Origin of the sequence: Pseudomonas sp. 1D4 (assembly GCF_001728925.1) — a bacterium.
In the GTDB taxonomy this organism is placed as follows: domain Bacteria; phylum Pseudomonadota; class Gammaproteobacteria; order Pseudomonadales; family Pseudomonadaceae; genus Metapseudomonas; species Metapseudomonas otitidis.
The window spans coordinates 1-55949 of record NZ_LXJQ01000041.1; the positions used below are offsets into that span (position 1 = coordinate 1).

The window sequence follows — 55949 nt, forward strand, 5'->3', positions numbered from 1 at the left end:
CCACGGTGAGCAGCACCACACCTTGCACAAGGACCGCAAGACCGAACTGAAGCTGGATGACCACCTCACCATCGGCAACGAGCAGCACATCCAACTGGGCAGCGGGCAGTTCATCGAAGCGGGGCAGGAGATCCACTACTACGCCGGCGACAAGGTCGTGATCGACGCCGGCATGGAGCTCACTGCCAGCGGCGGCGGCAGCTTCCTCAAGCTCGACCCCGGCGGTGTCACCTTCAGCGGCGCCAGCATCAACCTGAACTCGGGCGGGGCAGCGGGCCAAGGCAGCGGCGCCGCGCCGATCCTGCCGGGTGACGCCCGGCAGGCTGACCGAAGCCAGGCCGGTGGCGCCTTGGCCAAAGCCCAGCGGCAGTTGGCGATGCAGGCCAGGCAGTTGGCCAGCAGCCGCTGCCCCCTCTGCGAGGCATGCGCTGAAGGCCTCTGCCCGACAACCGGAGGTTTCCAATGAACGTCCTCGCACAGGCGTGGCTGGCTGAACAACACACGGACTCCAGGCACCTGCTACTGATCATCGACACCCTGGCCGAACCCAATCCACTGATCGCCCTGGCCCAAGCCGACCTGCTGCAACGGGCCTTCAACCTCTACCGCCACACCCCCGCCGAAAGCCTGACGGACATAGCGCCCTGGCTCGTGCAACTGACGCCCGAGCAAGAACACGCACCGCTGGTGAGCGAACTGATCGAGCAGCCCAGCTCGAACTGGGGCTGGCTGGCCAGCAGCGACGGCGACCAATTCGACCTGCTGAAAGCCCATTGGCAAGCCCGTGCGCTGTTCGCAGAAGAGGATGGCCAGCGCGCGCTGTATCGCCTGCAAGACAACCGCGTCATCGCGCGCCACTTGAATGCTCTGGAGCCGCAACAGCAGCCTTTGCTGCTGGGCCCCTTGCGCAGCGCGCTGGCCTGGGATGGTGAGGGCTGGCGACGTTTCGACAACCCGGCCCCAGGCAGGTACCCGCTCGAAGCCGGCAGCCCCTGGCTGTCACTGGCTGAACCACAGGCCATTGACCAGGCGCTGACGCTGCACGCCATGAGCGCCTGGCTATGGGAACAACACACCGAAGCCATAGGCCGTATCGCCGAAGAACAGATCGTCGATGAATGGATCAGCGAACACCTGGCACAGCTCGATGCCTGGGGCTGGCACGGTGAAGCCGCCCAGCGCTTCTTCCTCAGCGCCGCCCTCGATCCTCAGTGGCGCGCCGACCCGAGCTGGTCGCCCTTGAGCCACGAGACCGCCGAAGACCACCTGTGGCGCTGCATGAAGCGCTTCCAAGGGCTCTCGCGATGAAAGGCCATGGACTGATCGGCATTACCGTACTGCTGCTCGGTGCCTGCATGAGCCGCTTGTTCTGGGGTGTTTGCTTGCTTGTGTTGGCGAGCGGTTGTGCTCGCCCGAGCACGCCGGACAACACCTTTCGTTTTGAAGGGGCGCTGCCGAAGGATTTCGGCCTGAGGGCTCAGGCGCGTTATGCGCTGCCTGAAGGCTGCGAGGCGCGCTATTGGGATTTGATTCAGGAGTTCGAGGTGCCGCTTGAGCAAGGGGCACCGGCTTACCGTTTCGATATTCCGGTGCACTACCCCGTGGGCGGCTGCCAGGCGCGGTTGGTGAGGGTGGGGCTGCGGATAGACGGCCGCTACGGCCCACTGAAGTGGCAGGAGATCTCGGCGCTTGGAAACCTGCGAGTAGTGGAGCAATTACCAACAGGCGCGCCGAGCTTCGATGCCGCCGGGGTGCTGCATAAGCAGGCCCATTGCGGTTGGTGGTTTCAGTTGAGTTCAGCCGCCTCACGGCGGGGAGAGATTTCCAAACTTCTCAACTGCCCGGGCGCAGGCGCTCACCTACCCGCCAACGGGCTGGTGGGTAAGACCGTGCGCTTGGATGTGGCGTTGGATCGTGAGGAGGAGCCTTACCGCGAGCCCTATTGGCATCGCGTGCCGAACGGTTGGAAGCCTTGCACCGGGCGCTGGGGCACGCCACGGGAAGAGTTGTGCCTGAAGCCCCCGCAATTCATGCCCTTCAAAATGAATGGCCGTACCTGCACGGTTTATCCCTCTTGCACGGAGTAGCGCTTATGAGCCGCTTGTTCTTGGGTGTTTGCTTGCTTTTGCTGGCGAGCGGTTGTGCTCGCCCGAGCGCGCCGGACAACACCTTTCGTTTTGAAGGGGCGCTGCCGAAGGATTTCGGCCTGAGGGCTCAGGCGCGTTATGCGCTGCCTGAAGGCTGCGAGGCGCGCTATTGGGATTTGATTCAGGAGTTCGAGGTGCCGCTTGAGCAAGGGGCACCGGCTTACCGTTTCGATATTCCGGTGCACTACCCCGTGGGCGGCTGCCAGGCGCGGTTGGTGAGGGTGGGGCTCTTTATTCATGGCCGCCACGGCCCGCTGAAGTGGCAGAAGACCTACGACAACGGCAATTTGCAGGTGGTGGAGTCGCTACCGGCAGGCGCACCGGACTTCGATGCTGCCGGGGTGCTGCATAAGCAGGCCCATTGCGGTTGGTGGTTTCAGTTGAGTTCGGCCTCATCGCGGCGGGGAGAGATTGAAAAACTTCTCAACTGTCAGGGCGCAGGCGCTCACCTACCCGCCAGCGGGCTGGTGGGTAAGACCGTGCGCTTGGATGTTGCGTTGGATCGTGAGGAGGAGCCTTCTTACGACCGACGCTGGATCAAAACGCCAGCAGGCTGGAAGCCTTGCCAGGGCACCGAGACCTCTGACCGGTGCCAGACCCCGCCAGTATTCAAGACATTCAAAATGAATGGCCGTACTTGCACGGTTTACCCCTCTTGCACGGAGTAAGAACAATGGAATCGCCGACAAAACCAAGGCTGGTTTGCCCGAAGCGCGGTCACTGGGTGAGTTTCCGCCTGGTGGACGAACACGGGGATGGTGCCCCTTATGCGGGGTTAAGTTACGTCGTCTACGACCAGCAAGGAGAGGCCTACCCCGGCACCTTGGATGCAGAAGGGTTTGCTCGGGTGACAAATTGCTACATCGGCCCGGTGGTTTTGTCGCTTCTCTCCGAATACTCGGGTGGGGAGACGTGGTACGAGCACTTGCAGGACCGTAAGGCCTTCAAGCTCCCCCTCACCGCCCTGCAAGTCGCCGCTGAACAGTCGCCTTTGGGGCCACGCAAGGCCGTTACTGGCCGTACCTATTTGGCGGAGGCCCGCGCTGAGCGTGAGGCGGCGAGCTTCTGGCGGGTGGAGGTCAGCGATTTTGCCGAGGCCAGCGCCCACCTGCCGGACCCGGACCTGGAGTGGGGGCCGCGCCCGTCGGCCAGCCTCAGGCTCAGCGCCGGGGCGGCGGCGACGCGCCTGGGGGTGGGGCTGTTGCCCAACCAGCACCATGTGCTGGAGGTGAAGGCGCTGCGCGCCTACAGCCCACTGCTGTCGCGGGACAAACCCTTCTGCGCGCTGAATGCCTACCACTTGAGCCTGTTGAGCGTGCTGGCCTATGCGCCGTTCAGCCAGGCCAACAGCCCGCGCGGAGGCCTGCCGCCGCCGTACCCAGTAGCGGGCAGCATTGGCCAGGTGCTGCGGGAGCGCTTGGGCCGGGGCCTGTTGCCCAGGCAGTTCAACACGGCCGCCCCCTATCACTTGCTGTGTGAGGAGGTGGCCTACTCCAAGCGCTTGGAGGTGGTGCCCTATGACCCGGCGCGCTATGCCGCCGAGGCAGAGCAGGGTTGGGGCACCCCGGAAGACGTGCACTTTCTCGATCACAAGCCGACTGACACCCAGGCCTTTATCAGCCATAACGAGCGCGTTGTGCTGATCTCTGTGCGCGGAACCCAGGAGCTCATTTACGACGGCCTGAGGGATATGGATGCCCGGCAGGTGTCGTTCGAGGAGGGGGACGGCCAGGTTCACCGGGGCTTCTATGGGGCCTTTCTGGCCGCCAAGGACTTCATTGAGCGCTATCTAAGGGCCTTTTACCTCCCCGAGCACACCCTCATCGTCTGCGGCCATAGCCTGGGTGGGGCAATTGCCTTGCAGGTGGCGGAGTGGCTGCGCCGCGAGTGGTCTCATGACAACACGCTGCTCTACACCTTCGGCTCGCCTCGGGTGGGTGACACCCAATTCGTCAAGGCGGCGCAGGGCTTGGCTCACCACCGCCTGGTCAACCACAACGACCCGGTGCCGGGCGTGCCCTTTACCTGGCTGGATGCGGAGTGGCGCCTGGCGTTGCTGGGCAGCGCGCTGCTGAGCAGTCAGCCGTTCGGGGGCCTGTTGTTGCTGTTGGGCGGGTTGTTGAATTTGCGCGGTGACCCGTATCAGCACCACGGCGAGCAGCGCCATTTCATGCCGCGCCGCGCGGAGGCGGGCAGCGAGGCGGCGATTCTCTGGCAGCCCGGCTGTGAGGCGCTGGATGAACAGGCCTGTTCGCAGTACGCGGGGCACATCGACCTGAAGGGCGACATGCCCGCGCGTGAGAGCCTGGTCAAGCAGGTTCTGTCCGCAGGCGATCACTCGAGCGATTCGGGCTACAGCCGTGCGGCGCTGACCACGCTGCTGCGCTGGAACGCCAGCCTGGAGCGGGATGGCGCGCTGTTTTCGGACGCCGAGCGGCACGACCTGCTTCTACAGGTGCAAGGGGTGCATGAAGAGATGGCCCGTTGGCGGATCAACAGTTTCGTTGCGTTCAAGAGGACGATTCGCAGGGACATACGTTTCTACCGCATGACCGATACGCAACTGTATGAGCTGTATCTGGAGACGAAGAGCCGTGTGCAGAGGGTGAGCCTCGATCAATTGCTCAAGCTGGAGCGGCTGATGCTGCGGCTGCAGGTTCAGTCCCTGCGTGAGATCAAGCCGGCGGATGTGTTTGGCGAGTTCAGCACGCGCGCGGACCTGGCGGAGATCGTCGCCGACTGGCGGGGCCAGGCGGTGAACATCAAGGCTGAACAGTTGGCGAAAACCGGCGGCCCATCCCGGCAACGCTATGGCTGACAGGGCTGCTGAGCACGGGGCTGTTCACCACGGCACCCGAGCCACTCGCTGTCCCAACAGGGCGCAACCTGCACCATCGCCAAACGCCACGCCTGCCGAGTGGTGGGCCTGAACCCACAAAGGGGAGCGCGCTTCGGTGCCGGCTTCCTGCCTGAGCGCGCAGCTCAGTCGTCAACCTGGGCATACCAGGCGCGGATCTGTTCCAGGCTGGCGGTCACCCCGCCGCAGACCACCACCAGTACATCGTCGACATCTTCCAGTGCCGGGCATTCCCCGTAGAGCGCCGCCAAGGCCGCGCCACAGGCCGGCTCCACCAGCAGGCGGTGATCGTCGAGGAAGCGCTCGCAGGCCCGCAGTGCATCGCGGTCGCTGACCTGGTGGCTGCGCACCGGGTGCAGCCGGGCCAGCTCGGCCGCGCGATCGCACACGCGGCGCGCCGCCAGGGAGCCGGCGCAGGTGGCCAGCGTGTCCAGGGTCACCGCCGTGCCAGCCTCCCGTGCGGCGGCGAAGGACGCGGCGCCCCGGGTTTCCACCGCCACCACCGGCACATCGTCCCAGCCGTTGCGGCGCAGGCCCTCCACCACGCCGCTGAACAGGCCGCCGCCGCCCACCGAGAGCACCACGGCGCCGGGCCGGGGGCCCTGGCGCACGGCCTCGTCCACCAGGCTGGCGTGGCCGCTCCAGAGCAGCGGGTCATCGAAGGGGTGGATGAAGGCGTCCTCCGGGCCCACCAGGGACAGCGCCAGCTCGTTGGCCTCGTGCCAGGCGGCGCCGTGCACCCGCAGGTCCGCGCCTTCGCCGCGCAGGGCTTCGCGGGCGCGCTCCGGCGTGTTCTCCGGCACCACCACCGTCACCGGAACGCCCAACTGGCGCCCGGCAAAGGCCATCGCCAGCCCGGCATTGCCGCCGGAGGAGCAGATGAAACGCCGCTTGCCCGCCCGCGCGTGCACCTCACAGGCGGCACCGACGCCACGGATCTTGAACGAACCGGGCGGCTGCAGCGCCTCCAGCTTGAGCCGGACGCGCCGCCCGGCGGCTGCGGAGAGCGGGTGGGAGAGGATCAACGGGGTTTCGATGTGCAAGGCCATGGCAACGCTCGGGCAGAAGGGACCCACCAACGGTGCCGCCCGCCAGCGGGCCGGTCTTGTACGTTATTGCGCTCAGGCTCGGCGACGCAGGGTGCCGAAGCACAGGCGCGCGCCCACGGCGCCTTCGAACTCTTCCGCCAGGGCCCGGCTCAGGGCCCGCACCGCCGGGGCGCCATCCAGCTCGCGGGCCGGCACGCAGAGGGTGAACACATCCCCAAGGGCGCGGTGGGTGAATTGCAGGGCCAGCTCCGCCACGCCGTGGCGGGAGACCTCGCAGCGGTAGTCCGGCAAATGGAGGGTGAACAAGCGGGCTATGTCGTCCTTGGCCAGTTTCATCGGTTCGCTCCCTGCGATCGTTTCAAGTGCCGACCCGGCGGGTCGGGATGCAGAAGCCTAGGCCAGCCGGCCGCAGAAAGTTGTCGGCTGGTTCAAGGAAAACCGCTGGCACTGGTCCGCCGACCAGAAGAGGATCGCCCTGGGCTGGCCCGACCCGCCAGAACGAAGGCCGGCAGCGCATCCAGCTCGCGCTGCAGACCGCACACCGCGTGGGACACCGGGGAAGTGGCCAGTCCCGGTTGGCGGGCGGAAGCGCAGAAGTGCCGGTAATCGACGGTGGCGACGACCCGCTTGAGGGCCAGCGACGTGTCCATGTCAGGTTCCTTGAGTCGGCGTCAGGGGGAAGCAGGCCTCGATGGCCTCGCGGACCAGCGCCACGGCGCGGTCCTCCAGGGCGCGGGGTCGCCAGCCCAGCTCGATGGGGTAGCGCCGCAGCGCCAGCGGGCAGGCCAGCACCTGCAGGCCGCTGACGCGGGCCACCGCTTCGGCGGCATGGGCCGGCACTGTGGCCAGGGCCGGCGTGCCCTTGAGCAGGTAGGGCAAGGCGGCGAAGTGGGTGGTGGAGGCCAGCACCCGGCGGCTGCGCCCGAGGGCGGCCAGGGCTTCGTCGACGATGCCGATGAAGCCGCCGGAGGAAATCAGCAGGTGCGGGCTGGCGACGAAGCGCTCCAGGTCCAGCGCCCCGGCATCGCCGAATCCCTCGGGGTCGACCACGCAGGCGTAGCCGCCCTCCCCCAGCAAGGCGCGGCTCAGGCCCTGGCTGGTGATGCCGCCGGAGGTGATCGCCAGGTCCACCTGGCGCTCCATCAGCGCGGCGTTGACGATCTGGCTGTGGGTCTGGCGGAAGATCAGCCGCAACTGCGGCGCCCGCCGCGCCACCTGGGCCAGCAGCCGGGGTGCGAGGGCAATCTCGAAGTCGTCGGAGAGCCCCACCGCCACCGAGCGTCCGCTGAAGTCGCCGCCCTCCGGGGTCACCAGGTCCAGGCTCTGGCGCACCCGGTCCAGGGCTTCGCTGATCACCGGCTTGAGCTGGTCCGCCAGCAGGGTCGGCGCCAGGCCGCGCCCGGTACGCTGGAACAGCGCATCGCCGTAGAGCAGGCGCAGGCGCCCGAGGGCCGCGCTGACCGCCGACTGGGTCAGCCCCAGGCGCACCGAGGCGCGGCTGGCGCTGCCTTCTTCGTGGAGGGCCTCGAAGACCTTGAGCAGGTTCAGGTCGGCCTGCTCGATATTCATGCGCTTCATATCGATTAGCAGCGAATCGCCATTCATTGCGGGAAGCGGGGCTTATAGCATCCCCGTCATCCCTCACCAAGCAAGGACCCACGCCATGCCCCGCCGCACCGTCGCCGCCCTGCAGATCGGCTCCCTGCCGGAAGGCAAGCAGGCCACGCTGGACCTCATCCTCTCCTACGAACAGGCCATCCGCGACGCCGGCGCCGCCCTGGTGGTGATGCCCGAGGCCCTGCTGGGCGGCTACCCCAAGGGCGAGATATTCGGCACCCGCCTGGGCTATCGCCTGCCGGAGGGGCGCGAGGCCTTCGCCCGCTACCACGCCAACGCCATCGACGTGCCGGGCGCCGAGACCGAGGCCCTGGCCGGCCTCTCCGCCCGCACCGGCGCCAGCCTGGTGCTGGGGGTGATCGAGCGTGCGGGCAGTTCGCTGTACTGCACGGCACTGTTCTTCGAGCCCGGCGAAGGCCTGGTGGCACGGCACCGCAAGCTGATGCCCACGGGCACCGAGCGGCTGATCTGGGCCAAGGGCGACGGCTCCACCCTGCCGGTGGTGGACAGCGCCGCCGGTCGCCTGGGTGCCGCCATCTGCTGGGAGAACCACATGCCGCTGCTGCGCACCGCCATGTACGCCAAGGGCGTGGAGCTGTGGTGCGCACCAACGGTGGACGAGCGGGAGGTGTGGCAATGCTCCATGCGCCACATCGCCCATGAGGGCCGTTGCTTCGTGATCAGCGCCTGCCAGGTGCAGCCCTCGCCCCGTGAGCTGGGCATCGAAGTACCGGGCTGGGATGACGACCGCCCGCTGATCCAGGGCGGCAGCGTGATCGTCGACCCGCTGGGCGAGGTGCTCGCCGGCCCGCTGCGCAACGCCACCGGCCTGCTCTGCGCCGAGGTGGACACCGAGCAGTTGACCCGCGCCCGCTACGACTTCGACGTGGTCGGCCACTACGCCCGCCCCGACGTCTTCGAGCTGCGGGTGGACGAACGCGCCAAGCCCGGCGTGCGCTTCGAACGGGACCAGTGATGCACAGGAGGCGTGCTTGACTCTGTAGCCACTCCAGGCTTGATGATGCCGCCTCCCCCACCTCACAAGGACAGCCCCATGACCCAGCCCCCCACCGCGCTCCCCCGTGCCCGCTGGCTGGAGCGGCGCATCCCGCCGCCGCTGGTGGGGCTGGCCTGCGCCGCGCTGATGTACGGTCTGGCCCAGGTCACGCCGGGCCTGCCCATCGCCCTGCCCCAGGCGCTGCGGCTGCTGCTCGCGCTGCTGGTGCTGGTCGCCGGCGTGGCGGTCTGCCTGGCCGGAGCCCTGGCCTTCCGCCGGGCCCGCACCACGGTCAACCCGATCCACCCGGAACGTACCTCGGCCCTGGTCATCCGTGGCATCTACCACCGCACCCGCAACCCTATGTACCTGGGCTTCGCCCTGATGCTGCTGGGCTGGGGCCTGTGGCTCGCCGCGCCCTTCGCCCTGGCGGGCGTGGTGCTGTTCATGCTGTACATCGAGCGCTACCAGATCCCGCCGGAGGAACGCATGCTCGAACAGCTCTTCGGCGCCGACTACCTGGCCTACCGCGAGCAGGTCCGACGCTGGCTGTAAACCTGGAAAAGGCGCCCGCGAGACGATGGGCGGCATCGCCGGCGCCCCCTGGACCGGCCGCTCGCCACTGCCCGCGCGCGGCCAATGGCGGACATCGACCACTTCGAGCCCAACGACGACCACGCCCACCGCCCGGACGGCCAGGACCACCTCAGCATCAACCTCGGCAGCGACCGCTCAAGCGCGCCGGCGCTGGCCCATCCCCAGGACCTGCTGGCGCACTGCGACCAGTTGTTCTACCAGGCCCGACTCGCCTCCCACGCCTGAAGCGCCCGGTGCCTCAGGTGTGCGACCAGCGCTGGTAGAGCCCCCGCGCGGCGGCATCCAGGGCAAAGCCCAGCACGCCGATCAGCAGCACCATGGCCATCAGCTCCGAGTAGGCCAGGCGGTCGCGGGTATCGAGGATGTAGTAGCCGAGCCCGGCACTGACGCCGAGCATTTCGCAGGGCACCAGCACGATCCAGAGGATGCCGATGGCCAAGCGCACGCCGGTCAGCACATGGCCCAGCACGCCGGGCACGATCACCTTCAGCAGCACCTCCCGGCGGGTGGCGCTCAGGCTGCGGGCCAGTTGCAGCCAGCGCGGGTCCAACTGACGCACCCCGGCCGCTGTGTTGAGCAGGATCGGCCAGACGGCAGCGAAGGCCAGCAGGAAGTAGATGGGCTGGTCGCCCACCCCCATCAGCATCACCGCGATGGGCATCCAGGACAGCGGCGAGATCATCCGCAGGAACTGGAAGGCCGGCGTGGTGGCGGCCTCCAGATTGCGCGAGCTGCCCACCAGCAGCCCCAGGGGCACCCCCACCAGCAGCGCCAGGGACAGCCCGACGAGGATGCGCTTGAGGCTCACCCACACGTGCTCGTACAGCTCGCCACGGTGCAGCAGCTCCTGCAGGCTGGCCAGGGTCTGCTGGGGCGAGAAGCGCGCGGCCAGGCCGTCGTCCGCGCCCCCGGCCGCCACGCCGAGCCACCACAGCAGGCCCAGGACGGCCAGGCCGCCGAAACCAAGGAACAGGCGGTTCAGGTTCAAACGGCGATCTCCTCGGTGCGCTCGAAACCGCCGCCCAGGCCGAACGCTTCCAGCCCGCCGACGCCGGCCAGGGCCGCCCTTACGAAGCGGTCGTCCACCAGGTCGGCGGCGGTGGCCTTGGGGTCGAGCCCGGCGAGGAAGGACTTGTCGCCCTGGATCAGGGTGTCCTTCAGGCGGCTGACCAGCTCCTCGGTGTAGCTGGGGAAGGGATAGGGCTGGAAGTCGATGCGCTGCTCGTCCCACGCGGCATGGCGGATGGCACCGCTCTTCACGTAACCGTCGCGCTCGCCGGCTGCCGGGGCCAGCACCTTGCCCAGCACCTCGGAGGCGTGGGGGGTGTAGCGGTTGGCGCCGTCTTTGGACAAAAGCTTCGCCGCCTCGGCACGGTTCTCGCGGGTCCAGAGCTGCGCCTTGACGATGGCGTTGACCACCTTCTGCGACCACTCGGGGCGGTTGTTCAGGTCGTGCTCGTGCATGAACACCACGCAGCAGGCGTGGTTGCGCCAGACGTCCCCGGTGAAGCGCTGCACCCGGCCGACCTTGAGGTTCTCCGCCAGGGCGTTGAACGGCTCGGCGACGATGTAGCCGTCGATGCGCTTGCTGGCCAGGGCTGGCGGCATGTCCGAGGGCGGCAGCACCACCAGGTTGACCTCGTTGGCGGCCAGGGCCGCGCCCACCGGCTTGCTCACCGGCACCAGGCCGCCGTCGCGCAGCAACTGCTGCACCACCACGTTGTGGATGGAGTACCAGAAGGGAATCGCCACGGTGCGCCCGCCCAACTGGGCCACCTGCTCGATGCCCGGCGCCACGGTGAGGCCGGAGCCGCCGACGTGGTTCCAGGCCACCACCTTGGCTGGCACCTTGCTGCCGTAGCGGGCCCAGACGGTCATCGGCGACAGCAGGTGGATGACGTTCACCTGGCCGGAGATGAAGGCCTCGATCACCTGCGCCCAACTGCGCAGCAGCACCGGGCGCTCGGCCTTGATGCCCTCGGCCTCGAACAGGCCGTTGGCGTGGGCCACCAGCAGCGGCGTGGCGTCGGTGATCGGCAGGTAGCCGATGCGCACCGGCGCGTCGGGCTCGGCGGCCGCGCGGGCCTGCAGGCTGGTGAGCAGCGGCAGCGCGCCGGCGGCGGTCAGCAGCGCGCCGAGCTTGAGGATGTCACGTCGGGAATGAGAGGGATCGTCCAGGCACATCGTGGGCCTCCGTATCAGGGGTTGGGGTTCCGTTTCCGCGGCTGGCCCGCCGTAGGGTCTTGAGGATGTCGACGCGCAAGGCCCCCAATTCCTCCACCCGCTCCGCCCGTGGCTGGGGCAGGTCCGGGGTCCACTCGCCGAGGATCCGCGCCGGGGTGTCGCCCAGTAGCAGGATGCGGTCGGAGAGCAGCAGGGCCTCGTCGATGTCATGGGTGATCAGCACGGCGGCGGTGCGCTGCTCGTGGATCAGTTGCAGCAGCAGTTGCTGCATGTCGGCGCGGGTCACCTCGTCCAACGCGCCGAAGGGTTCGTCCAGCAGCAGCACCTCGGGGCGCCGTGCCAGGCAGCGGGCCAGCGCGGTGCGCTGGGCCATGCCGCCGGAGAGCTGCGCGGGGAAGTGGCCACGGGCATGGGCCAGGCCCACGGCGGCGATGGCCTGCTCCACCCGCGCCTTGCGCTCGGCGGCAGCCAGCTTGGGCTGGCGGGCGAAATCCAGGCCGAAGGCCACGTTCTTCTCCAGGTTCAGCCAGGGCAGCAGGCTGGGGTCCTGGAAGGCCACCGCCACGCGCGGGTGGGGGCCGTCCAGCGGCTCGCCGTGGAGCCGCACCTGCCCGCCGCTGGGCTGCTGCAGGCCCGCCAGCACCCGCAGCAGGCTGGATTTGCCGACGCCGCTGGGGCCGAGGATGGACACCACCTCCCCCGGCGCCAATTGCAGGTCGAAGCGCGCCAGCACCTCCTGGCGCTGGTTGCCGCGCAGGTAGCCGAGGCGGATGCCCTCGGCCGTCAGCAATCCGTCGCTCACGCCACCACCTCGCGAGCCTGGCGGTTCAGTTCGGTACGCAGCTGCACCAGGCTGGGGGTGACGATGGGCACGAAGGCCGACTCCCGCCAGCGCCGCGCGAAGCCCGCACCGTGCTCGCTCAGGTAGGCCTTGCCGCCGCTGGCCTGCAGCTCCAACTGGATGGCATCGGCGACGCTCTCCGCCAGGCCGATGCGCAGGCGGAACTGCGCAGCCGGCTGGGCGAGGAAGCGGCCTTCGTCCAGCCCCTGGTGCAGTTCGCGGGCCAGGGCCTCCAGGCGGTTGCGCTGCGTGCCCAGTTCGGCCTCCAGCAGGGCCCGGCCACCGCCGTCGCCGAGGTGCGCCTTCACCTCGTCCAGGCAGCGCCGCGCCAGGCCGAGGGCCATGCCGCATTGCAGGCCGAGGAAGGCCGGGCGTACCCCCGGAAGGAAACGCCGCGCGTCTTCGTGCAGCAGCCAGGTGCGGTCGAGTTCCACCCCGGCCAGATCGAGGGCGGCAGTGTTGCTGCCCTGCAGGCCGAGCAGGTCGAGGTCGGCGGAACGCGCCAGGCCCGGCAGCCCATCGGGGATCGCCAGGACCAGCGGCGGCTGGCCCTCCCCGGCCTCCACGGCGGCGGCCACCAGGAAACCCTGGCGGCGCAGGTTGGTCACCCAGGGCAGGCGCCCGTCCAGGCGCCAGCCGCGCTCGGTGACCTGGCTGCGCACCTGCAGTGCCTCGACGCCGCTGAGGAACTTCATGGCGTTGGACAGCCCCGTGGCGCCGGCCACGCGGCCAGCCAGCAGGTCGCCCAGCAAGCGCTCGCGCAGCGCCTCGCTGGGGGTGTGCAGCACGTATTCGATGAAAGCCCGCTGCCCCCACAGCACGAAGGCGGCGGTGAGCGAATGGCCAGCCACGGCGGCGACCGTCTCGATGGCGTCGTGCAGGGTGCCGCCATCGCCGCCCAGGGCGCGGTCCACGCCGACCTTAGGCAGGCCGGCCTGGCTGAGCGCGTGCAGCAGGGTGTCGGGGTCGCAGGCGCCGGTGTCGAGCGCCTCGGCCTGGCTGTCGAGCCAGTGGCTCAGGTTGGGGTCCAGAATGTCGATCTCCTGATCATCGGCGTCCGGGGCTCAGGCCCCCGGACGTTGCCAGCGGTACCTGGCCAGCTCGTCATTGAGCGGGGTACGGGCGAAGACGTTGGCGAAGTTGCACAGCGTAGCCAGGCTCACGCCGAGGATTACCTCAAGGGCGTTGCCGTCGGTGAAGCCGGCTGCGCGGAAGGTGGCGAAGTCAGCGTCGCTGACATCGCCCCGTGTAGCGATCACGGCCTGGGTGAAAGCCGCCAGGGCCTCCAGGCGCGCATCGGGCAGGGGCGCCATTTCCCGCAGGGCACTGACCACCTCGGCCGGCAGTTTGGCCTTGTTGGTGGCGACGGCAGTGTGCCCGGCTACGCAGAAATCGCAGCCGTGGCGAGTTGCCGCAACCAGTTGCACCACTTCCCTTTCGGCCAGGTTCAGCTCAGCCTTGCCGTTCAACGCCGAGACGGTGACGTAGGTTTCCAGGGCCGCCGGCGCATTGGCCAGCACCCCCAGCAGGTTGGGGATGAAGCCGGAGTTCTTCAGGGCGTTTTCGAGGAACGGGCGCGCCGCTTCGGGGGCGCTGTCGAGGGTCTGTACGGGCACACGGGACATGGAGTCTTCTCCTGGGTCGGTTCGGGTGCCGAAAAGTCTGTTGGTAATAAGAAACCCGTTCAATATTCTAAAGTCGCTATCACTTGCTCCTGAGTCTTTCCCTTAGATGAATTCATCCAGCCCCCTGGTCGATTGGTTATTAGAGAACCTCGAACTCGACACCAGCCTCTTCCACGTCGGCCGTTATTGCGGCGGCTGGCACGCCAGCACCCAGGGGCTGGCCCGCGCCAGCTTCCACCTGGTGGTGCAGGGGCATTGCTGGCTGCACCTGGACGACGGCAGCGAGGCGCTGCGCCTGGAGAGCGGCGACGCGGTGTTCCTGCTGCGCGACCTGGCCTACCGGCTTTCCGGCGAGGCGGCGGCGGAGGCCGCCCGCGTCCAGCCGAAGGGCACCATGCAGGCCCTGGAGCCGGCCGCCGGGGATGGCGTGGGGCTGGTGTGCGGGTTCTTCCACTTCCGCCAGGGCTTGTCGGCGTTGATCGTCGAGTCGCTGCCGCCGTGGATCGTGCTGCGCAAGGGCGACCCGTCCCTGGCTGCTGCGCGCAGCCTGTTCGAGCTGATCCTGCAGGAGTGCGCGCGCCTTCCGGCGCCCTCGCCGGCCCTGCTGGAGCGCCTCAGCCACCTGCTGTTCCTTTACGTGCTGCGCCAGCAGGTGACGGACAACGCCAGCCTCGGCGGGCTCGCCGCACTGGCGCGCCAAGCGCCGTTCGCCGGGCTGTTGGAACAGTTGATCGCCCAGCCCGGCCGGGCCTGGAGCCTGGAGGAGATGGCGGCCTGCACCGGGCTGTCGCGCTCGGCGTTCTTCAAGCGCTTCCAGGAGCTGGCGGGGGAATCACCGGGCCACGTGCTGCTGGCATTGCGCATGCGCCAGGCGTGTCGCCTGCTGGACAGCGGGCAGAGGGTGGCCGAGGTGGCGGATGCGGTGGGCTACCAGTCAGTGGCGGCCTTCACCCGCGCCTTTCACAAGGTCACCGGGGTGCAGCCGGGGGCGTACCGCAAGTCGTCGGGGCAGCGCGGCTAGGCGACCACCCGGCGGCCGACTGAACCCCCACGCCGGCCCGGCGGCTCTACCGTTCGGCCTGGCCACGCCGAGAGGAGCCGCCTCATGGATCACCCCCTGCACGACCTGCATCCCCTCCTGCAACAGATCGCCCGCCCGCTGTTCGAAGAGGCCGCGCGCCACGGATTCGGCAGGGTGCACGGGGAACATGGATGGGCTCCTTGTGGCCGGCGCGGAGCGGACCAACCCACGGCCGCACCGGTTGGCGGGAATCTGCCAGTTCCGAGCCCGGGCCGTCGGCAAAGTTCGAACTGATTGCGCCACCCCGGCACCACCCGGGCATGGCTCCGGCCCGGCGGGAGCGGCATAATCCCCCGCTCCTTAGTACGGCCGGGTTTCCATGCGCATTCACGTCACCTTCATCGATCGCGTCGGTATCACCCAGGAAGTGCTCGCCCTGCTCGGCGGGCGCAACCTCAACCTGGATGCGGTGGAGATGGTGCCACCGAACGTCTACATCGACGCGCCGACCCTGAGCCCCGAAGTGCTGGACGAGCTGCGCGAGGCCCTGCACAAGGTGCACGGCGTGCAGGACGTGACGGTGGTGGACATCCTCCCCGGCCAGCGCCACCGGCTGCAGCTGGATGCGCTGCTGGCGGCGATGACCGACCCGGTGCTGGCAGTGGACGGCAATGGCCGCGTGCTGCTGGCCAACCCGGCGCTGGTGGCGCTGTACGGCGAGGAACCGGCCGGCATCACCCTGGCCCAACTGTTCGGCGACGCGAGCCTGCACGAAGTGCTGCGCGAGCAGGGCTTCCGCCTGCCGCTGCGGGAAATCCAGCTCAAGGGCCAGGCACTGCTGCTGGACGCGGTGCCGATCAACGAGGGCGAGCGCCTCACCGGGGCGCTGCTGACGCTCTACCTGCCCAACCGCATCGGCGAGCGGCTCTCGGCCCTGCACCACGACCACGCCGAGGGCTTCGACTCGCTGCTGGGCGACTCCCAGCCCATCCGCACCCTCAAGGCCCGCGCCCTGCGGGTGGCGGCCCTGGATGCGCCCCTGCTGATCACCGGCGAGACCGGTACCGGCAAGGAGTTGGTGGCCCGGGCCTGCCACGCCGTCAGCGCCCGGCGCAACCAGCCGTTCCTGGCACTGAACTGCGCGGCCCTGCCGGAGAACCTTGCCGAGAGCGAGCTGTTCGGCTATGCCCCGGGCGCCTTCACCGGTGCCCAGCGCGGCGGCAAGCCGGGGCTGCTGGAACTGGCCAACCAGGGCACGGTGTTCCTCGACGAGATCGGTGAGATGTCGCCCTACCTGCAGGCCAAGCTGCTGCGCTTCCTCAGCGATGGCTGCTTCCGCCGGGTGGGCGGCGACCGCGAGGTGAAAGTGGATGTGCGCATCCTCAGCGCCACCCACCGCAACCTGGAAAAGATGGTGGCCGAGGGCAGCTTCCGCGAGGACCTGTTCTACCGCCTCAACGTGCTCAACCTGGACGTGCCGCCGCTGCGCGAGCGGGAGCAGGACATCCTCCTGTTGGCACGCTTCTTCATGCAGCAAGCCTGCACCCAGATCCAGCGACCGCCGTGCCGGCTGGCACCCGGCACCTACCCTGCGCTGCTGGGCAACCGCTGGCCGGGCAACGTGCGCCAACTGCAGAACGTGATCTTCCGTGCGGCCGCCATCTGCGAGAGCAACATCGTGGAGATCGGCGACCTGGACATCGCCGGCACCGCCGTGGCCCGGCAGAGCGACGGGGAAGTGAACAGCCTGGAAGAAGCCGTGGAGAACTTCGAGCGCGGCCTGCTGGAGAAGCTTTTCACCAGCTACCCCTCCACCCGCCAGTTGGCCGCCCGCCTCAAGACCTCCCACACCGCCATTGCCCATCGTCTGCGCAAGTACGGCATCCCGGGCAAGAACGCATGAGCGACCTTGCGAATCACTCGCAAGTGATTGATTTTAAAATAATAAAACACCACTCAAGAGCGACCTTCGCCTCCTCTGGCGGCCGCCTGCCTGGGGCTGCGAGCGTGCGCCTGACAGCTTCGGGGCGATCGCAGCACTCCAATCAAACAATTCACATCAGATAACAATTCTATCTTATTGTTTTTATTGGAATTTATTTAAATTTTTAAGTGAACGTATCGAATTCGCTACAGCGTATCGAATTCGCAACAAATCCTTTGAAAGCCCCATCACGCCTGGATTGCGCGCACATGGCCGGTCGGTCACCGGGAGAGGCGTAGCGATTTCGCTACACCAAATTCAATAAATCACATCAAAAAAACAACATATCTAATTGTTTTTATTGAATTTTTATTCGATGGCATCCACCTTGCTATGAGGCGCCCAGACAGCACGGGCGACGCTCCGTGCCGGGGTCCCCAATCAGCGCCCGGCAAAGTACCGGGTTATCGCATCGAGGAGTTATCAATGAGCCAATTGCGCTTTACCGCTGATCACGAATGGCTGCGCCTGGACGCAGACGGCCTGGTCACCGTCGGCATCACCGACTTCGCCCAGGACGCCCTCGGCGACGTGGTCTTCGTTCAACTCCCCGAACTGCAACGCTACGCCAAGGGCGAGGAAGTCGCCGTGCTGGAGTCGGTCAAGGCCGCCAGCAACATCGTCATGCCGCTGGACGGCGAGGTGGTGGAAGTGAACGGCGAGCTGCCCGACACCCCCGAGCAGGTCAACGAGGACCCGCAAGGCAAGGCCTGGTTCTTCCGCATGCGCCTGGACGATGCCGGTGCACTGGATGGCCTGCTCGACCAGGCCGGCTACGATGCTTTGGTGAAGAACGCCTGAGGAACACCCGCCATGCCCATCCAGACCCGTTCCCTCGACACCGCCAACGAGTTCATCGCCCGCCACATCGGCCCGCGTGAGGCCGACATCCAGGCCATGCTGGACCTGCTCGGTCACAGCGACCTGGAAGCCCTGACCGCCAGCGTCATCCCCGAGTCCATCAAGAACAGCAGCGTGCTCGACCTGGCCCTGCCCGGCCAGAGCGAAGCCGAGGCCCTCGCGACCATCAAGGCCATTGCCGCCAAGAACCAGTTGCTGCGCAACCACATCGGCCAGGGCTACTACCCCTGCCACACGCCGAGCCCGATCCTGCGCAACCTGCTGGAAAACCCGGCCTGGTACACCGCCTACACCCCCTACCAGCCGGAGATCTCCCAGGGCCGCCTGGAATCCCTGCTGAATTTCCAGACGCTGATCAGCGACCTCACCGGCCTGCCCATCGCCAACGCCTCTCTGCTGGACGAAGGCACCGCCGCCGCCGAGGCCATGACCTTCTGCAAGCGCCTGTCGAAGAACAAGGCCAGCAACGCCTTCTTCGCCTCCCGTCATTGCCACCCGCAGACCCTGGACGTGCTGCGCACCCGCGCCGAGCCCCTGGGCATCGAGGTGGTGGTGGGCGATGAGCGCGAGATCAGCGACGTTTCCGCCTACTTCGGCGCGCTGCTGCAGTACCCCGCCACCGATGGCGACATCCATGACTACCGCGATCTGGTGGAGCGCCTGCACGGCGCCAACGCCCTGGTGGCGGTCGCGGCCGACCTGCTGGCCCTGACCCTGCTGACCCCGCCCGGCGAGTTCGGTGCCGACGTGGCCCTGGGCAGCGCCCAGCGCTTCGGCGTGCCGCTGGGCTTCGGCGGCCCGCACGCGGCCTATTTCGCCACCCGCGATGCCTTCAAGCGCGACATGCCCGGCCGCCTGGTGGGCGTGTCCATCGACCGCCACGGCAAGCCGGCCCTGCGCCTGGCCATGCAGACCCGCGAGCAGCACATCCGCCGCGAGAAGGCCACCAGCAACATCTGCACCGCCCAGGTGCTGCTGGCCAACATCGCCAGCATGTACGCCGTCTACCACGGCCCCCAGGGCCTGACCCGCATCGCCAAGCGCGTGCACCAGCTCACCGCCATCCTCGCCGAGGGTCTGGCCCAGTTGGGCCACAGCGTCGAGCAGCAGCACTTCTTCGACACCCTGACCCTGGCCACCGGCGCCCGTACCGCCGAGCTGCACGCCAAGGCCCGCGCACGGGGCATCAACCTGCGCGAGATCGATGACCAGCGCCTGGGCCTGTCCCTGGACGAGACCACCACCCAGGCCCATGTGGAAGAACTCTGGGCGCTGTTCAGCGACAGCCAGACCATGCCGGCGTTCGACGCCCTGGCCGGCACCGCCGCCAGCCGCCTGCCCGCCGCCCTGCTGCGCCAGTCGCCGATCCTCAGCCACCCGGTGTTCAACCGCTACCACTCGGAAACCGAGCTGATGCGCTACATGCGCAAGCTGGCCGACAAGGACCTGGCCCTGGACCGCAGCATGATCCCGCTGGGCTCCTGCACCATGAAGCTGAACGCCGCCAGCGAGATGATCCCGATCACCTGGGCCGAGTTCGGCAACCTGCACCCCTTCGCCCCGGCCGAGCAGTCCCAGGGCTACCAGCAGCTGACCCAGGAGCTGGAAGTCATGCTCTGCGCCGCCACCGGCTATGACGCCGTGTCGCTGCAGCCCAACGCCGGCTCCCAGGGCGAGTACGCCGGCCTGCTGGCCATCCGCGCCTACCACCTGAGCCGTGGCGACGACCAGCGCGACATCTGCCTGATCCCGCAATCGGCCCACGGCACCAACCCGGCCACCGCCAACATGGCCGGCATGCGCGTGGTGGTCACCGCCTGCGACGCCCGTGGCAACGTCGACATCGCCGACCTCAAGGCCAAGGCCGAAGAGCACCGCGAGCGCCTCGCCGCGATCATGATCACCTACCCCTCCACCCACGGCGTGTTCGAGGAAGGCATCCGCGAAATCTGCGAGATCATCCACGCCAACGGCGGCCAGGTATACATCGACGGCGCCAACATGAACGCCATGGTCGGCCTCTGCGCCCCGGGTCAGTTCGGCGGCGACGTGTCCCACCTGAACCTGCACAAGACCTTCTGCATCCCCCACGGCGGTGGCGGCCCGGGCGTCGGCCCGATCGGCGTCAAGGCCCACCTGGCGCCCTTCCTGCCCGGCCATGGCCACCTGGCGCGCAAGGCAGGTGCCGTCAGCGCCGCGCCCTTCGGCAGCGCCAGCATCCTGCCCATCACCTGGATGTACATCCGCATGATGGGCGGCGCCGGCCTGCGTCGCGCCTCGCAGCTGGCGATCCTCAACGCCAACTACATCGCCCGTCGCCTGGAAGAGCACTACCCGGTGCTCTACACCGGCACCAACGGCCTGGTGGCCCACGAGTGCATCCTCGACCTGCGCCCGCTCAAGGACAGCAGCGGCATCAGCGTCGACGACGTGGCCAAGCGCCTGATCGACTTCGGTTTCCACGCCCCCACCATGTCCTTCCCGGTGGCCGGCACGCTGATGATCGAGCCCACCGAGAGCGAGTCCAAGGAAGAGCTGGACCGCTTCTGCGACGCCATGATCCGCATCCGCAACGAGATCCGCGCGGTGGAGACCGGTGCGCTCGACGCCGAGGACAACCCGCTGAAGAACGCCCCGCACACCGCGGCGGAGCTGGTCGGCGAGTGGACCCACCCCTACAGCCGCGAACAGGCCGTGTACCCGACCGCCAGCCTGGTGGAAGGCAAGTACTGGCCGCCGGTGGGCCGGGTCGACAACGTCTACGGCGACCGCAACCTGGTCTGCGCCTGCCCGTCCATCGAGGCCTACCAGGACGCCTGACCGGCCCGTGAACGTGGGAGCGGATTCATTCGTGAATGAATCCGCTCCCACGCACCGCCTTGCGCTTCAACGGTCGGGCCGCACGGCCCGGCCACCCCGAATGTCTACGCTGACCCAATAACAACGAGCACGAATCAGGCTCAGGAGCGACACCATGTCCCTCAGCGTCTTCGACCTGTTCAAGATCGGCATAGGCCCCTCCAGCTCCCACACCGTCGGCCCGATGCGGGCGGCCGCCCGCTTCGTCGAGGGCCTGCGGCGGGAGCACCTGCTGGCCAGCACCACCGGCCTCAAGGTGGAGCTGTACGGCTCCCTGGGCGCCACCGGCAAGGGCCACGGCAGCGACAAGGCCGTGCTGCTCGGCCTGGAGGGCGAGCAGCCGGACAGCGTCGACACCGAAGCCGTGGAGGCCCGCCTGAAGGCCATCCGCGACAGCGGCGAGCTGCGCCTGGGTGGCGAGAAGCCCATCCGCTTCGTGGAGAAGGAGCACCTGGCGCTGATCCGCAAACCCCTCGATTTCCATCCCAACGGCATGATCTTCCGCGCCTTCGACGCGGCCGGCCTGCAATTGCGTGCCCGCGAGTACTACTCGGTGGGCGGCGGTTTCGTGGTGGACGAGGAAGCCGCCGGACGCGACCGCATCGTCGAGGACCAGACGCCCCTCGCCTACCCCTTCAGGACCGGCAAGGAGCTGCTCGCCCACTGCGCCACCAGCGGCCTCTCCATCAGCGCGCTGATGCGCGAGAACGAGAAGGCCTGGCGCAGCCCCGAGGAGACCAGCGCCGGGCTGCAGCGCATCTGGCAGGTGATGCAGGACTGCGTGAAGGCTGGCTGTCGCAAGGAGGGCATCATGCCCGGCGGGCTCAAGGTCAAGCGCCGCGCCGCCGCGCTGTTCCGCCAGCTCAGCGAGCGCCCGGAGGCCGCCCTGCGCGACAGCCTGACGGTGCTCGACTGGGTCAACCTCTACGCCCTGGCGGTGAACGAGGAGAATGCCACCGGCGGGCGCGTGGTCACCGCACCCACCAATGGCGCGGCGGGCATCGTCCCGGCGGTGCTGCACTACTACACGCGCTTCGTCCCGGGCGCCAATGACGAGGGCGTGGAGCGCTTCCTGCTCACCGCCGCCGCTATCGGCATCCTCTACAAGGAGAACGCCTCCATCTCCGGCGCCGAAGTGGGCTGCCAGGGCGAGGTGGGCGTGGCCTGCTCCATGGCCGCCGGCGCGCTCTGCGAAGTCATGGGCGGCAGCGTGCAACAGGTGGAGAACGCCGCCGAGATCGGCATGGAACACAACCTGGGGCTGACCTGCGACCCGGTCGGCGGGCTGGTCCAGGTGCCCTGCATCGAACGCAACGCCATGGGCTCGGTGAAGGCCATCAACGCCGCGCGCATGGCCCTGCGCGGCGACGGCCAGCACTTCATCTCCCTCGACAAGGTGATCCTCACCATGCGCCAGACCGGGGCCGACATGAAGAGCAAGTACAAGGAAACCGCTCGCGGCGGCCTCGCCGTGAACATCATCGAATGCTGAGTGCCGGTCCGTCGGGCGCCCAGCGCCCACGGGCCCTCAATCGGTGCGCGCGGCGCACCTACAGGAAGACGGAATGACCACTGAAACCCTCGCCAAGACCCCGCTGCACGCACTGCACCTCGAACTCGGCGCGAAGATGGTGCCCTTCGCCGGCTACGACATGCCGGTGCAGTACCCCCTGGGCGTGCTCAAGGAACACCTGCACACCCGCGACCAGGCCGGGCTGTTCGACGTCTCCCACATGGGCCAGATCCGCCTGCGCGGCAACCACGCCGGCCAGGCCCTGGAAACCCTGGTGCCGGTGGACATCATCGACCTGCCGATGGGCCTGCAGCGCTACGCGGTGTTCACCGATGCCAACGGCGGCATCCTCGACGACCTGATGGTGGCGCGCCTGGGCCCGGACGAACTGATGCTGGTGGTCAACGCCGCCTGCAAGGACCAGGACCTGGACCACCTACGCCAGCACATCGGTGACCAGTGCGAGATCGAACCGCTGTTCGAGGCCCGCGCCCTGCTGGCCCTCCAGGGGCCGGCTGCCGCCGAGGTGCTGGGTCGCCTGGCACCGGAAGTGAAGAAGATGACCTTCATGCAGTTCGGCAGCGTGCGCCTGGAAGGCGTGGAGTGCTACGTCAGCCGCTCCGGTTACACCGGCGAGGACGGCTACGAGATCTCCGTGCCCGCCGCTCAGGCCGAGGCCCTCGCCCGCACCCTGCTGGCCCAGCCGGAAGTCCAGCCCATCGGCCTCGGCGCCCGCGATTCGCTGCGCCTGGAAGCCGGCCTGTGCCTGTACGGCCATGACATGAGCAGCGCCACCACCCCCATCGAAGCCAGCCTCGGCTGGGCCCTCTCCAAGGTGCGCCGTGCCGATGGCGCCCGTGCCGGCGGCTTCCCGGGCGCCGAGCGCATCTACGCCCAGCAGCGCGACGGCGTGGCGGAGAAGCGCGTCGGGCTGCTGCCCCAGGAGCGCGTGCCGGTGCGTGAAGGCGCGGAAATCGTCGATGCCGACGGCGCGGTGATCGGCCGCGTCACCAGCGGCGGCTTCGGCCCCAGCCTGGGCGGCCCCGTGGCCATGGGCTACCTGCCCGCCGACAAGGCCGCGCTGGACAGCGACGTCTGGGCCCTGGTGCGCGGCAAGCGCGTGCCCATGAAGGTCGCCCGCACCCCCTTCGTGCCGCAGCGCTACTACCGCGGCTGACGCTTTACCCTCGATGCCCAACCGGCGGCCCCTCGCCGGCCCGGGGCCTTCAGGCGGCGGGTCTACCGCCGCCTTTTCTTGACCCTCTCCTCCCCCGCCCCCCCTGAATGCGGTACCTGTGCCCCGCGACAATCGCCTGGCCTCTGGCATATCGTGTGTGCCGGTCATCGTCACGCCGCTCAAGGAGAGCCCCATGGGCAAGGAAAGAACCAAGAAGGACCGGATACGCACAACGCCCCTGCTGGGCGGTACCCTCCACAACGCCTCCGCCGACCATGCGTACGAGCGTATCCGCCACTGCTTCCTGTTCTGCTTCTACGTGGAAATCACCTGCGACTACCTCAATTCGCTTTACGGGACGACCCACGATCCCGCCACCGTCATCGCCGACAGCGCCACCCATCAGATCGATGAGGGCTACAAGAACCTCAAAGCGGACGAGTTCGATAAGTCCTCAAACGCCCCTCAGGACCTGTCCATTACCGGCTACAGCAAGATGGATGCTGCGCACTTCAATAACCTGGGCCTGAACAGTGCCTTCGTCGGGACGCTGACCAAGTACGCCAAGACGGACCCGATGGTGGCGCGCCTGAAGGAGTACTGCGAGACGACCTGCGGGAACACGCGGCTGATGCCAAAGGCCATCAACATCGGCCCGGACAAGGCCGTGGACAGCGCCCAGACAGACTTCAAGAAGCTCCTGTTCGCCAGCAAGGTCATCGGCAGCCCCTGCGTTTCCATCAAGAGCATCAGCAGCTACATCCGCCTGGTCACCATCAGGCTGTCGATCTACAAGGCCCGCTACAAGCAGAAGAATCAACACGCGCTGGTGGCCGCCATTCGGGGCTACAAACACGGTTTCGCAAGGGCGGAAGTCACCACGACCAGCACGGGCGCAAGCCAGCACGGCTCACTGCTGAGAACCCTGCGTGACGAAATCGAGTGGGTCGTGCGAGAGGTCAACGATCACCTCAGTCAATTCACGTCACTGCCGAGCACGATCGCCAGGACTGAGCGAATGCCCGGGAGCCCCCTGAAGGACCCTCAGGGCCTGTTCGACACCCGCTACTACCTGGACGACTCGCTCTGACAGTCAGGGCCACCCTCAGCGCGTCAACGGCAACGCCAGCCCCGCCATCCCGAACAGCCCGCCGCACACCTGGTTGAAGCGTCGGCCGCTGCGCGCCAGCCAGGGGCGGACGCGGTGGCCCAGGCGCGCGAGAACGGCACTCAAGGCTGATAACGCTGCTGGAAGTCGGCGAGCATCTTCTGGTAGCGCCCCGTGCTGCGCAGTGCCTGCAGCCCCTTCTCGAACACTGCTGCCAGCCGTGCCCCATCCGGATTGACCTTGGAGAAGGCCAGCCAGAAGCCGTCCTCCTGCATCAGCCCCACCTGCTTCACCTTGCCCCGCAATTCACCGCTCTGCTGGATGCGCATCAACCCGGGCATGGTGTTCATAAGGATGTAATCGACGCGCCCGGCAACCAGCATCTGCAGCAATTGCGCGTCGGAGTTGGCGGTAAAGCGCTCGATGGCCGGGTTCTCCATGAAGGCCGTCGGGTAGGTGTAGCCGTTGGTGATGCCGACGCTGTGGCCATCGAGGTCGGCAGTCTTCAAGTCCTGCCGGGGCTCGTCGGCACGGCCGAAGATGGCCAGCCCCTCCTTGAACAGGGGCGTCGGGTGCCAGAGATACTGGTCACGGTTGGCCTCGGTGATGGTGACGTTGAAGCAGGCCACTGCGTGCTTGCCCTCCTCCGCCATCAGCAGGCAACGGGAGAACGGCACGGTGAGGAACCGCACCTCCACGCCCTGGGTGGCGAACGCCTCGCGCACCAGCTCCGGGGCGAAACCTTCCGGACCGCTGCCATCGGCACGCAGGGAGGAATAAGGCGCCCAGTCATCTTCGGCAGCGACCACTACCGTTTCGGCCGCCACCGACCCAGCACAGGCAGCCAGCACGACTGCCAGAAGCCACGCGTTCATCACGACCTCCTTTACGGACTAGGGCCAGCAGGCCCGCCATTGGCCCCCACCAATTGGCTCGGCAGCTCACGGGGCATCCAGATCTGGAAGTGCACGCCGGCGCCGGGAGCAGACTCGAACTTCAACCGGCCGTTGAGCTTGCGGGTGATCAGGTTGAAGACGATGTTCAGACCCAGACCGGTTCCGCCTTCGCCGCGCTTGGTGGTGAAGAAGGGTTCGAAGATGCGCTCGTGCAGCTCCGCCGGCACGCCGCTGCCGTTGTCGCGGTAGTCCAGCAACACCTCGTCGCCCTCCGCATGCAGGGCCAGGACGATGCGTGCGGCCTGGGTCTCGGAGAAGGCGTGGCGCACGCTGTTCATGATGAGGTTGGCCGCCACCTGGGTGAGCACGCCAGGCAGGCTCTGCATGGTCAGCTCGGCGTCGCAGTCCAGCACGGGCTCCACCGGCACCTTGCGGGTCTCGGGGTGCAGGCTGGTGATCAGGGCTTCCAGCACCTGGCGCACCTGGAACTGGCAGCGGGCCTCGGAGACCTGGTCCACGGCGGTCTGCTTGAAGCTGGCGATCAGCCGTGCGGCACGGCCGATGTTGTGGTTGAGCATGCTGCTGCTGTCATGGGCGCGCTGCAGCAGGCTGCGGAAGGCGTCACTGGTCAGGGTCTGGGCCTGAAACTGAGCCTGGAGTTCACCCAGTGCTTCGCCCAGTACCGAGGATGCGGTCACGGCGATACCCAGCGGGGTGTTCACCTCATGGGCCACGCCCGCCACCAGGCCGCCCAGCGCGGCCAGCTTCTCGGACTGAATCAGTTGCCCCTGGGCTTCGCGCAACTGGCACACGCTCTCGGTCAACTCGCGGGTGCGCTCGGCAACGGTGGACTCCAACTGGTCGGAATAGGCCTTGAGCTTTTCCTCCCCCTCGCGTACCTGCCGCAGGTTGTCGCCCAGGGCCTGCAGGTGCTGGTTGGTGGAGCGCACCAGCACACCGATCTCGTTCTGGGCATGACCGGCGGGCTCCGCAAGGCGGGCATTCTCGGGGGCGGCGATGTCCACCCTGGCGATGGAGAAGATCAACTGACGCAACGGGCGGGTCACCCTGAGGTAGAAGATCAGCAGCAGGATCAGCGAGATGGCCAGGGCGTAGACCAGGCCGCTGACCAGAGTCACCACGGCACGGTGAAGGAATTCGCCGCCATAGGGATAGGTGTCCACCTCCACCAGCAGGTCGCCCAGCCAGCCGGCCTCGCCAACACCGAGCTTCTCGGTGGACAGGCGCAACTGGTAGTGGCGCGTCATGCCGAACAGCATGTCGTTGAGGGCACGTCCACCGGGCAGCATCACGCTGCGGGAGCGGTCGGCGAACAGCTTGCCGTCCGGCAGCATGATCCGCGCGCCCACCACGCCGCGCTGCTCGAGCATGCCCTTGAGCAGGTCGTCGGCGGTGCTCTCGTCGAGGCTGAACACCACGGTGGTAGCCGGGTCGCGCACCAGGCCGAACAGGGCCTGCATGTCCGTATCCGGCAGGTAGCGGCTGCGCTCGTAGTCCATCGCGATCTGCACCAGGCTGATCACCAGACCCAGCACCAACGCACAAACCAGAGTCAGCCGCAGCAGGCTGGCGGAGAGACTACGCCTCACCGCAACCTGCGCTTGCTCGGGGACAGAGGGCGGCAAGGCAGTCATGAAGGATGCTCGTCAGACTCGTCGGGATACCGCTCGCGGATAGCGAAGAATTCGTCCTGATGCTCCAGCAGGAGGTCTACCAGTTTTGGTTCGAAATGACGGCCACGCTCGGAGCGGATCAGTTCAAGAACCTGCTCCCTGGACCAAGGCTCTTTATATGAACGCCGAGAGCAAAGCGCATCGAAGACATCTGCCAAGGCGATGATCCGCCCTGCCAGCGGAATCGACTCACCGGCCAACCCGCCTGGATAGCCATTCCCGTCCCAGCGCTCATGGTGATTACCGGCTATCTGGGCCCCGACCTGCATCAGCACCCGGCGAGAGCGTTGGAGGATGGCCACCCCGTAATCGACGTGCTTCTTCATCACCGCCCATTCGTCGGCGTCGAGCTTGCCGGGCTTGTGCAGGATGGCATCGGGGATCGCCACCTTGCCGATATCGTGAAGCGGCGAAGCATGCTGGATCAGGTAGATCTCCTTGTCCGGTAATCCGTAGAGCCGAGCCAGCATCTCGCCGAACAACGAAACACGCTGTACGTGGGCACCCGTTTCCTTGCTACGGGCCTCAACGGCGTTAGCGAGCGTGTAGACAAGTTCCTTGGATGTTTCCTGCAGGTCTTCCAGCAGGTTGATGTTCTCGAAGGTGATGGCCACGTTGCGCATGTAGATTTCCAGCAACTGCCGGTCCAGCTCACTCAAGGGTTCCAGGTGAGTGACATAGAGGACACTGGAACCACCACGCTCATTGCAGTGATAAAGCACGTAGGCGTCGTCATAGTGAAACGACGCTTTAGCCTCAAGTACCTGGCGCAAGCGCTCAGCGACTTCATCAGGCAGGCTCCCCAGCGAATCATCAGACTGATAGCTATGGAATTCGCCGGTCGCGGCGAGAGTGCGAGTTTCATGGTGTCCTTCGCCTGGGCAAATCACGCAGTACAGCGCTGAACGGCCGAGATGCAACAGCGAAGTCAGTTGCTCCAGCACAGTGGAAGAGAACACCTTCAGGGTGTCGGCATTCTGCACCTTGGCGCAGGCATCCAGGACGTGACTGAGCCCCTCGCGCTGGGCCTCGATAACCCCCAGGTCGCGGTAAGCGCGCAGCATCGAGTAGAGCAGCGTGCGCAGCTTCTGGGTGGTGAGTTCGGTCTTCTCCTTGTAGTCATCCACCTCGTACTCGCGGATGACCCGGTCCTCCGGAGCCTGGCCGGCCTGCCCGGTGCGCAGCACCAGTCGAGTCATGCGGTTGCTGCAGGTTTCCCGCAGGTAACGCACCAGGTCCAGCCCGGCGTGCTCGGTTTCCATGACCACGTCGATCAGCGCCAGGGCGATGTCGTCCCGCGTCTTGAAAATCTCACGGGCCTGGGTGGCGGAATACGCGGAAAGCAGTTCCAGGGGCCGCCCCTGGAACTCGAAACCGCTCAGGGCAAGCCGGGTGACGGCATGCACTTCGGCATCATCGTCCACCACCAGCACGCACCACGGCGGAACCAAGTGGGGCGCTGGTTTCGGCGAACTGGATTGGGAGGGGGAGTCAGCGAAAAAGTCCATTGCACTCATCCTGGACAGGGCCCAATGCCAGCAGCATAGACGGCCCGGATGGAGTGACTGGATTTTTTGCGTGTAAGCCGCTGCGCGGCAGTTGTGGGAAGGCCCGGGAGCCCACAGGCTCCCGGGCTGCGGGTCAGGCGTTGTCGCCGGCCTGCTCGTGCAGGCTCCAACCGCCCTGCCCGTCCACATCCATGCGGTGAGTGTGGAACTGCGCCAGAGTGGCGCGGTGGCCGACGCTGACCAGCAGCGTCTTGCCCAACTGCTCGCGCAGCAGCGAGTAGAGGGCGTGCTCCAGACCTTCGTCCATGGCCGAGGTGGACTCGTCGAGGAACACCACCCGGGGCTGGTTGAACAGGACCCGGGCGAAGGCCAGGCGCTGCTGCTCGCCAATGGAGAGGATGCGCGTCCAGTCCTGGCTCAGTTCCAGGCGCTCGGTCAGGTGCGCGAGGTTGACCTGGCGCAGCGCCTGTTTCAGGCGCTCGTCATCCTCGGCCGCGGCGGTGTTGGGGTAGGCAATGGCGGTGCGCAGGTCACCCAGGGGCAGGTACGGGCGCTGGGAGAGGAACAGCGCCTGGTGCCCGCCGGGGCGGTACACGGTGCCTTCTGCATAGGGCCAGAGCCCCGCCAGCGCCCGCAGCAGGGTGGTCTTGCCGCTGCCCGAAGGCCCCTTGATCAGCAGTGCCTGACCCGGCACCAGCTCCAGCCCCAGGTCAGCCAGCAGGCGGTGGCCGTCGGGGCGCAGCACGTCCAGACTTTCGATGCGCAGGCCATCAGCAGCCTCATGGGTGTCCACCTTGGGCAGCTCACGGGCCTGCTGGTTGGCGTCTAGGAAGCCGGTGAGACGGTCCAGGGTCGCGCGGTACTGGGCGAAGGTGTCGTAGGAGGTGCGGAAGAACGACAGTGAGTCCTGCACCTGGCCGAAGGCCTGGGAGGTCTGCATCACATCACCCAGCTTGATCGCCCCGCTGAAGAAGCGCGGCGCCTGGAGAATGAACGGGAAGATCACCGCCACCTGGCTGACCGCCAGGTTGAAACCATCGAACTTCAGCGTCCTGTAGACCAGCGCCCAGACGTTGCCGATCAGCGCACCGAAGCGCCCCAGCAGCGTGCCGCGCTCGATGGCGGTGCCTTGGTAGAAGGCCACGTTCTCGGCGTATTCGCGCAGGCGAACCAGTGCGTAACGGAAGTTCGCCGTGAGCTTTTCGTTGAGGAAGTTCAGGCGGATCAACGGCTGACCGAGGCGGAAGGCGATCCAAGTGGCGATGATCACGTAGATGTACACCGCGAAGACCATGGCCCGGGGGATCTCCACCCCGCCCACCGTCAGCGGCGCCGACAGCCCCCAGAGGATGCCGGTGAAGGCCACCAGCGACACCAGGGCACTCACCGCGCCCAGGGCCAGGGACACCGAGCCGGTGACGAAGGCGTTGACGTCCAGCTCGATGCGCTGGTCGGGGTTGTCCACCGGCTCGTCGAGGAACTGCCCCCGGTAGTACGCATCGCCGCTCATCCAGTCACCGGTCAGGCGCTCGGTGAGCCAGACCCGCCAACGGATGTTGAATGCCTGGGTGAGGTAGTAGTTGAACAGCGCGCGCAGTACATGGATGGTCGCCAGCACCGCAAAGAGGCCGAGGAAGTACCAGAACGCTTTCTGATCCAGCCCCTGCAGCGCGCTGTAGAAGCCGTTGTACCAGAACGAGAACAGCACGTTCATGCGCACCGAGAACAGCGCCATCACCAACAGCAGAGTGAAGACCAGCAGCGGCTTCCAACTGCGCTTGGGGCTGAGGTAGGGGCCGGCGACCTGCCAGAACTGGCTGCCCCAACGGGTGAATCGAACCGCCAGCGCAGCGGCGGCGGCAAAAGCAACGATGGTGACCAGGGACGCGACAGCGAGCCAGCTCAGGCTCTCCTGCAGGGCCTTGCTCCAATCCATTTCCATGCTGGGTATCCATGCTTCGGGATAAGGGAACGACGTGGTCGGGCCAGAGCCCGCCCCAGCCCACCGAAGCGAGGCGGCGGTGCTGTGTCGGCGCGCAGTATAAACAGCACCGGCCGCGTCGGAACAACCATCAGGGGCGGTGTCAGCCGGCGTTCAACTGGCCACCGCCCTGCCCGCCGTCAGCCCTCGGCAGCCTGGCCGATGCAGGTGTAGCCGAAGGGGTTGTGGCGGATATCGCCCAGTTCGTAGCCGAAGTCCGGCCGCGCCAGGTACGGGCTCGATGGCTCGGCGGCGGGCTCGACCCCGAACGCGGCCAGAAAGGCCTGCTCGAAGCGCGCCACCGCCGCCTCCTGGGCCTCCAGGTCGACCTCTTCGTCCTCGGCGAAGCGGATCACGAAGTCCGGCAGGCCCAGGTGCTGAATGCCGCAGGTGTAGAGCAGGTTCTCGTGGCCGATGGGCTTGCGCACGAACAGGCGATACAGCGTCAGCAGCATGCGCCGCTGATCACGGGCGTCCACCGACGCCTCCAGCGCGTCGATCAGCTCCTTCCAGCGCGCCAGGCCATGGGCCAGCCCTGCCGTCTCGACCTTGGCCGCCGTGACCAGCCCCTGCTCGATCAGGCGCCCCAGGGCCCGCGCCGCCGCCATCGCCGCAACGATGCGGGTACGCTCGTGATGAATGCGCGGCATCACGAAATAGGCGGTGGCGGTATGCGCCTCGATGGCCGCCTCGTCCTCCTCGGTCATGGACGGCTCCGTGCGGTCGGCACAGATGCGGTAGGAGCGCGGCATGCGGTCGTCGTGTTCCAGCTCGCTGAAGGCCTCGTCCAGGCGGAAGGTCTCCAGCCCCATGGAGGCCGTCATCGACTCGAAGGTCTCGCGCAGCGCGTCGAAGCACTCGAAGGTGCCCAGCACATTGAGGATGATGTCCGGCGGCAGATCGGCCTTCAGCTCGGCCAGGCGCTGGTCCGCCGCACGGATATGGTCCTCCAGCATCCCCAGGTAACGCACCGCGCTGGCCTGGACGGCCGGCGCCTGTTCGGCGAGCGGGAAGGTGTCCAGGCAGTCCGCCCCCTCGCCGTCCACCTCCACGGGCTGGAAGAGCAGTTCGTGACGCTGCGCCTCGGCATCCACCAGTTTGAAGATGAAATGCCGGTGATCCTCGAAACCGTTGTCCGGCCCGGGTCCCGACTCGTTGGCCACCGCGATGCGGAAACGGTCCGGGAGGAACTCGACGTACAGCTCGACGCCATCGCCCTCCCCGTCCTCCAGCTCCAGCCAGTCATAGCTGTCGCCACCGGCCTCGTAGTGCAGGTAGTGCTCCTGCACGTAGTCGGTCTCCAGCAGCGCCTGGATACGGGCGTAATCGATTGCACTCAAGGGGTTCATGGCGGCCTCTGGCGGTCCCGGGATGGGGCCGGATCGGCACGGCCCAAGACCCGGCATCCTAGGGCAAAGCCGCCACCGCGCCTGAGAAGCAGGTCGCGGCGGCTGAATGCGGTTGAGGGTTGGTGCTGGGGAGAACCGCTCTTCGGATGTTTTTCACCGGGGAGAGCGGCAGCTTTCAGGCGGGATAGGGCAATCCTAGTCCCAACACATCAGCCAACGCATGCCCCAGGCAGAAAGGCCACAACTGGCGCCAACGCAAGTAGGCTAGCGCCATCAACAGGCCCATCAGCCCGATGGCGAATGCGGACAAGACACCCAGGTAGGTGTGGAACGCTATACGCACGCACACGCTCAGCAGCAGCGCCAACGCCAGATGACGCCTAGGAACGGACAAGCAGAGCCCAAGAAAGAAGAACTCTTCATAGAAGCCATTGAAAGCGGAGTACAGCAGCAGCGTCCCATCTATCTGCCCCCAAGATTGGCGAAGTTCATCCCAACTGGAGAATGTGGGCACCTGCCCCTGCACAAGGCATAGCAGGCTGAGTGACAGGTCAAAGCTGGCGGACATCAGCACGAAGACACCTAACGCCTCCAGCGGAGTCATCCAAGACATCCCGCGCAGGAGTGGCGTCCAATCGAAACGTCGAAAGGCCAAGTAGGCCAGCCCGGTAATCAACCACAGCAACTGGTACAGAAGCATGGATATGTTTTCTTCCGGGCCGAATGCCAGCTCTTGCGCAAATGGCTCCGAGACGACAACGTCCATACTGTTCGACCAGTAGATCGGCCATCCGAAGAAGATCGCAGCAAGCACAACTAGATCAATCAATCCCAGGTACGTTCGAGTCCCCAACCATCTGTGCATGGATGCCCCTCCGTCGAAAGGGCTAGAAAGCTAAAGAGATTGCGCAAGACTGGCAAACGCTGAGGAACGATTTGCACCCGAGAGCGCCTGCGCGTTCGCACCGAAACAATTGAGCATGCAACCTGAACGGGTGTCATGGACAATCCTGCAGCCACATCGACGTGGCGCATCTCGCCCCTGACGGACAACCTCATGCACTACTGGAACCAGGACAACTTCCAGAGCCTCACGGCCATCGCCGAGGCCTACGCCGACAAGCCCGGCTACGAAGGCTTCGCCGCGTACTGCCAACTGCGCGAGCGCGGCTTGAAGAAGCCGGCCCTGCAGGCACTGGCAGGCTTCATCGCGACCTGCCGCCATGCGCCCCTGGGCGTGCAGCGCGAGCGTGCCTGCGAGCTGGCGGCGCTGCACTACCACACGCCTGCCGCCCACCAACTCCTGGCGCAGCCGCTGCGCGTGTACCTCGGTCAGCTACTGGAAGCCTGGTGCCAGGAAGCGCCGCCCTCGCCCGCGCCCTATCGCTGGGCCGCGGTGATCAAGGAAGACACCGCCTACTTCCACCAGGCGCTGGCACAGGACCCCAACGATGCCATCGCCCTCTACCGGCTGGCAGTCGCCTACCTGGGCCAGGTGGACTACCAGACCCACCACCTCGGCGAATCGTTCTTCATCGGTGACGAGGCCCATGCCGAAACCGCCCTCGCCCGGGCCGGCGAGCTGATCGCCCGGCTCGCCCCCGAGCAGACGCCGAAGTGGCTGGAAGAGGAGCAACGCCACTGCCGCGCCCTGCTGGACGCCTGGAACCGCTACCGCTCAGCCGACACGCCGACCTCCTTCCCGGAGTGGTGCGAAGCGCAAGGGCTGGTGTTCGGTTTCAGCCAGGCGTTCTATTACGCGCGCTGAAGGCGAGCGGCGCCAACCGCGCAAGAACGATCAAATCGCCTCGACGCACCCTTGCTAAGGTCGGTGCCGTCTTCAAGGAGTGCCCTATGCCGAGCATCGAACAGGTCCTGTGGTTCATCGAATCCGAACAGGATGCCAACCTGGACCTCGGGTCCGTCGCGGCCCACGTCGGGCTGTCGCCATTCGCCCTGTCGCGTCTGTTTTCCCTCGCTACCGGCTGGTCGGTGATGCGCTACATCCGCGCCCGCCGCCTGACCCGGGCGGCCCATGCCCTGGGCGACGGCACGCGGGACATCCTGCAGGTGGCGCTGGATGCCGGCTATGGCTCCCATGAAGCCTTCACCCGTGCCTTCAGCGACCTGTTCGGGGTCACGCCCCGCCAGGTTCGCGAACAGGGGCACGGCAACCTGCACCTGGTGGAGCCCTTGCGCATGAAAGCCATGAATTTCGTGGAGCTGTCCGAACCCCGCTTTGAAACCCGCCCCGACTTCCTCATCGCCGGCCTGGGCGAACGCTTCACCTTCGACCGCAACGAAGGCATCGTCGGCCTGTGGCAGGCCTTCGCCCCCTATATGGGGCGGATTCCTGGCCAGTCCAGCGACGTCACTTATGGCCTGTGCTGCAACCCGGGCGAGGACGGCAGCTTCGAATACATCGCCGGCGTCGAAGTGCCCCGCATCGACGGGCTTCCGCCCACCTTCCGCCACTTCAAGGTGCGCCAGCAGGACTACGCCGTGTTCCGCCACCTCGGCCACATCTCCACCATCCACCAGACCTTCCTCACCATCTTCAACAAATGGCTGCCGGCGTCCGGGTACGCCTTCGCCAACGCCCCGGAATTCGAGCAATACAGTGCCGATTTCGAGCCGATGCAGGGGACGGGGTTCGTGGAAGTGTGGGTGCCGGTGGTGCGACGCGCGCTTGGGTGAGTCGGCTGCCGCTCCTCCGGCTAGCCGCCCACCCGCAACCAGATCACCGAAGCATCGTCGCTGGCCTTGAAGCGCGGGTAGCGCAGGCAGGTGGCGTCCTCGCGCTCGATGCGGCGCAGCTCCTCCGCCAGCGGCAGCAGGCCGCTTTCCAGTACCCGGGCCATCAGGGTCGCGGCGGCGTAGTGGTGGTAGGTGTCGATCAATGCGGCGAAGCCGTCGCTCATCAGCAACAGGTCGTCGCCGGCGGCCAGGGGCGCCTGGGCGTATTGCAGGGCGGCACTCGCCTGCTCGGCGTCGACGCTCAGCACCGCCTTGGGCCGCTCGCGGGCGGCACGGCGGTCAGCCAGGACACGGTCGCTGCGGACGTTGTCGGCGCCAATGCCGGGGCCCAGGGCCTCGGCTTCGGCCTGCTCCTGCCGGCGATCCGGCTGCGGCGTGAGGAAGGCCACACCCTGGGCGCTGCGGTGGATCACGGTGCAGTCACCGAGAAAGCCGCAGGCCAGCCGGTCGCCTTCCAGGGCGATGGCGGCAAGGGAGGCACGGGGCAGTTCCCAGGCGGCGACGGGCTCGCGCTGGCGATCACGCCGGTAGTCGGCAGCGACGGCCTGGAACACCTGCTCGCACAGCGAGGCCAGGGGGCCCGAGGCGGCCATGAAGCCGCGATGGGCCGCATCGGCCAGCCAGGCCGCGCCACCCCGCTGCCCCATCAGGCCCGGCTCGCCCAGGTCGGTGGCACCGTCGATGACCCAGGCATGCCGCCCGGCACAGCCGACGCGGTCGTCGTTGGGAACGGCGGCCTTGCCGGCAAGGCTGAGGGTCTGGATCAGGTCGAGGTGCATGGCGGTTCCTTCATGTGCGTAGTGCGGGCGGCGCCCATTCTAGAGGCAGTGAATCCTGAATAAGAAATGCTTATCCCTACGTCCGGACCTACGCAGCACCTGCCTGCTGTCAGTGTCCCTGGCCGATCGAACGAACAGGAGCCACCGTTCGCAAGATGAACAACGGAAAAGGCCTTCAACAAACTCCTCCCTGCTTCCCTGGCACTTTTACCCCGGCAAATGGTTGCATCAAACAACCATATTGCTAGGGAGTACAAACATGGAGCACCAGTCCGCGTTGATAGAAAGGGTTCGCCACGCCTCGCGGGTGATTGTCCGTGAGCTTGGCTTCATGGACTCGACGCTGGCTCAAACGCGCTACCCGGCTTCGTCCGTGCACGCCCTGCTGGAAGTCGGAGTGCAAGGCCAAAGCACAGCTGCACAGATCGCCCAAAGATTGAACCTGGACAAATCCAGCGTCAGCCGTTTGTTGAAGAAGCTGATAGCAGCAGGAGAGCTGCAAGAAGCAGATTGCCAGTGGGATGCCCGAATCAAATTACTGTCATTGACAGCAAAGGGACGCCACACCCTTGAGGCCATCAACCGCCATGCCGAGGCACAGGTCGGATCAGCATTGGAGCGCCTTCCCAGCCGTGACCGAGGCACCGTGGCCGCAGGGCTCACCCTGTATGCACGGGCCCTCGGTTCAATGCGGGATGAGCACGCAGGTGCAACCCTTCCCACGCCGCAGCTCTACCCAGGCTACAGACCGGGGGTGATCGGCCGAATCACCCAGATGCATGCAGACTTCTACGCCCGTAACTCAGGCTTCGGGCAGTTCTTCGAAAGCCAGGTTGCCAGCGGCCTCGCCGACTTCTGCGAACGACTGGTGCACCCCAGCAATCAACTCTGGACCGCCGTCGCCGGGGAGCACATCGTGGGCTCGATCGCCATCGACGGCCAGTCCATGGGCGATAACGAAGCCCATCTGCGCTGGTTCATGCTTGAGGAGGCGTATCACGGACATGGCCTGGGACGGCGCCTGTTGGAGACCGCATTGGACTTCTGCGATACGAATGGCTTTGACGCGGTCCATCTATGGACGTTCAGCGGACTGGACGCCGCCCGCCACCTCTACGAAAAGCAGGGGTTTGTGTTGAAGCAAGCGCAGGAGGGAAGTCAATGGGGCACTTCCGTCATTGAGCAGCACTTCATTCGCACCCGCAGTTGAAGAAACACTCTCAGCCAGCGGTCAGCAAACTCAGGGCCGGTAGCCCTGCGCCAGCAGCCACCCCTGCACCTTGCGCCGAGGCTCGGGCGCCAGCGCGGCCAGGGCTGCGTCCAGCCGACCGGCCTGCAGGGCACGAACGATGGGCGCCAGCTCGGTGCCGTCCAGGTGCCAGACACCCAGGGGCTGGTCGGCGGTGATGACCACCTCCCGCGCCTCGATCAGTTCGCCCTGGATCACCGGTGCCGACTCCACCCGCACCTGGCGGATGTCCGCCTCGGCATGCAGCGGCGCGGCATCGGGCCAGGTGCGGCGATCACGCCAGAACGGCTGCTCCGGCCAGCGCTGCTCCAGGGCATAGAAGTCACGGCCGGTGCGGGCGAAACGCTGGAACAGGTGTTCGACCCGGCGCTGGTGGAAGGCTCGGGCCAAGGCGGCGCGCTCCGGGTGGCGCAACAGGGTGTTGATCACCGCCGGGGCCTGCAGCGCGGAGGACAGGGACTGGAAGATGCCGTTGCCGGACAGCGGGTCCACCGCCATCGCCGCATCCCCGACCCGCAGCCAGTCGGGGCCGCTGGCCTCGTGGAAGAGGATCGCGGTGCTGCTGCGGGCATGCAGGCTGGCGGGTTGCAGGGCAGCCTCGCCGAACAGCTCGCGCACCCGGGCGGACTGCCGGCGACGTTCGGCGCACCAGGCCGGCAACCGGTCCCGGGGCGGCAGGTCGCTGGCGGTGACGTCGAGGGTGATCTGCCAATAGCAGCGGCCGTCGGCCAGCCGCGCCATCCAGGCCCAGCCGTCGGCCAGGCTTTCCACCGCCGAGCCGGCCAGGCCGGGGGCGTCATGCCACTGGTTGAGCAGGCTGAGGGTCTCCGGCCCGCGCAGCCGTCCGCCGGCCAGGGGCGCGGAGCGTCCGCGTGCCTCCACCAGGAAGCCGGCCCGCAGCACCTCGCCGCCTTCCAGGTGCACGGCGTGGCCGTCGGGGCCGTGCGCCACCTTGAGCACCCGCGCCTCCAGCACTTCGATGCCGGCGGCCCGCAGGTCGTCACGCAGGGCGGCGTCGAAGGTCGGCCGGTCCAGCAGGCATTCCTGGTTGATGGATTGCCCCTCGCCGTTCCACTGCACCCGACGCGGCGAAGGCGCCGCAGCAGTGGCCAGCGCCCGGTGCAACCCGGCCTGGCGCAGCCCCTCCAGCACCCGCTGGGAGACGCCTTCCACCGCGGCGAAACGGCGCCATTCGCTGACCACCCGCACCGGGTAGCCCAGGCGCGTGAGGCCCAGGGCGACGGCAGCACCGGCCGGACCGGCGCCGAGGATGAGGATTTCAGTCATGCCCGCGCCGCTCCGGCCCGTGGTAGGTGGCGCCCTGGCGCAGCGCCTGCAGCAGGGCGTCCCCGCTGATGCCCGGCCGGCGCGTCAGGTGCGCGGCCAGGGTGCCGGCCAGGGCCGCGCAGGCGACGCTGGCACCGGCGACGCCGTTGTGGGCTGCCACATGGGCACCGAAATCGGCCTGGCGGGTGCCGAGCCAGGACCACTGCCCCGGCGCGCAACGGGCATCGCCGGTGATGCGGATGACGCCCGGGTAGCTGGCCGGGTACACCGGCTCGCCCTGGGCCGGGCTGGAAGCACAGAGCAGCACGCCGGCGGCCTGGAGCCGGGCACAGGCGTCACGCAATACCGGCCGGTCCATGCGCAGGCCCAGGCTCATGCTCACCAGGCTCACCTCCTGCTCCAGCAGCCAGCAGAGGGCGGCGGCGATCTGCAGCGGGCTGGTCTGCCCCCGCTCGCCGAACACCTGGGCCATGCAGACGCCCACCGGGCCGGCCTGGCGGCGGAAGGTGTCGAGCACCACCTGGCCGTGGCCGAGGCTGTCGGGCTGGACGTCGCCTTCACGCAGTTCGCCGTCCTCCAGCCAGAAGCGCCGGGACGCTTTGACGCCGTCGGCCTGCGCCGGGGCGAAGCCGCTGTCGATCAGGCCGATGCGCACGTCAGCGGCCATCGAGGGCGACCTCGGCTGCTAGCGGACGCAGGCGCCCCTGCTCCAGGCGCAGGTGCAGGTCCGCCTCGGCGAGGGTGGATGGCCGGTGGCTGATGAGGATGCGCGTGCGCCCGGCGAACAACTGGTCGATGGCGGCGATCACCTCGCGCTCGGTGGCTTCGTCCACTGCCGAGGTGGCTTCGTCCAGCACCAGGATCAGCGGGGCCTGCAGCAGCGCGCGGGCGATGGCGATGCGCTGTTTCTGCCCGCCGGAAAGCTGCTGGCCACGCTCGCCCAGGGGGGTGTCCAACCCCAGCGGCAGGGCGGCCACCAGGCCGTCCAGCCGGGCCAGGCGCACCACCCGTTCCAGGGCCTCGCGGCTGGCATCGGGAGCGCTGTAGGCGAGGTTCTCCGCCAGGGTGCCGCGGAACAGGACGATGTCCTGGCTGACCACGGCGATGCGCCGGCGCAGGGCCAGCAGGTCCAGCTCACGCAGGTCGACCCCGTCCAGCAGGATGCGCCCCTGGTCAGGGTCGTAGAAGCGCTGCAACAGGTCGATCAGGGTGGACTTGCCGACGCCCGAGGCGCCGCTGACGGCCACCTTGAGCCCGGCGGGAATCTCCGCGTCCACACCTTCCAGCACGGCGCCGGCACGCTGTTCGTGGGCGAAGTGCACGCCCTCCAGGCGCAGGGTGCCGGGGCCGTCCGGCAGGGGCACGGGCGTGACGGGTGGGCGCACCGGCACCGGCTCCTGCTGCAGCTCCATGACCCGCCCGAGGCTGACCGTCATGCGCTGCAGCGCGACGTAGAGGCCGAGCAGGCTCTGCACCGGCCCCACGGCCATGCCCAGGTAGGTGGAAAAGGCGATCAGCGCGCCCAGTTGCCAGGTGCCCTGGATGACCCAGTAGCCGCCGATGAGGAAGGCGCAGGCGCGGGACATTGAGGTGAGCGTGCCCGGCACCGCGTGGGTGAAGAACTCGGTGACCTGCACCCGCAGCAGCTGGCGCATGTAGCCCTGCCCCAGGCCCTCCAGGCGGCGGGCTTCGCGGGCCTGCTGGCCAGCGGCCTGGATGAACTTCATCGCCGGCAGGGTTTCCACCAGGAAGGACGACACATCCGCCGAACGTTCCCGCAGGCTGCGCACCTCGCGCTCGACTTTGCGGCGCATCCAGCGCAGCCAGAGCACTTCCACGGGGATCAGCAGCACTAGCAGCAGGGAGAGCTGCCAGGACAGCAGCAGCATCAGGGTCACAGCGCCGATCAGCCCGATGAGGCTGGAGACGGCGGAGAACAGCGAGTCCACGGCAAAACGCTGGATCTCCGCCACGTCGCCATCCAGCCGCGACAGGATGTCGCCGATGCGCTTGCGCCCGTAGAAGGCCGGCGAGAGCTGCTGCAGGTGGCGGTAGAGGTCGTCGCGCAGGGCGAAGAGGATGCGCCCGGAAAGCCGGGTGTGCAGGTAGCGGTTGATGCCCGAGAGCGCGGTGCCGACCAGGCCGACGGCGATCATCGCCACCGCCACCTGCAGCAGCAGGCCGAAGTCCTTGGCCAGCAGGCCCTCGTCGATCAGCGTCTTGGTCAGCCAGGGCTGGGCCAGCACCAGCAGCGATGCCCCGAGGGACAGCCCCAGCAACACGGCGATGGCGCGCAGTTGCGGATGCACGAAGCCGTAGAGCCAGGCCAGGGCGCGGCGCAGCAGCTCGGGGTCGTGGGCGTCGACGAGTTTGAGCAGGAGGCGGGTCATGCCGTCACCCGGGCATACCGGAACGCCGTAGGTGCAGCCGTAGCCCGGGCTTCAGCCCGGGTCTGCCCAGGCACACGGCATCGCGAATGAATTCGCTTCCACAGCGCCTTCAAGGGCGTCATCCCCTGAGCTGCTTGAGCTTGCGGTACAGGGTGGCGCGGCTGATGCCCAGAGCATCGGCGGCGGCGGAGACATTGCCCTGGTGCCGCTCCAGGGCGGCGCGGATCAGCTCCAGTTCGTTCTCGCGGATGCTGCCGGGCTGGCGGGTGGTGGCGGTGAGGTCGTCCAGCAGGCTGTCGGTGAGGTGGTCCAGCCCCAGCACGGTCTCCCCCGGTTCGCGCATGGCCAGGGCCGCGCGCAGGACCATTTCCAGCTGGCGGATGTTGCCCGGCCAGTCGTAGCCGCTGAACAGCTCGGTGAGGTCCTTGTCCAGGCTGACGTCGCTGGCACCGAAGCGGGCCAGCACGCTGGCGATCATCCCTGCCAGGTCGTCCCGCTCGCGCAGGGCCGGCAGGCGCAGGCTGACGCCATTGATGCGGTAGTAGAGGTCTTCGCGGAAGTGCTGCTCCTGCACCAGCCCGCGCAGGTCGCGGTGGGTGGCGCAGATCACCGCCACGTCGATGGCCTGCTCTTCGGCGGCGCCGAGGGGGGCCACCCGGCGCTCCTGCAGCACCCGCAGCAGGCGGGCCTGGAGCGCGAGGGGCATGTCGCCGATCTCGTCGAGGAACAGGGTGCCGCCGTGGGCCTGCATCAACCGACCGACCATGCCGCCACGGCGGGAGCCGGTGAAGGCGCCTTCGCGGTAACCGAACAGCTCGGACTCGATCAGGCCCTCGGGGATGGCTGCGCAGTTCACCGCCACGAAGGGCTTCTCGGCACGCGGGCTGGCCTGGTGCAGGGCGCGGGCCACCACCTCCTTGCCAGTGCCGGTTTCCCCCAGCAGCAGCACGGGCAGGTCGCTGGCCAGGGCCTTGCGGGCCATGCGCAAAGCGCGGGCGAAGCGGCCGTCGTGGCCGGCCAGTGCCTCCAGGGCCTGGGATGTTGCATGGCTGGGCGCCTTGGCCGCCACCGGGGCCGTGTGGCCGAGGGGGCTGTGGCGGGGCACCTGGAGCGCGCGGAAGAAGAACTCGCCCTGGGCGGTCTGCACGCTGCTGACGCCGCCCTTGAGCAGGCGGGCGATGAACGGAGCGGCGCGCTCGCCGATGAGGTCGCTGCCACGGCGGCCCACCAGGGCATCCCGCCCGACCCGCAGCAGTTCGCAGGCCCGCTCGTTGGCGGCGACCACCTCGCCCACCAGGCTCAGGGCCAGCAGCCCGTGCCAGGCGCTGCCCAGGTATTGCGGGCGGTTGTGGAAGGCCACCACCAGATGGTCGCTGTAGGTCAGGGCAAACAGGCGGCTCTCGATGTTGCCGGCGGCCAGCATCAGGGTGGCGAGGTTGTCCTCGGGCTGGGCCATGACGCCTTGCCGGGTCAGGTCCAGCACCCCCACCACCTGCCCCTGGGGATCGCGCAGCGGCACCGAGGTGCAGGAGAACGGGCTGAGCCGGTCGAGGTAGTGCTCGCCGCAGTTGATCAGGGTCGGTCGGCCTTCCACCACCGCCGTGCCGATGGCGTTGGTGCCCCGGCTCGATTCGCTCCAGCAACTGCCGGGGCGCAGGTCACGCAGGCCGGAGCCCTTGAGGAATTCGGTCTGGCCTTCGATGGCCAGCAGGTTGGCCTGGGCGTCGCCGAGGATGATCAGCCCGCCCTTGCCCTGCTGGCTGACCAGGTACTCCAGCTCGGGAGTGGCGGCGTCGATCAGCAGGCGGTTGCCTTCCAGCAACAGGCCGAGGTCGTGGTGACGGAGTTCGGGCTGCTCGCCTTCAAGGCAATTGAGCCCATGGCCGAGGCTGCGCCGCCATGAGGCATCGATCTCCTCGCGGAGCACGCCACGGGGCAGTTCGCCTTCGTTGAGCAGCTTCAGCCGTGCCTGGTACGACGGGTGAAGTGGATCGGTCGCCATTTTTATTCGAATGTCCTGCGCCATCTCTCGCTCCAGCAACCGCCCGGCCTGGCCGTGGCAGACTGCACGCCCTGACTGTCTACACCCCCCGGCCGGTGCCGTAAAGAGCGCCGGTTCCGCAGGCTGGAAGCCAGCAAGTATCGGGCCACAGGGGCGATTTGCCGCTGCCTGGCGCCGAGTTGACAGCGAGTTTACCCAGGTTTACGTTAACGTAAAGGTAAACAAGCCGAGCCCCCTCCCCCATGTCCAAGACCTACAGCATTTCCGACCTGGCCCGCGAACTGGATGTGACCACCCGCGCCATCCGCTTCTACGAGGAGCAGGAGATGCTCTTCCCCGAGCGCCGGGGCCAGGAACGCATCTACAGCCCCAAGGACCTGGTGGCCCTCAAGCTCATTCTGCGTGGCAAGCGCATCGGCTTTTCCCTGGCCGAGTGCAAGGAGCTGATCGACCTCTACGACCCCAGCAGCGGCAACCGCAAGCAACTGGAGACCTTCATGGAGAAGATCGCCGCCCGCCGCGCGCAACTCGAACAGCAGTTGCTGGATATCCAGCAGATGCAGTTGGAACTGGATACGGCCGAGGAACGCTGCCTGGCGGCCCTGGCCGAGACCGAACGCAAGCAGGCCGCCAAGGCCTGATCCCCTCCCCGACTCACCGACAATCACAAGCACAGGTGGAACCATGACCTACTCGAGCCTGAACTTCGCCCTCGGCGACACCCTCGACATGCTGCGCGAACAGGTGCAAGCCTTCGTCGCCGCCGAACTGGCGCCCCGCGCCGCCGAGATCGACCGCGACAACGCCTTCCCCATGGACCTGTGGAAGAAGTTCGGCGACATGGGCCTGCTGGGTGTGACCGTCGGCGAGGAATACGGTGGTGCCGGCCTGGGCTACATGGCCCACGTCATCGCCATGGAGGAGATCAGCCGCGGCTCGGCCTCGGTGGCCCTCTCCTACGGCGCCCACTCCAACCTGTGCGTCAACCAGATCAAGCGCAACGGCACCCACGAGCAGAAGCAGAAGTACCTGCCCAGGCTGATCAGCGGCGAGCATGTCGGCGCCCTGGCCATGAGCGAGCCCAACGCCGGCTCCGACGTGGTCTCCATGAAGCTGCGCGCCGACCGCAAGGGCGACCGCTTCGTTCTCAACGGCAGCAAGACCTGGATCACCAACGGCCCCGACGCCAACACCTACGTGATCTACGCCAAGACCGACCTGGACAAGGGCCCCCACGGCATCACCGCCTTCATCGTCGAGCGCGACTGGAAGGGTTTCTCCCGTGGCAGCAAGTTCGACAAGCTCGGCATGCGCGGCTCCAACACCTGCGAGCTGTTCTTCGATGACGTGGAAGTGCCGGAGGAGAACGTCCTCGGCGCGGTCAACGGTGGCGTCAAGGTGCTGATGAGCGGCCTGGACTACGAGCGCGTGGTGCTGGCCGGCGGCCCGGTGGGCATCATGCAGGCCTGCCTGGACGTGGTGGTGCCCTACATCCACGACCGCAAGCAGTTCGGCCAGAGCATCGGCGAGTTCCAGTTCATCCAGGGCAAGGTGGCCGACATGTACACCCAACTGGCCGCCAGCCGCGCCTACCTCTATGCCGTGGCCCAGGCCTGCGACCGTGGCGAGACCACCCGCAAGGACGCCGCCGGGGTGATCCTCTACACCGCCGAACGCGCCACCCAGATGGCCCTGGAGGCGATCCAGATCCTCGGCGGCAACGGCTACATCAACGAGTTCCCCACCGGGCGCCTGCTGCGCGACGCCAAGCTCTACGAGATCGGCGCCGGCACCAGCGAGATCCGCCGCATGCTGATCGGCCGCGAGCTGTTCAACGAAACCCGCTGATCCTCGACCGACGCCCCTCCCCCTCCGGGAGGGGCGCGAACGCACGATTCGGAGCGCCCCAGATGGCCATCCTGCATACCCAGATCAACACCCGCACCCCGGAATTCGCCCGCAACCGCGAGGCCATGCAGGCCCAGGTGGACGACCTGCACCGCCTGCTCGGCCGCATCCACGAAGGCGGCGGCGCCAAGGCCCAGGAGCGCCACACCTCGCGGGGCAAACTGCTGCCGCGCGAACGCATCAACCGCCTGCTGGACCCGGGCTCGCCTTTTCTCGAAATCGGCCAGCTGGCGGCCCATGAGGTCTACGGCGAAGAGGTGCCCGCCGCCGGCGTGGTGGCCGGCATCGGCCGCGTCGAAGGCGTCGAATGCATGATCGTGGCCAACGACGCCACGGTGAAGGGCGGCTCCTACTACCCGCTGACGGTGAAGAAGCACCTGCGGGCCCAGGCCATCGCCCAGGAGAACCGCCTGCCCTGCATCTACCTGGTGGACTCCGGTGGCGCCAACCTGCCGCGCCAGGAAGAGGTCTTCCCCGACCGCGAGCACTTCGGCCGCATCTTCTTCAACCAGGCCACCATGAGCGCCCAGGGCATCCCGCAGATCGCCGTGGTGATGGGCTCCTGCACCGCCGGCGGCGCCTACGTGCCGGCCATGAGCGACGAGACCATCATGGTGCGCAACCAGGCCACCATCTTCCTCGCCGGCCCGCCGCTGGTGAAGGCCGCCACCGGCGAGGTGGTGACCGCCGAGGAGCTGGGCGGCGCCGACGTGCACTGCAAGACCTCCGGTGTGGCCGACCACTACGCCGAAAACGACGAGCACGCCCTGGCCCTGGCCCGCCGCAGTGTCGCCAACCTCAACTGGCGCAAGGCCGGCGAGCTGAACCTGCGCACGCCCATCGCACCGCGCTACGCCAGCGAGGAGCTGTACGGGGTGATTCCGGCGGACGCCAAGCAACCCTTCGACGTGCGCGAAGTGATCGCCCGCCTGGTGGACGACTCCGCCTTCGACGAGTTCAAGGCCCTGTTCGGGACCACCCTGGTGTGCGGCTTCGCCTTTCTTCACGGCTACCCCATCGCCATCCTCGCCAACAACGGCATCCTCTTCGCCGAGGCCGCGCAGAAAGGCGCGCACTTCATCGAGCTGGCCTGCCAGCGCGGCATCCCGCTGCTGTTCCTGCAGAACATCACCGGCTTCATGGTGGGCAAGAAGTACGAGGAAGGCGGCATCGCCAAGCACGGCGCCAAGCTGGTCACCGCCGTGGCCTGCGCGCGGGTGCCGAAGTTCACCGTGATCATCGGCGGCAGCTTCGGCGCCGGTAACTACGGCATGTGTGGCCGGGCCTACGACCCGCGATTCCTGTGGATGTGGCCCAACGCGCGGATCGGCGTGATGGGCGCCGAGCAGGCCGCCGGCGTGCTCACCCAGGTCAAGCGCGAGCAGAGCGAACGCGCCGGCCACAGCCTGAGCGCCGAGGAAGAGGCACGCATCAAGCAGCCCATCCTCGAACAGTACGAGCGCCAGGCTCACGCCTATTACTCCAGCGCGCGGCTCTGGGACGACGGCGTCATCGACCCGGCGCAGACCCGCGAGGTGCTTGGCCTGGCGCTCTCGGCCAGCCTCAACGCGCCGATCGAAGCGACCCGCTTCGGCGTGTTCCGCATGTAGCCCTCTCCCGGAGCCCATATGACCGACTTCAACACCCTGCAACTGGACATCGCCGCCAATGGCGTCGCCACCCTCTGGCTGAACCGTCCGGACAAGAACAACGCCTTCAACGCCGGGATGATCCGCGAGCTGATCCTCGCCCTGGATGCCGTCAAGGAGCACGGCCAGGTGCGCTTCCTCATCCTCCGCGGCCGGGGCCGGCACTTCTCCGCCGGGGCTGACCTGGCCTGGATGCAGGAGTCCGCCCGCCTGGACTACAACGCCAACCTGGATGACGCCCGCGAGCTGGCCGAGCTGATGTACGCCCTCTACCAGCTCAAGGTGCCAACCCTGGCGGTGGTCCAGGGCGCGGCCTTCGGCGGTGCCCTGGGCCTGATCAGCTGCTGCGACATGGCCATCGGCGCCATCGACGCGCAGTTCTCCCTCTCGGAGGTGCGCATCGGCCTGGCACCGGCGGTGATCAGCCCCTTCGTGGTCCAGGCCATCGGCGAGCGTGCCGCGCGCCGCTACGCCCTCACCGCCGAGCGCTTCAACGGCGAGCGGGCCCGTGAGCTGGGCCTGCTGGCCGAGTGCTACCCGGCCGAGGAACTGGACCAGGCGGTGGAGAGCTGGACCGCCAACCTGCTGCTCAACAGCCCCCAGGCCATGCGCGCCAGCAAGGACCTGCTGCGGGAAGTGGGCAGCGGGGTGCTCAGCCCCAACCTGCGCCGCTACACCGAGAACGCCATCGCCCGCATCCGCGTGAGCGCCGAAGGCCAGGAAGGGCTCAATGCCTTCCTGGAGAAACGCAAACCCTCCTGGCAGGAGCAATGACCATGATCACCACCTTGCTGATCGCCAACCGTGGCGAGATCGCCTGCCGGGTGATGCGCACCGCCAAGGCGCTGGGCATTCGCACCGTGGCCGTCCACAGCGAGATCGACCGCAACGCCCGCCACGTGCGCGAGGCGGACATGGCCATCAACCTCGGCGGCGCCAAGCCGGCGGAGAGCTACCTGCGGGTGGACGCGCTGATCGCCGCCGCCCAGGCCAGCGGCGCCCAGGCCATCCACCCCGGCTACGGCTTCCTCTCGGAGAACGCCGGCTTCGCCCGTGCCATCGAGGCCGCCGGGCTGGTGTTCCTCGGCCCGCCGGCCAGCGCCATCGACGCCATGGGCAGCAAGTCCGCCGCCAAGGCGCTGATGGAGGAAGCCGGCGTGCCCCTGGTGCCCGGCTACCACGGCGAGGACCAGGCCCTGGAGACCTTCCGCACCGCCGCCGAGCGCATCGGCTACCCGGTGCTGCTGAAGGCCGCCGCCGGCGGTGGCGGCAAGGGCATGAAGGTGGTGGAGCGCGAGGCCGACCTGGCCGAGGCGCTCTCCTCTGCCCAGCGCGAGGCCCAGGCCGCCTTCGGCGACGCCCGCATGCTGGTGGAGAAGTACGTGCTCAAGCCGCGCCATGTGGAGATCCAGGTCTTCGCCGACCGCCACGGCAACTGCCTGTACCTCAACGAACGCGACTGCTCCATCCAGCGCCGCCACCAGAAGGTGGTGGAGGAAGCCCCCGCCCCCGGCCTCTCGGCCGAGCAGCGCCGCGCCATGGGCGAGGCCGCTGTGCGCGCGGCCCAGGCCATCGGCTACGTGGGTGCCGGCACCGTGGAATTCCTGCTGGATGCGCGCGGTGACTTCTTCTTCATGGAGATGAACACCCGCCTGCAGGTGGAGCACCCGGTCACCGAGGCCATCACCGGCCTCGACCTGGTGGCCTGGCAGATCCGCGTCGCCCGCGGCGAAACCCTGCCCATCACCCAGGCGCAGGTGCCGCTGATGGGTCATGCCATCGAAGTGCGCCTGTACGCCGAAGACCCGGAAGGCGGCTTCCTGCCCGCCAGCGGCCACCTGGACCTGTACCGCGAGCCCGCGCCCGGCGAGGGCCGCCGGGTGGACAGCGGCGTGGCCGAGGGTGACGACGTATCGCCCTTCTACGACCCCATGCTGGCCAAGCTGATCGCCTGGGGCGAGAACCGCGAGGAAGCGCGCCAGCGCCTGCTGGCCATGCTGGAGGACACCGCCGTGGGCGGCTTCCGCACCAACCTGGCCTTCCTCCGCCGCGTGCTGGGCCACCCGGCCTTCGCCGCGGCCGAACTGGACACCGGCTTCATCGAGCGCCACCAGGCACACCTGCTTCCCGCCCCTGCCGCCCTGCCCGAGCAGGTCTGGCAACTGGCTGCCGAAGCCTTCCGCCAGGGCGATGCCGCCCGGGTGCGCAGCGACGACCCGCATTCGCCCTGGAGTGGCAACAGTGGCTGGCGCGCGGGCCTGCCCCGCGAGACCGACCTGCACCTGGCCTGCGGCGAGGAGCGCCAGGTCGTGCGCCTGCGCGGCCGGGCCGACAGCCCGATCCGCCTGGAAGGCGAGCGGCTGGCCCTGGAGCTGGACGGCGTGCGCCGCACGCTGCTGGCCATCCGCCGGGGTGAAACCCTCTACCTGGAGTGGGACGGCACGCTGCACACCATCACCCGCGTCGATCCCATCGCCGAGGCCGAGGCCAGCCACAGCCACCAGGGCGGGCTGACGGCGCCGATGAACGGCAGTATCGTGCGCGTGCTGGTGGAAGCCGGCCAGGCCGTGGAAGCCGGCACCGCCCTGGTGGTGCTGGAGGCGATGAAGATGGAGCACAGCATCCGCGCGCCCCACGCCGGGGTGGTCAAGGCGCTGTACTGCAGCGAAGGCGAACTGGTCGCCGAAGGCACCGCGCTGGTGGAGCTGGAAGAGGCCTGAGAGGGCGCTGCACCGTAGGGTGGATGTCGCTCTTTACATCCACCAACCTGGCCCGGCCCAGCACCGCCGGTGGACATGAAAAGCAATGTCCACCCTACGCAGAAACAACCCGTATTCCGCGAGCGAAGCGAAACCCATCGAGCACCGAACGCCGATGAATGAGAGAGATGACGCAATGACGATCCCCAAGAAGGTCCGCCTGGTCGAAGTCGGCCCCCGTGACGGCCTGCAGAACGAGAAGCAGCCCATCAGCGTCGCCGACAAGGTGCGCCTGGTGGACGACCTCACCGCCGCCGGCCTCGGCTATGTGGAGGTGGGCAGCTTCGTATCGCCCAAGTGGGTGCCGCAGATGGCCGGTTCCGCCGAAGTGTTCGCGCAGATCCAGCGCAAGCCGGGCGTCACCTACGCCGCCCTGGCGCCGAACATGAAGGGCTTCGAAGCCGCCCTGGAGGCCGGGGTGAAGGAGGTGGCGGTGTTCGCTGCCGCGTCCGAGGCCTTCTCGCAGAAGAACATCAACTGCTCCATCGCCGAGAGCCTGGCGCGCTTCGTGCCGGTGGTGGAAGCCGCCCGCGCCCAGGGTGTCAGCGTGCGTGGCTATGTGTCCTGCGTGCTGGGCTGCCCCTACGAGGGCGAGGTGGCCGCCGAACAGGTGGCAGCGGTGGCGGCCGAGCTGCATGCCATGGGCTGCTACGAGGTCTCCCTGGGCGACACCATCGGCACCGGCAACGCCGGCAGCACCCGCCGGATGTTCGAGGTGGTGGGCGCGCGCATCCCCCGGGAGCAACTGGCCGGCCACTTCCACGACACCTACGGCCAGGCCGTGGCGAACATCTACGCCAGCCTGCTGGAAGGCATCAGCGTGTTCGACAGCTCGGTCGCCGGACTCGGCGGTTGCCCCTACGCCAAGGGCGCCACCGGCAACGTCGCCACCGAGGATGTGCTCTACCTGATGAACGGCCTGGGCATCGAGACCGGCATCGACCTCGACCGGCTCGCCGCCGCCGGGCAACGCATCTGCACCGTGCTGGGCAAGGACAACGGCTCGCGGGTGGCCCGCGCCCTGCTCGCCCGCAACGCCTGATCTGGCAAACGCCGGGCTTCTTCATTTCACCCGGCGCGTCAGGCTTCTTCGACGTGCGGGGTGACGCCCACGCGCATGATGGCCTCGATGGCTTCTTCGCGGGTCGGCTCGGAGTCGTACAGGTGGCTCTCGAGGATCACCTCGCCGGCGCCCTTGAGGCGGAAGTAGTTCTTGCCGCCCGAGGCCATGCGACGCTCGAAGCGATCACTGTTGACGCAGTGGGTGCGGAACAGCGCGATGGCTTTCTCGGCGCTGTCCCGGCAGGGGTAGCGCCCGCTCTCCACCATCACTTGGGCCTCCCGTGTCTTCAGGCGAAAACGGTATTCGCCACTGCCGTATTTCTTCAGCTCGAAAAAGCCTGGCATGTCTCTCACTCCTTGCAGCTTCATTGCCCACGCGGGGCGACCTGCTCGCCCCGGCGGGGGCCTGGGCGAACGAAACGCGCACCATACCGACGCCCCCGGGGCCCGTATGCCGGGGGAACCTGCACCCGGGGTAGGCGCCAGACGGGCGGGCCGGGCGAAACGTCCTAGGCCTTCGAAGAGGCCCACGCCAGAGCCTCTCTGTCATATCACCGTCACCTCGCTGACTTAATCTCGCGGCTCCTCCCGCCCAACAGAAGGCACCGCTGCATGACGCGCGACGTCACCGAACGAGAAATCTGGAGCCGTACCCTCAGTCTGTTGCTGCTCGGCTTCGTCTGTTACGCCCTGCCCTGGTCGGTGTTCGCCGCCCTGCCCGTCCCCGCCGACCGCTCACCGGCGCTGCGCATCCAGGGCTCCAACACCATTGGCGCCAAGCTGGGGCCGGCCCTGGTACGCGGCCTGATGGAGGAAGAAGGCCTGGGCAACATCCGCCAGGAAGCCGGCAGCCAGGAGAACGAAGTGCAACTGATCGGCCGTGCCCCGAACGGGCGCGAGGTGCGGATCAATGTGGCCGCCCACGGCTCGGGCACCGGCTTCGTTGCCCTCAAGGACGGCAGCGCGGACCTGGCCGCCTCCTCCCGCCCGATCAAGGATGCCGAAGCGGCGGACCTGAAGCACTTCGGCGACCTGCGCAGCCAGTACAGCGAGAACGTCATCGCCATCGACGGCCTGGCGATCATCCTGCACCCGTCCAACCCGCTGGCAAAGCTGGACACCACCCAACTGGCGCGTGTCTTCGCCGGCGAGGTGAAGACCTGGGAAGAGCTTGGCGGCAAGGGCGGCGCGATCCACCTATACGCCCGCGACGACAAATCCGGCACCTTCGACACCTTCAAGGAACTGGTGCTGGCCAGCCACGGCAAGACCCTGGCAGCCGGTGCCAACCGCTTCGAATCCAACGATCGCCTGGCCGAGGCGGTGGCTGCCGACCCGCAGGGCATCGGCTTCGTCGGGCTGGCCTCGGTAGGCAAGGCGCACACCCTGGCGATTGCCGATGGCGACTCACAGGCCATGGGCCCGTCCACCACCCTGATCGCCACCGAGGACTACCCGCTCTCCCGCCGGCTGTTCCTCTATGTGAAGCCGGGCGAAAAGAACGCCTGGGCCCAGGCGCTGGTGCGCTTCGCCCAGGGCCCACGTGGCCAGGCCATCGTCGCCCAGACCGGGTTCGTCGCCCAGACGGTGCAAACGGTGAAGGTGACGCCCCAGATCGGCATGCCCAAAGCCTATCGCCAACTGGCCGGCGAGGCGCAGCGGCTGTCGGTGAACTTCCGCTTCCAGGAGGGCAGCGCCAACCTCGACAACAAGGCACTGCGTGACGTGGAGCGGGTGATGGCCTACCTGAAGGACAGCGGCAAGCTGGCCAACCAGGTGGTGCTGGTGGGCTTCGGCGACGCCAAGCCGGACCCGAGCCGTGCAGCCCTGCTCTCCAAGCTGCGTGCCATGGCGGTTCGCCGCGAGCTGGCCAAGGCCGGCGTAAGCTTCCGCGACATCGTCGGCCTAGGCGACGAACTGCCGGTGGCAGCGGACAGCGACGAAGGCCGCATCCGCAACCGTCGCGTCGAAGTCTGGGTCTACTGACGCGCTGTTTTACCGCACCTCCGCCCCTTGCCCGGGTCCATAGTTATCCATGCACAGTGCATCACGCGCTGTGCGTCGATTGCCCGGGACAAGGAGTACCGATGGAGGCCCTTCACGCATTCCTGTTCACCGACTTCCTCGGTACCGCCACCTGGCTGTGGCTGAGCTTTCTGCTGGTCGTGGTGGCGCTGCTGGCGTTCGACCTGGGTGTGCTGCACCGCCATGAGCGCGAGATCGGCGTGCGCGAAAGCCTGCTGCTCTACAGCGGCTACTTCACCGCCGGGCTGGCCTTTGGCGGCTGGGTCTGGTGGGAGCTGGGGGCGCAGCCGGCGCTGGAGTTCTACACCGGTTTCCTGGTGGAGCAGTCGCTGTCGATGGACAACGTGTTCGTCATGGCGATGATCTTCGGTTTCTTCGCCGTGCCCAGGCTCTACCAGCACCGTGTGCTGTTCTGGGGGATTCTCGGGGTGATCGTGCTGCGGGCACTGATGATCGGCATCGGCGCGGCGCTGGTGCAGCGCTTCGACTGGATGCTCTACCTGTTCGGCGGCTTTCTGCTGTTCACCGGCGTGAAGATGCTGCTCAGCCGCGACCAGGGCGAGCGCGACCTGTCGCACAACCCGGTGCTGCGCTTCCTGCGGGGGCACCTGCGCCTGACCCAGGACCTGCACGGCAAGCGCTTCTTCGTGCGGCTGCCCACCGCCAGCGGGGGCACCCTGCTGCATGCCACGCCGCTGTTCCTGACCCTGGTGCTGATCGAGCTGGCCGACCTGGTTTTCGCGGTGGACAGCGTCCCGGCGATCTTCGCCATCACCCAGGACCCGTTCATCGTCTACACCTCGAACATCTTCGCCATCCTCGGCCTGCGTTCGCTGTACTTCGCCCTGGCAGCGCTCATGCACCGCTTCGTCTACCTCAGGTACGCCCTGGCCCTGGTGCTGATCTTCATCGGCGGCAAGATTTTCCTGCAGAGCTTCATCGGCAAGATTCCCGCCCTGGTTTCCCTTGGCGTAACCTGTGGCCTCCTGGCCGGTGGCGTGCTGATCTCGCTGATCCGCACACGCAAGCCGCAGCCGGTCCATCAGGAGGAGCGCGGGCAGCGATGAAGGACGTGCGGATCGATGTACTCGAACAACGGGGTCGGGTGATCTGGCAGGTGCGCATGGGCGCGCGGGCGGTGAACTTCCACGAAGAACTGGCCGCCCGCACCTTCGCCGCCCAACTGCACCAGCGCCTGGAATGGCTGCGCGCACAGCACGCAGCCGCCAGCAGCCCCTCGGAACCCTCCCAGCCCCACCAGGATTGACCCACTGTTTGTCACGCAACTGATCAGGCAGCAGATGCGGTTTCGGCCACGGCCCACCTGATGCCCGCGCGCGACTGGAGCCCACAGCCCCTGATACGCACGAGGCCCGCACGGTGAACCGTGCGGGCCTCGCTGTTGCTGCGCGGGCGATCAGTGGCTGCTGCGCATCATCTCGCGCGGTACGTACTTGCCGATCTCGTACTTGCCGATGGCGGCGCGGTGTACTTCGTCCGGGCCATCGGCCAGGCGCAGGGTGCGCTGCATGGCGTACATGTAGGCCAGCGGGAAGTCGTTGGAGACGCCGGCGCCGCCATGGATCTGGATGGCGCGGTCGATCACCCGCAGGGCGACGTTGGGCGCCACCACCTTGATCTGGGCGATCTCACTCTTGGCCACCTTGTTGCCGGCGGTGTCCATCATGTAGGCCGCCTTCAGGGTCAGCAGCCGGGCCATGTCGATCTCCATCCGCGAGTCGGCGATCTTGTCGATGTTGCCGCCCAGGCGGGCCAGGGGCTTGCCGAAGGCGGTGCGGCTGACGGCGCGCCTGCACATCAGCTCCAGGGCGCGTTCGGCCATGCCGATGGAGCGCATGCAGTGGTGGATACGGCCTGGGCCGAGGCGGCCCTGGGCGATCTCGAAGCCACGGCCTTCGCCCAGCAGCACATTCTCGTAAGGCACGCGGACGTTCTCGAACAGCACCTCGGCGTGGCCGTGGGGGGCGTCGTCATAGCCGAACACCGGCAGCGGGCGGAGGATCTTCACGCCGGGGGCATCGGTGGGCACGAGGATCATGGAGTGCTGCTGGTGGCGCGGCGCATCCGGGTTGCTCAGGCCCATGAAGATCATCACCTTGCAGCGCGGGTCGCAGGCACCGGAGGTCCACCACTTGCGGCCGTTGATGACCCACTCGTCACCCTGGCGTTCGGCACGGGCTTCCATGTTGGTGGCATCGGACGAAGCCACGCCCGGCTCGGTCATGGCGAAGGCGGAGCGGATCTCGCCACGCAGCAGTGGCTCCAGCCACTGCTTCTTCTGCGCTTCGTTGCCGTAGCGCACCAGCACTTCCATGTTGCCGGTGTCCGGCGCGGAGCAGTTGAACGGCTCCGGGCCCAGCAGCGAGCGGCCCATGATCTCGGCCAGGGGCGCGTATTCCATGTTGGTCAGGCCGGCACCGTATTCGGACTCGGGCAGGAACAGGTTCCACAGGCCTTCGGCCTTCGCCTTGGCCTTGAGCTCTTCCATGATCGCGGTGGGCTGCCAGCGGTCGCCTTCGGCGACCTGCTTCTCGAACACCGGCTCGGCGGGATAGACGTAGGTGTCCATGAACGCGGTGACGCGCTCACGCAGTTCCTGGACCTTGGGCGAATAGGCGAAATCCATGCGGCGTACCTTCTGAGGAGGGTGAGGAATGACCTGGAGAGTCTGGAAAGAATGCTAGAACAGGGATTAAGATTTACCCAGCCTATTATCGATATGCATGAACATTCATAAGCGATATGGTGCATCCCTCGACAAGAACAATCCAAGGAGCACGTGCGGCATGAACCTCAACAAGGTGGACCTGAACCTGTTCATCGTCTTCGACGCCATCTACACCGAGGCCAACCTGACCCGTGCCGGGCAGATCGTCGGCATCACCCAGCCCGCCGTGTCCAACGCCCTCGCCCGCCTGCGCGAGACCTTCAACGACCCGCTGTTCGTCCGTACCGCCCAGGGCATGGTGCCCACGCCGATGGCGCAGAACATCATCGGTCCGGTGCGCAACGCGCTGCAGTTGCTGCGGGTCTCGGTGCAGGAGAGCCGCACCTTCAACCCGCTGCAGGCCAACAAGACCTACCGCATCAGCATGACCGACCTCAGCGAGGCGGTGATCCTGCCGCTGCTGTTCCAGCGCCTGCGCCGCCTGGCGCCCCAGGTGCAGGTGGAGAGCTTCCTCGCCAAGCGCCGCGAGACCACCAAGGAGCTGGCCGCCGGGCGCCTGGACTTCGCCGTCGACGCGCCGCTGAACACCGACCCGCAGGTGCGCCACGTGAAGCTGATGGAGGATCGCTACGTGTGCGCCATGCGCCGTGGCCATCCGCTGGCCAAGGAGCGCATCAGCCTGGACGAGTACCTCTCGCTGTCGCACATCCACATCTCCAGCCGCCGCAACGGCCTGGGCTACGTGGACCTGGCCCTGGGCAAGATGGGCATCCAGCGCAAGGTCGCGCTGCGCTCGCAGCACTACATGATGGCTTCCACCGTGCTGCAGAGCACCGACATGGCGATGACCGTGCCGGAGCGCTTCGCCCGCCGCCACGACCTGCACTTCGTCGACCTGCCGGTGAACGACGTGCCCGCCCTGGAGACCCACCTTTACTGGCACGAAAGCACCGACCAGGACCCGGCCAACCGCTGGATGCGCGAGCAGATCATCGAGATCTGCCAGCAGGTCACCCAGCAGGAGCGCGTGCGCGCCTGATCAGGCCCCCAGCACCTTCCCCGCCTCCCGCTCCACCAGCGGGCGGATAGGCCGCCACTGGCGCAGCTTGCGGTACAGCGTGGGCACCACGAACAGCGTGAAGAACGTGCCCACCAGCAGCCCCCCGACGATGACCATGCCGATCTGCCGGCGGCTCTCCGCCCCGGCGCCGGTGGCGATGGCCAGCGGCAGGGAGCCCAGCACCATGGCGCCGGTGGTCATCAGGATCGGCCGCAGCCGCTGCACGGCCGCCTCCATGACCGACTCATCCAGACCACGACCCTCGCGCAACTGCTGGTTGGCGAACTCGACAATGAGGATGCCGTGCTTGGTGATCAACCCGATGAGGGTGACCATCCCCACCTGGGAATAGATGTTCAGGGTGCCACCGAACAGCTCCAGCGCCAGCAGCGCGCCGGCCATGGAGAGCGGCACGCTGAAGAGGATCACCAGCGGGTCGACGAAGCTCTCGAACTGCGCTGCCAGCAC

Annotated in this window: 50 protein-coding genes and 2 pseudogenes (1 of these 52 running past the window's edge); 28 read left to right on the forward strand and 24 right to left on the reverse strand. The window is 67.6% G+C overall.

Features of this window, described 5'->3' with window-relative positions; all coding sequences use genetic code 11:
• From A7D27_RS19295 to A7D27_RS19315, 5 genes and pseudogenes are all read left to right on the forward strand, one after another.
• A pseudogene (locus A7D27_RS19295) lies at positions 1–466 on the forward strand (type VI secretion system tip protein VgrG); the annotation flags it as partial.
• Positions 463–1308, forward strand: coding sequence for a DUF4123 domain-containing protein (locus tag A7D27_RS19300; protein ID WP_069565788.1), 846 nt, complete (start codon positions 463–465; stop codon positions 1306–1308). The pseudogene A7D27_RS19295 and the gene A7D27_RS19300, both read left to right, overlap by 4 nt.
• On the forward strand, positions 1305–2087 hold the full coding sequence (locus A7D27_RS19305) for a hypothetical protein (RefSeq protein WP_256557191.1): 783 nt from the start codon (positions 1305–1307) through the stop codon (positions 2085–2087). Before A7D27_RS19300 ends, A7D27_RS19305 begins: the two co-directional genes overlap by 4 nt.
• Positions 2088–2092: 5 nt before the next feature.
• Positions 2093–2815 carry a hypothetical protein gene (locus A7D27_RS19310; protein WP_069565789.1) on the forward strand — a complete coding sequence of 241 codons (723 nt, stop codon included), beginning with the start codon at positions 2093–2095 and terminating at the stop codon, positions 2813–2815.
• Positions 2816–2820: 5 nt separating this feature from the next.
• The gene (locus tag A7D27_RS19315; RefSeq protein WP_170832308.1) at positions 2821–4965 is read left to right on the forward strand and encodes a lipase family protein; all 2145 of its coding nucleotides are present in this window, start codon (positions 2821–2823) and stop codon (positions 4963–4965) included.
• A 164-nt stretch (positions 4966–5129) separates the two neighbouring features.
• Here the strand turns inward: A7D27_RS19315 and A7D27_RS19320 are convergent, their stop codons facing one another.
• From A7D27_RS19320 to A7D27_RS19335, 4 genes are all read right to left on the reverse strand, one after another.
• Positions 5130–6053, reverse strand: coding sequence for a pyridoxal-phosphate dependent enzyme (locus A7D27_RS19320; RefSeq protein ID WP_069565790.1), 924 nt, complete (start codon positions 6051–6053; stop codon positions 5130–5132).
• A gap of 72 nt (positions 6054–6125) precedes the next feature.
• Positions 6126–6389, reverse strand: a complete 264-nt coding sequence (locus A7D27_RS19325; protein ID WP_069565791.1) for a hypothetical protein — start codon at positions 6387–6389, stop codon at positions 6126–6128.
• Between the two features lie 92 nt (positions 6390–6481).
• Positions 6482–6703: a hypothetical protein gene (locus tag A7D27_RS19330; protein ID WP_069565792.1), complete on the reverse strand. Its 222-nt coding sequence runs from the start codon at positions 6701–6703 to the stop codon at positions 6482–6484.
• Position 6704: 1 nt separating this feature from the next.
• Positions 6705–7631 carry a LysR family transcriptional regulator gene (locus tag A7D27_RS19335; protein ID WP_069565793.1) on the reverse strand — a complete coding sequence of 309 codons (927 nt, stop codon included), beginning with the start codon at positions 7629–7631 and terminating at the stop codon, positions 6705–6707.
• An 85-nt stretch (positions 7632–7716) separates the two neighbouring features.
• Between A7D27_RS19335 and A7D27_RS19340 the strand changes: the two genes are divergently transcribed.
• The 3 genes from A7D27_RS19340 (at position 7717) to A7D27_RS19350 (ending at position 9489) form a co-directional block, all read left to right on the forward strand.
• Positions 7717–8646: a carbon-nitrogen hydrolase family protein gene (locus tag A7D27_RS19340; RefSeq protein ID WP_069565794.1), complete on the forward strand. Its 930-nt coding sequence runs from the start codon at positions 7717–7719 to the stop codon at positions 8644–8646.
• A gap of 78 nt (positions 8647–8724) precedes the next feature.
• Positions 8725–9222: an isoprenylcysteine carboxylmethyltransferase family protein gene (locus tag A7D27_RS19345; protein ID WP_069565795.1), complete on the forward strand. Its 498-nt coding sequence runs from the start codon at positions 8725–8727 to the stop codon at positions 9220–9222.
• Between the two features lie 84 nt (positions 9223–9306).
• Positions 9307–9489, forward strand: a complete 183-nt coding sequence (locus tag A7D27_RS19350) for a hypothetical protein (protein WP_069565796.1) — start codon at positions 9307–9309, stop codon at positions 9487–9489.
• A gap of 13 nt (positions 9490–9502) precedes the next feature.
• On the opposite strand, the gene A7D27_RS19355 is transcribed toward A7D27_RS19350, so the two are convergent.
• Genes A7D27_RS19355 through A7D27_RS19375 form a run of 5 tightly spaced genes read right to left on the reverse strand, consistent with a single transcriptional unit; the run spans position 9503 to position 13914 of the window.
• On the reverse strand, positions 9503–10252 hold the full coding sequence (locus A7D27_RS19355; protein WP_069562746.1) for an ABC transporter permease: 750 nt from the start codon (positions 10250–10252) through the stop codon (positions 9503–9505).
• A complete protein-coding gene (locus tag A7D27_RS19360) occupies positions 10249–11448 on the reverse strand; it encodes an ABC transporter substrate-binding protein (RefSeq protein WP_069565797.1) in 1200 nt (399 codons plus the stop codon). The genes A7D27_RS19355 and A7D27_RS19360 overlap by 4 nt, the downstream gene beginning before the upstream one ends.
• Positions 11414–12250 (reverse strand): ABC transporter ATP-binding protein, encoded by an 837-nt coding sequence (locus A7D27_RS19365; RefSeq protein ID WP_069565798.1) that lies wholly within the window; start codon positions 12248–12250, stop codon positions 11414–11416. The genes A7D27_RS19360 and A7D27_RS19365 overlap by 35 nt, the downstream gene beginning before the upstream one ends.
• Positions 12247–13323 (reverse strand): acyl-CoA dehydrogenase family protein, encoded by a 1077-nt coding sequence (locus A7D27_RS19370; protein WP_069565799.1) that lies wholly within the window; start codon positions 13321–13323, stop codon positions 12247–12249. Before A7D27_RS19370 ends, A7D27_RS19365 begins: the two co-directional genes overlap by 4 nt.
• 30 nt (positions 13324–13353) lie before the next feature.
• The gene (locus A7D27_RS19375; RefSeq protein WP_069565800.1) at positions 13354–13914 is read right to left on the reverse strand and encodes a carboxymuconolactone decarboxylase family protein; all 561 of its coding nucleotides are present in this window, start codon (positions 13912–13914) and stop codon (positions 13354–13356) included.
• A 106-nt stretch (positions 13915–14020) separates the two neighbouring features.
• Here A7D27_RS19375 and A7D27_RS19380 point away from each other — a divergent pair, with 106 nt between their 5' ends.
• The 7 genes from A7D27_RS19380 to A7D27_RS19410 all read left to right on the forward strand — a co-directional run bounded on the left by A7D27_RS19380 (position 14021) and on the right by A7D27_RS19410 (position 24419).
• Positions 14021–14935, forward strand: coding sequence for an AraC family transcriptional regulator (locus A7D27_RS19380; protein ID WP_069560426.1), 915 nt, complete (start codon positions 14021–14023; stop codon positions 14933–14935).
• A gap of 379 nt (positions 14936–15314) precedes the next feature.
• A complete protein-coding gene (locus tag A7D27_RS19385) occupies positions 15315–16838 on the forward strand; it encodes a sigma-54-dependent transcriptional regulator (RefSeq protein ID WP_069565801.1) in 1524 nt (507 codons plus the stop codon).
• A gap of 507 nt (positions 16839–17345) precedes the next feature.
• Positions 17346–17720, forward strand: a complete 375-nt coding sequence (gene gcvH / locus A7D27_RS19390; protein WP_044399613.1) for a glycine cleavage system protein GcvH — start codon at positions 17346–17348, stop codon at positions 17718–17720.
• 12 nt (positions 17721–17732) lie between these two features.
• Positions 17733–20600, forward strand: a complete 2868-nt coding sequence (gene gcvP / locus A7D27_RS19395) for an aminomethyl-transferring glycine dehydrogenase (RefSeq protein ID WP_069565802.1) — start codon at positions 17733–17735, stop codon at positions 20598–20600.
• Between the two features lie 154 nt (positions 20601–20754).
• On the forward strand, positions 20755–22131 hold the full coding sequence (locus tag A7D27_RS19400; protein ID WP_069565803.1) for an L-serine ammonia-lyase: 1377 nt from the start codon (positions 20755–20757) through the stop codon (positions 22129–22131).
• A 73-nt stretch (positions 22132–22204) separates the two neighbouring features.
• Complete coding sequence (gene gcvT / locus A7D27_RS19405) at positions 22205–23329, forward strand: glycine cleavage system aminomethyltransferase GcvT (RefSeq protein ID WP_069565804.1); 1125 nt, start codon at positions 22205–22207, stop codon at positions 23327–23329.
• A 193-nt stretch (positions 23330–23522) separates the two neighbouring features.
• Positions 23523–24419: a hypothetical protein gene (locus tag A7D27_RS19410; protein WP_069565805.1), complete on the forward strand. Its 897-nt coding sequence runs from the start codon at positions 23523–23525 to the stop codon at positions 24417–24419.
• Between the two features lie 15 nt (positions 24420–24434).
• Here the strand turns inward: A7D27_RS19410 and A7D27_RS27365 are convergent.
• The 7 genes and pseudogenes from A7D27_RS27365 to A7D27_RS19440 all read right to left on the reverse strand — a co-directional run.
• A pseudogene (locus tag A7D27_RS27365) lies at positions 24435–24554 on the reverse strand (LysE family translocator); the annotation flags it as partial.
• Between the two features lie 5 nt (positions 24555–24559).
• Positions 24560–25312 (reverse strand): ABC transporter substrate-binding protein, encoded by a 753-nt coding sequence (locus A7D27_RS19415; RefSeq protein WP_069565806.1) that lies wholly within the window; start codon positions 25310–25312, stop codon positions 24560–24562.
• A gap of 11 nt (positions 25313–25323) precedes the next feature.
• Positions 25324–26988 (reverse strand): ATP-binding protein, encoded by a 1665-nt coding sequence (locus A7D27_RS19420; protein ID WP_083265704.1) that lies wholly within the window; start codon positions 26986–26988, stop codon positions 25324–25326.
• On the reverse strand, positions 26985–28535 hold the full coding sequence (locus A7D27_RS19425) for a DUF3369 domain-containing protein (protein WP_069560434.1): 1551 nt from the start codon (positions 28533–28535) through the stop codon (positions 26985–26987). The genes A7D27_RS19420 and A7D27_RS19425 overlap by 4 nt, the downstream gene beginning before the upstream one ends.
• A 133-nt stretch (positions 28536–28668) precedes the next feature.
• Positions 28669–30477, reverse strand: coding sequence for an ABC transporter ATP-binding protein/permease (locus A7D27_RS19430; protein ID WP_069565808.1), 1809 nt, complete (start codon positions 30475–30477; stop codon positions 28669–28671).
• Positions 30478–30656: 179 nt separating this feature from the next.
• Positions 30657–31865 (reverse strand): hypothetical protein, encoded by a 1209-nt coding sequence (locus tag A7D27_RS19435; protein WP_069565809.1) that lies wholly within the window; start codon positions 31863–31865, stop codon positions 30657–30659.
• A gap of 175 nt (positions 31866–32040) precedes the next feature.
• Positions 32041–32730, reverse strand: coding sequence for a CPBP family intramembrane glutamic endopeptidase (locus A7D27_RS19440; RefSeq protein ID WP_069565810.1), 690 nt, complete (start codon positions 32728–32730; stop codon positions 32041–32043).
• 192 nt (positions 32731–32922) lie between these two features.
• Here A7D27_RS19440 and A7D27_RS19445 point away from each other — a divergent pair, with 192 nt between their 5' ends.
• Both A7D27_RS19445 and A7D27_RS19450 read left to right on the forward strand, forming a co-directional pair.
• The gene (locus A7D27_RS19445) at positions 32923–33633 is read left to right on the forward strand and encodes a hypothetical protein (protein ID WP_069565811.1); all 711 of its coding nucleotides are present in this window, start codon (positions 32923–32925) and stop codon (positions 33631–33633) included.
• A gap of 86 nt (positions 33634–33719) precedes the next feature.
• Positions 33720–34562, forward strand: a complete 843-nt coding sequence (locus tag A7D27_RS19450; protein ID WP_069565812.1) for an AraC family transcriptional regulator — start codon at positions 33720–33722, stop codon at positions 34560–34562.
• A 20-nt stretch (positions 34563–34582) separates the two neighbouring features.
• Here the strand turns inward: A7D27_RS19450 and A7D27_RS19455 are convergent, their stop codons facing one another.
• A complete protein-coding gene (locus A7D27_RS19455; RefSeq protein WP_069565813.1) occupies positions 34583–35401 on the reverse strand; it encodes a protein phosphatase 2C domain-containing protein in 819 nt (272 codons plus the stop codon).
• Between the two features lie 259 nt (positions 35402–35660).
• Here A7D27_RS19455 and A7D27_RS19460 point away from each other — a divergent pair, with 259 nt between their 5' ends.
• On the forward strand, positions 35661–36611 hold the full coding sequence (locus A7D27_RS19460; protein ID WP_069565814.1) for a helix-turn-helix domain-containing GNAT family N-acetyltransferase: 951 nt from the start codon (positions 35661–35663) through the stop codon (positions 36609–36611).
• Positions 36612–36641: 30 nt separating this feature from the next.
• Here A7D27_RS19460 and A7D27_RS19465 read toward each other — a convergent pair whose 3' ends face one another.
• From A7D27_RS19465 to A7D27_RS19480, 4 genes are all read right to left on the reverse strand, one after another.
• On the reverse strand, positions 36642–37937 hold the full coding sequence (locus A7D27_RS19465; RefSeq protein ID WP_069565815.1) for an NAD(P)/FAD-dependent oxidoreductase: 1296 nt from the start codon (positions 37935–37937) through the stop codon (positions 36642–36644).
• Positions 37930–38604 (reverse strand): peptidase S8 and S53 subtilisin kexin sedolisin, encoded by a 675-nt coding sequence (locus A7D27_RS19470; RefSeq protein ID WP_069565816.1) that lies wholly within the window; start codon positions 38602–38604, stop codon positions 37930–37932. The genes A7D27_RS19465 and A7D27_RS19470 overlap by 8 nt, the downstream gene beginning before the upstream one ends.
• Positions 38594–40327, reverse strand: a complete 1734-nt coding sequence (locus A7D27_RS19475; RefSeq protein WP_069565817.1) for an ABC transporter ATP-binding protein — start codon at positions 40325–40327, stop codon at positions 38594–38596. Before A7D27_RS19475 ends, A7D27_RS19470 begins: the two co-directional genes overlap by 11 nt.
• A 118-nt stretch (positions 40328–40445) precedes the next feature.
• A complete protein-coding gene (locus tag A7D27_RS19480) occupies positions 40446–42353 on the reverse strand; it encodes a sigma-54-dependent Fis family transcriptional regulator (protein ID WP_069565818.1) in 1908 nt (635 codons plus the stop codon).
• A gap of 218 nt (positions 42354–42571) precedes the next feature.
• Between A7D27_RS19480 and A7D27_RS19485 the strand changes: the two genes are divergently transcribed.
• The 6 genes from A7D27_RS19485 (at position 42572) to A7D27_RS19510 (ending at position 49687) form a co-directional block, all read left to right on the forward strand.
• Positions 42572–42970: a MerR family DNA-binding transcriptional regulator gene (locus A7D27_RS19485; RefSeq protein WP_044399652.1), complete on the forward strand. Its 399-nt coding sequence runs from the start codon at positions 42572–42574 to the stop codon at positions 42968–42970.
• Between the two features lie 43 nt (positions 42971–43013).
• Positions 43014–44177, forward strand: a complete 1164-nt coding sequence (locus A7D27_RS19490) for an isovaleryl-CoA dehydrogenase (protein WP_044399656.1) — start codon at positions 43014–43016, stop codon at positions 44175–44177.
• A gap of 62 nt (positions 44178–44239) precedes the next feature.
• Positions 44240–45847, forward strand: coding sequence for a carboxyl transferase domain-containing protein (locus tag A7D27_RS19495; protein ID WP_069565819.1), 1608 nt, complete (start codon positions 44240–44242; stop codon positions 45845–45847).
• Positions 45848–45865: 18 nt separating this feature from the next.
• Entirely contained in the window at positions 45866–46660 is a 795-nt protein-coding gene (locus A7D27_RS19500; RefSeq protein WP_069560450.1) for a gamma-carboxygeranoyl-CoA hydratase, read from the forward strand.
• Positions 46657–48606: an acetyl/propionyl/methylcrotonyl-CoA carboxylase subunit alpha gene (locus tag A7D27_RS19505; RefSeq protein ID WP_139134134.1), complete on the forward strand. Its 1950-nt coding sequence runs from the start codon at positions 46657–46659 to the stop codon at positions 48604–48606. Before A7D27_RS19500 ends, A7D27_RS19505 begins: the two co-directional genes overlap by 4 nt.
• A gap of 175 nt (positions 48607–48781) precedes the next feature.
• A complete protein-coding gene (locus A7D27_RS19510; protein ID WP_069565821.1) occupies positions 48782–49687 on the forward strand; it encodes a hydroxymethylglutaryl-CoA lyase in 906 nt (301 codons plus the stop codon).
• A gap of 38 nt (positions 49688–49725) precedes the next feature.
• Here the strand turns inward: A7D27_RS19510 and A7D27_RS19515 are convergent, their stop codons facing one another.
• Positions 49726–50052: a YegP family protein gene (locus A7D27_RS19515; protein ID WP_069560453.1), complete on the reverse strand. Its 327-nt coding sequence runs from the start codon at positions 50050–50052 to the stop codon at positions 49726–49728.
• A gap of 267 nt (positions 50053–50319) precedes the next feature.
• Here A7D27_RS19515 and A7D27_RS19520 point away from each other — a divergent pair, with 267 nt between their 5' ends.
• From A7D27_RS19520 to A7D27_RS19530, 3 genes are all read left to right on the forward strand, one after another.
• Positions 50320–51693: a substrate-binding domain-containing protein gene (locus A7D27_RS19520; protein WP_069560454.1), complete on the forward strand. Its 1374-nt coding sequence runs from the start codon at positions 50320–50322 to the stop codon at positions 51691–51693.
• 101 nt (positions 51694–51794) lie between these two features.
• Positions 51795–52799 (forward strand): TerC family protein, encoded by a 1005-nt coding sequence (locus A7D27_RS19525; RefSeq protein WP_069565822.1) that lies wholly within the window; start codon positions 51795–51797, stop codon positions 52797–52799.
• Positions 52796–52999 carry a hypothetical protein gene (locus A7D27_RS19530; protein ID WP_069560456.1) on the forward strand — a complete coding sequence of 68 codons (204 nt, stop codon included), beginning with the start codon at positions 52796–52798 and terminating at the stop codon, positions 52997–52999. The genes A7D27_RS19525 and A7D27_RS19530 overlap by 4 nt, the downstream gene beginning before the upstream one ends.
• A 150-nt stretch (positions 53000–53149) precedes the next feature.
• Here the strand turns inward: A7D27_RS19530 and A7D27_RS19535 are convergent, their stop codons facing one another.
• Positions 53150–54379, reverse strand: a complete 1230-nt coding sequence (locus tag A7D27_RS19535) for an acyl-CoA dehydrogenase (RefSeq protein WP_069560457.1) — start codon at positions 54377–54379, stop codon at positions 53150–53152.
• Between the two features lie 160 nt (positions 54380–54539).
• Between A7D27_RS19535 and A7D27_RS19540 the strand changes: the two genes are divergently transcribed.
• Positions 54540–55460, forward strand: coding sequence for a LysR family transcriptional regulator (locus A7D27_RS19540; RefSeq protein ID WP_069560458.1), 921 nt, complete (start codon positions 54540–54542; stop codon positions 55458–55460).
• On the opposite strand, the gene A7D27_RS19545 is transcribed toward A7D27_RS19540, so the two are convergent.
• Positions 55461–55949, reverse strand: part of the annotated coding region (locus A7D27_RS19545; protein WP_139134135.1) for an efflux RND transporter permease subunit (this coding region is incomplete at its 5' end). The annotated region continues 1366 nt past the right edge of the window; 489 of its 1855 annotated nt are in view. It abuts the gene before it with no gap.

What these genes read in the sequence shown, in the direction of transcription:
- A7D27_RS19300 (WP_069565788.1), top strand. Translation starts at nt 463, where the DNA reads ATGAACGTCCTCGCACAGGCGTGGCTGGCTGAACAACACACGGACTCC.
- A7D27_RS19305 (WP_256557191.1), top strand. Translation starts at nt 1,305, where the DNA reads ATGAAAGGCCATGGACTGATCGGCATTACCGTACTGCTGCTCGGTGCC.
- A7D27_RS19310 (WP_069565789.1), top strand. Translation starts at nt 2,093, where the DNA reads ATGAGCCGCTTGTTCTTGGGTGTTTGCTTGCTTTTGCTGGCGAGCGGT.
- A7D27_RS19315 (WP_170832308.1), top strand. Translation starts at nt 2,821, where the DNA reads ATGGAATCGCCGACAAAACCAAGGCTGGTTTGCCCGAAGCGCGGTCAC.
- A7D27_RS19320 (WP_069565790.1), bottom strand. Translation starts at nt 6,053, where the DNA reads ATGGCCTTGCACATCGAAACCCCGTTGATCCTCTCCCACCCGCTCTCC.
- A7D27_RS19325 (WP_069565791.1), bottom strand. Translation starts at nt 6,389, where the DNA reads ATGAAACTGGCCAAGGACGACATAGCCCGCTTGTTCACCCTCCATTTG.
- A7D27_RS19330 (WP_069565792.1), bottom strand. Translation starts at nt 6,703, where the DNA reads ATGGACACGTCGCTGGCCCTCAAGCGGGTCGTCGCCACCGTCGATTAC.
- A7D27_RS19335 (WP_069565793.1), bottom strand. Translation starts at nt 7,631, where the DNA reads ATGAAGCGCATGAATATCGAGCAGGCCGACCTGAACCTGCTCAAGGTC.
- A7D27_RS19340 (WP_069565794.1), top strand. Translation starts at nt 7,717, where the DNA reads ATGCCCCGCCGCACCGTCGCCGCCCTGCAGATCGGCTCCCTGCCGGAA.
- A7D27_RS19345 (WP_069565795.1), top strand. Translation starts at nt 8,725, where the DNA reads ATGACCCAGCCCCCCACCGCGCTCCCCCGTGCCCGCTGGCTGGAGCGG.
- A7D27_RS19350 (WP_069565796.1), top strand. Translation starts at nt 9,307, where the DNA reads ATGGCGGACATCGACCACTTCGAGCCCAACGACGACCACGCCCACCGC.
- A7D27_RS19360 (WP_069565797.1), bottom strand. Translation starts at nt 11,448, where the DNA reads ATGTGCCTGGACGATCCCTCTCATTCCCGACGTGACATCCTCAAGCTC.
- A7D27_RS19375 (WP_069565800.1), bottom strand. Translation starts at nt 13,914, where the DNA reads ATGTCCCGTGTGCCCGTACAGACCCTCGACAGCGCCCCCGAAGCGGCG.
- A7D27_RS19380 (WP_069560426.1), top strand. Translation starts at nt 14,021, where the DNA reads ATGAATTCATCCAGCCCCCTGGTCGATTGGTTATTAGAGAACCTCGAA.
- A7D27_RS19385 (WP_069565801.1), top strand. Translation starts at nt 15,315, where the DNA reads ATGCGCATTCACGTCACCTTCATCGATCGCGTCGGTATCACCCAGGAA.
- gcvH (WP_044399613.1), top strand. Translation starts at nt 17,346, where the DNA reads ATGAGCCAATTGCGCTTTACCGCTGATCACGAATGGCTGCGCCTGGAC.
- gcvP (WP_069565802.1), top strand. Translation starts at nt 17,733, where the DNA reads ATGCCCATCCAGACCCGTTCCCTCGACACCGCCAACGAGTTCATCGCC.
- A7D27_RS19400 (WP_069565803.1), top strand. Translation starts at nt 20,755, where the DNA reads ATGTCCCTCAGCGTCTTCGACCTGTTCAAGATCGGCATAGGCCCCTCC.
- gcvT (WP_069565804.1), top strand. Translation starts at nt 22,205, where the DNA reads ATGACCACTGAAACCCTCGCCAAGACCCCGCTGCACGCACTGCACCTC.
- A7D27_RS19410 (WP_069565805.1), top strand. Translation starts at nt 23,523, where the DNA reads ATGGGCAAGGAAAGAACCAAGAAGGACCGGATACGCACAACGCCCCTG.
- A7D27_RS19415 (WP_069565806.1), bottom strand. Translation starts at nt 25,312, where the DNA reads ATGAACGCGTGGCTTCTGGCAGTCGTGCTGGCTGCCTGTGCTGGGTCG.
- A7D27_RS19420 (WP_083265704.1), bottom strand. Translation starts at nt 26,988, where the DNA reads ATGACTGCCTTGCCGCCCTCTGTCCCCGAGCAAGCGCAGGTTGCGGTG.
- A7D27_RS19425 (WP_069560434.1), bottom strand. Translation starts at nt 28,535, where the DNA reads ATGGACTTTTTCGCTGACTCCCCCTCCCAATCCAGTTCGCCGAAACCA.
- A7D27_RS19430 (WP_069565808.1), bottom strand. Translation starts at nt 30,477, where the DNA reads ATGGAAATGGATTGGAGCAAGGCCCTGCAGGAGAGCCTGAGCTGGCTC.
- A7D27_RS19435 (WP_069565809.1), bottom strand. Translation starts at nt 31,865, where the DNA reads ATGAACCCCTTGAGTGCAATCGATTACGCCCGTATCCAGGCGCTGCTG.
- A7D27_RS19440 (WP_069565810.1), bottom strand. Translation starts at nt 32,730, where the DNA reads ATGCACAGATGGTTGGGGACTCGAACGTACCTGGGATTGATTGATCTA.
- A7D27_RS19445 (WP_069565811.1), top strand. Translation starts at nt 32,923, where the DNA reads ATGCACTACTGGAACCAGGACAACTTCCAGAGCCTCACGGCCATCGCC.
- A7D27_RS19450 (WP_069565812.1), top strand. Translation starts at nt 33,720, where the DNA reads ATGCCGAGCATCGAACAGGTCCTGTGGTTCATCGAATCCGAACAGGAT.
- A7D27_RS19455 (WP_069565813.1), bottom strand. Translation starts at nt 35,401, where the DNA reads ATGCACCTCGACCTGATCCAGACCCTCAGCCTTGCCGGCAAGGCCGCC.
- A7D27_RS19460 (WP_069565814.1), top strand. Translation starts at nt 35,661, where the DNA reads ATGGAGCACCAGTCCGCGTTGATAGAAAGGGTTCGCCACGCCTCGCGG.
- A7D27_RS19465 (WP_069565815.1), bottom strand. Translation starts at nt 37,937, where the DNA reads ATGACTGAAATCCTCATCCTCGGCGCCGGTCCGGCCGGTGCTGCCGTC.
- A7D27_RS19470 (WP_069565816.1), bottom strand. Translation starts at nt 38,604, where the DNA reads ATGGCCGCTGACGTGCGCATCGGCCTGATCGACAGCGGCTTCGCCCCG.
- A7D27_RS19475 (WP_069565817.1), bottom strand. Translation starts at nt 40,327, where the DNA reads ATGACCCGCCTCCTGCTCAAACTCGTCGACGCCCACGACCCCGAGCTG.
- A7D27_RS19480 (WP_069565818.1), bottom strand. Translation starts at nt 42,353, where the DNA reads ATGGCGCAGGACATTCGAATAAAAATGGCGACCGATCCACTTCACCCG.
- A7D27_RS19485 (WP_044399652.1), top strand. Translation starts at nt 42,572, where the DNA reads ATGTCCAAGACCTACAGCATTTCCGACCTGGCCCGCGAACTGGATGTG.
- A7D27_RS19490 (WP_044399656.1), top strand. Translation starts at nt 43,014, where the DNA reads ATGACCTACTCGAGCCTGAACTTCGCCCTCGGCGACACCCTCGACATG.
- A7D27_RS19495 (WP_069565819.1), top strand. Translation starts at nt 44,240, where the DNA reads ATGGCCATCCTGCATACCCAGATCAACACCCGCACCCCGGAATTCGCC.
- A7D27_RS19500 (WP_069560450.1), top strand. Translation starts at nt 45,866, where the DNA reads ATGACCGACTTCAACACCCTGCAACTGGACATCGCCGCCAATGGCGTC.
- A7D27_RS19505 (WP_139134134.1), top strand. Translation starts at nt 46,657, where the DNA reads ATGACCATGATCACCACCTTGCTGATCGCCAACCGTGGCGAGATCGCC.
- A7D27_RS19510 (WP_069565821.1), top strand. Translation starts at nt 48,782, where the DNA reads ATGACGATCCCCAAGAAGGTCCGCCTGGTCGAAGTCGGCCCCCGTGAC.
- A7D27_RS19515 (WP_069560453.1), bottom strand. Translation starts at nt 50,052, where the DNA reads ATGCCAGGCTTTTTCGAGCTGAAGAAATACGGCAGTGGCGAATACCGT.
- A7D27_RS19520 (WP_069560454.1), top strand. Translation starts at nt 50,320, where the DNA reads ATGACGCGCGACGTCACCGAACGAGAAATCTGGAGCCGTACCCTCAGT.
- A7D27_RS19525 (WP_069565822.1), top strand. Translation starts at nt 51,795, where the DNA reads ATGGAGGCCCTTCACGCATTCCTGTTCACCGACTTCCTCGGTACCGCC.
- A7D27_RS19530 (WP_069560456.1), top strand. Translation starts at nt 52,796, where the DNA reads ATGAAGGACGTGCGGATCGATGTACTCGAACAACGGGGTCGGGTGATC.
- A7D27_RS19535 (WP_069560457.1), bottom strand. Translation starts at nt 54,379, where the DNA reads ATGGATTTCGCCTATTCGCCCAAGGTCCAGGAACTGCGTGAGCGCGTC.
- A7D27_RS19540 (WP_069560458.1), top strand. Translation starts at nt 54,540, where the DNA reads ATGAACCTCAACAAGGTGGACCTGAACCTGTTCATCGTCTTCGACGCC.